Origin of the sequence: Pseudomonas sp. AA-38, from assembly GCF_029457475.1 — a bacterium.
Taxonomy (GTDB): Bacteria; Pseudomonadota; Gammaproteobacteria; order Pseudomonadales; family Pseudomonadaceae; genus Aquipseudomonas.
In genome coordinates this window covers 4,669,672-4,725,272 of the sequence record NZ_CP120359.1, presented here as the reverse complement: position 1 = coordinate 4,725,272, position 55,601 = coordinate 4,669,672, and the positions used below count along the sequence as shown (strand labels likewise).

Sequence of the window (55,601 nt, the reverse complement as noted above, 5' to 3'; positions counted from 1 at the left end):
TCGCCAGCAGTTTGCGGGCGGCTTCGTCCAGCTCCGGCAAACCCTCTAGCAACTGTCTGAGCGAGTAGCCCATCTGCCGGCTTTCCAGTGCCAGCTCGCGGGTTTCGCGGCTGGCGCGGTGCTGCTCGGCGAGTTGTTGCAGTTGGCTCCAGTCACCCTCTACCGCTGCTCGGCAATGGGCCAGCAGCAACGGGGCCTCGAAGCGCGAGAGGTTCAGCGACAACTGGTCGCTCAGCCAGCGCTCGGCGCTTTCGGCATCCTTGATCAGGCCGCTATCGATGGCCCATTCCAGGCCCTGCGAGTAGCTGTAGCCGCCAATGGGGAGCTGCGGGCTGGCCAGGCGCAACAGGGCCCAGGCCGGTTTCACGCGCCGGCCTCGGCGAATGCAGTCGACATGGCCTTGCTCACTTGCGCACCCCGAACTGGTGCAGGCGTGGGCCGTAGTTGAACTCGGCCTCGCCATGATGGGAGTGGTGGTGACCGCCGCCATAGGCACCCTGTTCGGGCTGATAGGGGGCCTCGATGGCCTCGACCGTCGCGCCGAGCTGTTCGAGCATGGCCTTGAGCACGTAGTCGTCGGGCAGGCGCAGCCAGCCATCGCCCAGTTGCAGGGCGACATGGCGGTTACCCAGGTGATAGGCGGCGCGCATCAGCTCGAAGGGGCTGGCGCAGGTGACGTGCAACAAGGGTTCGGCCTTGGCGCGCACGCGCACCACACGGCCGTCCTGCGCTTGCAGGCAGTCGCCATCGGCCAGGGCCGGCTGGCCACGTTCGAGAAACAGGCCGACCTCTTCGCCGGCAGTGGTGAAACAGCGCAGGCGGCTCTTGCTGCGGGCCTCGAAGGTCAGTTCCAGTTCGGCGTCACAGGTGTTCTGTGGTGCGATGCGGCTGTGGATTACCAGCATGTGTATCGATTCCGGGGCAGTGTGCCCGCAAATAGTGCAAGGGCCTTGCCAATGCGCCTGAGCACTGCATGCAGGCGCTTGCAGGCGATACTTCCGGAAGCTGTCGGGGTGGATAGGTTTTATTTGGTGCGCGCGCTGGCTTGTCGGCACCCTTTTGGTGCAATTCAGCTATCTGGCTTGCCCAGTCCCAGCCAGTGCTTGCCGCCGATCATGATGAAGCGCAACTGCTGGATGACCTTGGCTTCGGCGGTGAGGTGCGCAGGGAGCGTGGCCGCCGGTGGGTCGATCAGTTCGGGCAGGGTGGCGAACACGGTCTTGACCACCAGGTCGGAGATCACCTCCAGCGCGGCCTGATCTAGCTGCGGCATGCGACTCATCAGCTTGAGGTCGGCGGCCAGGTCGCTGGTGATGCGCTCGCGCAGGGCGGCGATGGCCTGGCGCACGGGCTGCGAGCCGCCGTACTGCTCGCGAGCGAGGAAGAGGAACTGGGCGTGGTTGTTGGCCACCTCGGCGAGGAAGATGCGCACCGAGGCATCGATCATGCCGCGCACCTCGAACTCATGGCGGCGCACCTGGCGAATGGCGGCGCGGAAGGTTTCGCCGACTTCCGCCACCAGGGCCAGGCCCAGTTCGTCCATATCGGCGAAGTGGCGGTAGAACCCGGTGGGCACGATGCCGGCCAGGCGGGTGACCTCGCGCAGGCTCAGGCTGCCGAAGCCGCGTCCACTCTCCATCAGGGTGAGAGCTGCGTGCATCAGGGCCTGGCGGGTCTGCTGCTTCTGTTCGGCGCGTGGTGTCATGCGAGTGGGATCAGGGAACGATGCCGCACTCTAGCAAATGAGGTTGGGCAGCGTCGAACCATGCGGGGCACTTCAGTGAACGACTGTTGACTCGTTTTGAGTTGACTGCCAGCATTGTGAACAGTCGTTCACTGAAAAGAGTCGCTGCATGCCCATCCTGTCGCTTTCCCTGGCCCGGCACCTAGTGCCAGCCCTGCAGCCTTTACGCGCGCTGTGCCGACGCGGCTGGCTACGCGAGGCCGATGTCGATCTGTTGCTGCGCTTGCTGCATCCCGCGTTGCGGGTACAGCGGGTGTTCGCCCGGGTCGCGGCGCGCCGTTGGGTGGCCGAGGACATGCTGGCGCTGACCCTGCGCTGCAATGGCAATGAGCGCGGCTGGCGTGCGGGGCAGCACGTGCAGGTCTACCTCGAACAGGAGGGTGTGCGTCATGGCCGCAGCTACAGCCTCACGGCGGTCAGCGCCGATGGCCGTGTCGAACTGGCGATCAAGCGCCAGCCGGGTGGGCGTCTATCTACTGTCTTGCTCGATCATCTTGAGGTGGGGCAGCTACTGGAACTGGCGCCGGCCTTCGGCGAATTGCAGTGGCCGAATGACGGGCGGCCGGTGTTACTGGCCGCTGCCGGCAGTGGCATTACGCCGTTGCTGGGGTTGCTGCGTGAGGCCTTGGCGCAAGGCTTCGCAGCGCCGATAACGCTGCTGCATCAGGTGCGCCGTCCTGGCCAGCGGGCTTTCGTCGAGGAACTGCAGGGGCTGGCCGAGCGGCATCGCAATCTGCACCTGCGTTGGGTCATCAGTGGCGAACCGGGCGGGCGCATCACTCGTGATCAACTGGATGAGTTGCCGGGCGAACACCTGGTCACCTGTGGCCCGCGCGGTTTCGTCGAGCAACTGCAAGGCTGGTGGAAGCGTGGCGGCACCCTGCAGGTGGAGAGCTTTAGCCCACCCGAACCGCTCACCGTGGATGAACGGCGCGAGGTGCGCCTGCGCTTCGCCCGCAGCGGCCAGCAGGTGCCGGGCAACAATCAGGGCAGCCTGCTGGAGCAGGCCGAGGCCAGTGGTTTGCGCCCGGCTCACGGCTGCCGCCAGGGCATCTGCGCCAGTTGCACCTGCACCCTGCTCAGCGGCGCGGTGCGTGACCTGCGCAGTGGCGCGCTGTTCGCCGAGCCTAACCAGCCCATTCGTTTGTGTGTCAGTGTCCCGCATGGGGATGTGGAGATCGATCTGTGAGTGCCCGTCTTGATCGCGAACTGAGCCCTGCCGAACTGGAGGCCTTCGGCGCCGAGCTGGACGCCCTGCGCCAGCGCACCCTGGCCGACCTGGGCGAGGCCGATGCGCGTTACATTCGCCGTGTACGCGCTGCCGTGCGCCTGTGCTGCTGGAGCGGCCGGGTGTTGTTGATGCTGGGCTGGTTCCCGCCCACCTGGTTGCTCGGCACTTTGCTGCTGGGCCTGGGCAAGATCCTCGAGAATATGGAGCTGGGCCATAACGTCATGCATGGCCAGTACGACTGGATGAACGACCCGGAATTTGCCGGGCGCCAGTACGAGTGGGATATCGTCGGCCCCGCCGATTTCTGGCGGCACACGCACAACCATGTGCACCACACCTACACCAACGTGCTGGGCATGGATGACGATGTCGGCTATGGCGTGGTGCGCTTGTTCCCCGAACAACGCTGGAAGCCCTTCTACCGCTGGCAGCCACTGTGGGTGACGATCCAGGCGCTGCTGTTCCAGTACGCCGTGGCCATCCAGCACCTACGCCTGGACAAGCTGATCAAGGGGCGTATCAGCCAGGACGAGGTGCGTCCACTGGCTCGCCAGTTCGGTGCCAAGCTGGCACGGCAGTGGGGCAAGGATTATCTGTTCTTCCCCTTGCTGGCGCTGTTGCTCGGCGCCAATGCCCTGGCCGTGCTGGCGGGCAATCTGCTGGCCAACCTGCTGCGTAACCTGTGGACCTTTCTGGTGATCTTCTGTGGTCACTTCACCGAGAAGGCGGCGGTATTCGCGCCCGAAGTGCTGGAGGGTGAGACGCGCGGTCACTGGTATCTGCGCCAGTTGCGCGGTTCGAGCAACCTGTCTGGTGGGCCGCTGCTGCATATCCTCACTGGCAACCTCAGCCATCAGATCGAGCATCACCTGTTCCCCGATCTGCCGGCGCGGCGTTATGCCGAGCTGGCGCGCGAGGTGCGGCGCATCGCCGAGCGTTATGGGCAGCATTACAACTGTGGAACCTTGTGGGGGCAGTTTCGGACGGTGTTGCGGCGTATCTGGATCTATCGGCTGCCGCCGGTTGTTATGAGTTGAGGTGAGGGCTTCGGAACGTGGAGTGGTGGTCTTGAGGTTGGACTGGCAAGTTTGTGTGTTGGTTTCGGTTGTTTTCGGTGTTCAAGGGCTGCCTATCGGCGTTCTGCTGATGTCTCCCGTTTCGCCCCCCGGCGACCTTCTTTTGTCAAGCGCCACAAAAGAAGGCAAAAAGGCTTGGCCCCGCCATCCGAGCTAGGCGCCCCCGCCCTGCTACGCTGGGGTTCGTGACTCGCTTCGCTCGCCCTTCGGGCCAGCCTTCGGCTGTTACTTCGCTTCGCTACGTCTCGTTCCATCGCCGCTCCGAGGGTCAGCGTACATGGGCCATCCCTGGCCCATTACGCCTCTCGCAGCATCCATGCTGCTCGCCCCTCTGCGCAACGATTCCACTCACCCTCCTGAAGGGGCCATTCGCGCGCCTGAACGAACCGGCATTCCAAAGAATGCTCGACGTGTTCTGGTAACAGTGGAACCCAAACGTGGCTGTCGAATTAAACCAATAGTTTCATTCGAGCAGTTTCATTCGCCTGGATAGCTTGCCGGCCTTCAGCCGGCATCTCGGTCAGCCCTACGGCTGACCTCATATTCACGCACTCCACACTACGTCTGAGTTACCGCAGGTTCAGGCGCGTGCAGAGCCCGCCCAGGAGGGCGAACGGAATCGTCGTGGAAGAGGTTGAGCGGCATGGATGCCGCGAGAGCCGCGATGGGCCAGGGATGGCCCACCGCGGCGGGCCTCTGGAGCGACGATGGAGTGAGCGAACCCTGGCGCAGCCAGGGCCGGATGACCGGGCGGAGGGTTTTGGTTACTTTTGCCCTACAAAAGTGACTCGCCCGGGAGGGCGAAACCAGAAACATCAGCAAAAACGCGGCAATCCGGAACGGGCATTAAGAGGCCCCGAAACAACCGCAAACCCAACACACAAACTTGCCAGTCCAGTATCAACCAACCCTACATCAAATCCGAATAACCAAAGAAAAGCCCGGCGTGCGCCGGGCTTGGGGCTATCGCTGAGTTGCTTCAGACGTGCTGAGCACCAGGGGTACGCTCATAGCCGTCCTCGGCTAGCTGCACATGCTGCGCGCCGGGGGTACGCTCGTAGCCGTCTTCGGCGAGCTGCACATGCTGGGCGCCAGGGGTACGCTCATAGCCATCTTCTGCCAGCTTGAAGCGCTGCTGGCCGGGCGTGCGCTCGGAGCCGTTCTCCGCTAGCGGGGTGAGTGGTTGATCTTGCTGGATCTGGCTGTCCTGATGCTCACCCACCAGCGGGAAGGGTGCATTGCTCGGCAGGGCGAAAGCAGTGGAGGTCAGCAGGGTCAGAGCCAGGGCGGTCAGGGTCAGTCGAGTTTTCATGTCCGTGCCTCCGTTGGGCGTGATTCGTGTCTACGGAAGTAATTGTCCTAGCTGACCGCTCGGATAAGAACTTGACTGGCCTGATAGTGAACATCGATGGCCGCAATACTTGATCAGAGCGCTCTATCTCGAGCCTTTCGGGTGGGCGCTAAGTACTTGCGGCGATGCAGCCGGCATCGCAAGTGCGAGGTTCGCAGCGTATGCTGTGCGGCCTTTCGGGTCGCTTGCGATCCGTTTTCCTGCAATGATTGAGGCTGCTTCATCGATGCTTGCGGTACAGGCGATCCTGCCGATCTTCGCCCTGATCGTGCTCGGCTACGTGCTGGGCTGGCGCCAGTGGCTCAATGCCGAGTCGGTCGCCGGGCTGGCCAATATCACCTTCAAGCTGTTCATGCCGACGCTGCTGTTCACCGGCATCGCCAAGGCGCATCTGGCCGAAGGCCTGTCGCCGATGTTGCTGCTGGGCTACTACCTGCCGGTACTGTTTGTGTTTGCCCTGGTCAACGGCGTCGCCCACTGGCGACGTGGCCGTGCCACGCCGCTGGGCCTGGTGGCTGCGTTCTCCAACAATGTGCTGGTGGGCATTCCGCTGGTCACCAGCCTGATGGGCGCTGCCGGTCTGGTGTACGTGTTCGCCATCCTGGTGTTCCACAGCCTCACGCTGTTTTCCCTGCAGAGTTTCTATGCGGCCTTCGGCAGTCAGGAGCGGGTCGATGGCCGCGCGCTGCTGAAGAACCTGGCCAACCCGATGATCATTGGCCTGCTGCTGGGTGCGCTGCTGAACCTCTCCGGCTTGATGGTGCCGGACAGCCTGTGGCGCGCGGTGACCTGGCTGGGGCAGGCGGCCTTGCCCTGCGCGTTGATCGTGCTCGGTGCCAGCCTGTCGCGCTATCGCTTACGGCCAACCCTTGAGGCCTGGGGCGTGGCGCTGGTCAAGCTGCTGCTGTTCCCGGCCCTGGTCTGGACGCTGACTGGCCTGTTGCCGGGGCTCAACGATGCCGCGCGCACGGTGCTGGTACTGCTGGCGGCCTGCCCGAGCGGGGTCAACGTGATGGCCTTTTCCCGCACGGCCGAGGATAACCGCAGCGTCAGCGCGGCGATCTCCCTGTCGACGCTGCTGGCCGCCGTCAGCCTGCCGGCCTGGATGATGTTGATGGGGTTCTGAGAGCGGGCGCCATTCTAGGCGCCCGCCGGGCGGATCAGGGCGCCAGATCCAGCGGCAGGCTCAGCTTCACCTCGGGCGGGCTGGCCAGCCAGGCGGCGGTACGCTGGCGGTAGTCGGCGTAATGCGCACTTTGTCGGTGTGCCTCCACCGCCTCGTGATCCACGTACAGCTCATAGAGGTCGAAGGTGCCCGGCGCACCGTCGCGCTCGAACAGGTCGTAGCGCAGGTTGCCGGGCTCACTGCGGCTGGCACTGACCATCTGCTGCAACGCCTGCAGCACCGCGTTGCGGTGCTCGGGCTTGGCATGAATGCTGGCGAAGATGGCGATGCTCATGCGCGCGCCTCGAGCAGGGCGAGCAGGGCTTCGGCGCTGGCCTCGGAAGAAGCCGGGTTCTGCCCGGTGACCAGCAGGCCGTCGACCTCGACATGGCTCTGCCAGTCATCGCCGCGGGCATATTGACCGCCGTTGGCCTTGAGCATGTCTTCGACCAGGAAGGGCACCACCTGGGTCAGTTGCACCGCGTCCTCTTCGCTATTGCTGAAACCGGTGACGCGCTTGCCGGCGACCAGCGGCTTGCCGTCGCTGCCCTTGACGTGGCGCAGCACGCCAGGCGCGTGGCAGACCGCACCGACCGGTTTGCCGAGTGCCAGGAAACCTTCGATCAGGGCGATGGAGTCGGGGCTTTCGGCCAGATCCCACAGCGGGCCATGGCCACCTGGGTAGAATAGCGCATCGAAGTCTTCGGCGCGCACCTGCGCCAGCGGCAGGGTATTGGCCAGGTCGCGCTGGGCTTCGGCATCGCCGGCAAAGCGGCGGGTGGCCTCGGTCTGCGCGCTCTCGTCATCGCTCTTCGGGTCGATGGGCGGCTGCCCGCCCTTGGGCGAGGCCAGGGTCAGCTGGGCGCCGGCATCCTTGAAGCAGTAGTAAGGTGCGGCGAACTCTTCCAGCCAGAAGCCGGTCTTGTGGCCGGTGTCGCCGAGGCGGTCGTGGGAAGTCAGTACCAGCAGAATCTTCATGAGGATTTCCTTGCGGTTTGGGCTGATCGAGTAGCTTTAGTGACTACTCGTGGTGACGGGTGTTCCGCTCAGTCGTCCAACCCTTCCTGCAGCGCTTTTAGCGCGGGTGCAGCGTAGATACCCACTTCCACCGCCAGTTCCAGCACCCGTGGCAGGTCGTTGGCGTACACCAGCACTGCCTGCAGCTCGTCGTCCAGTGGCTCGCTGAAATCCACCAGTACGTAGCCGCCGGTTTCCGGCGACAGCGCCGAGAGCTGCACCTGAATGCGGTTGAGCGCCTTGAGTGGTTCGGTCTTGGCCAGTTGCTTGGGCTTGAGCACGAACTGTACCTGCGGGCCGAAAGATTCGGTGATGCGCTGGAACAGCTCTTCATAGCTGTCGGCCTGGAACAGCACGGTGTCCGGCAGACTGCCGACCACCACCCACTCGCCCAGCGGGATGGGGAATTCGTCGTCGTAGTTGACGTCCGGGTTGGCGGCGAGGAAGGCAGCCGGGTCGGCGTAGGCCTGCGCGGCTTCGTCGGCGATGCGGGCGATCTCGTCCTCGGGCAGGCAGCCGGAGCTTATCTTGGCGATCAGTTCTTCCAGCTGGGCTTTCATCAGGCTATTCCTCGGGTATGGAAGGGGCGGCAAGAATATCATCGCCTGGGTAGGGTGCGCCGTGCGCACCAGGGCATCGGTAATCGGTGCGCACAGCGCACCCTACGATCCGTGGCAGGACCGACGCGCAGCAGATCGTCACCCGTAGCGCTTCTTGGCCTCGATGGCCAGGCCACTGCCGATGCTGCCAAAGGTATTGCCCTCCACGCTGCGCGCCTTGGGTAGCATGGCGGCCACGCTCTGGCGCAGGGCCGGCACGCCGCTGGAGCCACCGGTGAAGAACAGCGTGTCGACCTGATCGGCGGCGATGCTGGCATCGGCGAGCAACTGCGTGAGGCTGGCGCGGATGCGTTCGAGCAGTGGCTCGATGGCCTCCTCGAACAGCGGCTGGGTCAGCTCGGCGACCAGGCCCGGCTCTACGCGCGACAGGTCGATGGGCCGTGCGTCCTGTTCGCTCAGGGCGATCTTGCTGTCTTCCACCTGCATCGCCAGCCAGTGCCCAGCACGTTGTTCGATCAGGGCGAAGAGGCGGTCGATGCCGGTGGCGTCGACGATGTCGTAGCGCATGTTCTGCAGGGCTAGCTGAGTCTTCTGTGCGTACAGCGCGTTGATGGTGTGCCAGGTGGCCAGGTTGAGGTGGTAGCTGGTGGGCATGAAGGCATCGCTCTTCATCCGGCTGCCGTAGCCGAACAGCGGCATCACTCCGGCCAGCGAGAGCTGCTTGTCGAAGTCGGTACCGCCGATGTGCACGCCGCCGGTGGCGAGGATGTCGCCCTGGCGCTCGGCCAGGTGGTGGCGCTGCGGGGCCAGGCGCACCAGGGAGAAGTCCGACGTACCGCCGCCGATGTCGACGATCAGCACCAGCTCTTCGCGGTCGAGGTTCGACTCGTAGTCGAAGGCCGCGGCGATGGGCTCGTACTGGAAGGACACTTCCTTGAAACCGAGTTTGTGCGCCACGGCCACCAGGGTGTTCTGCGCCTCCTGGTCGGCGGCTGGGTCGTCGTCGACGAAGAACACCGGGCGGCCCAGCACCACTTCCTCGAAGGCACGTTCGGCCTGAGCTTCGGCGCGCTTTTTCAGTTCGCCGATGAAGAAGCCGAGCAGATCCTTGAATGGCAGAGCACTGCCCAGCACCGTGGTTTCGCTCTTCAGCAGCTTGGAGCCCAGCAGGCTTTTCAGCGAGCGCATCAAGCGGCCTTCGTAGCCCTCCAGGTACTCGTGCAGGGCCAGGCGGCCGTAGACCGGGCGGCGCTCCTCGGTGTTGAAGAAGATCACCGAAGGCAGGGTGATCTTGCCGTCTTCCAGAGGCAGCAGGCTGTCCTGGCCTGGGCGAAACCAGCCGACGGTGGAGTTGGAGGTGCCGAAGTCGATACCGCAGGCGCGGGCGGGAGTAGAGAAGGACATGGTGCAGACCGCCAGAAAGATTGCCGGGATGAATGACGACGTCGCATGGCGACGACCCGGAGGGTGGCTGCCAACGAGGGCAGGCCACGAAAACGGCCGCGCATTCTATGTCAGCGCTGCCGTCATCGCGAGTCGTGATTCAGGAGGGCAGATTGGCGCTGCTTTGTCGTGCCTTCCACTGACTCCACTCGAAGCCCAGTACCACCAGCAGCGACAGGGCGAACGGCAGCAGCAAGTAGAACACGCGGAACACGATCAACGCCGCCAGCACATCGGCGGCAGGCACTTCCGGCATGGCGGCGAGGAAGGTCACTTCCAGCACACCCAGGCCACCGGGCGCATGGGACAGCAGGGCCAGCGAGAAGGAGGCGAGGAACACACCCAGCACCACCAGATAGCCAGGGTGGTTGTCGGCAGGCAGGGCGAAGTAGATGATCGCCGCCGCGCACAGCAGCTCCAGTGGGCCGGCCAACAACTGACGGCCGACGATGCGCAGGCGCGGGTACTCGACATGCAGCTTGCCCAGCGTCCAGGGTTTGAACTGGCGCCAGGAGCCCAGCACGTAGAGACCGACCAGCGTCAGCAGGACGCTGCCGATGACCACCGATACCAGTGGTGTGACGTTGGCGACACGGTGCACCAGATCCGGCTGGGCGATCAGCACGCAGCCGCTGGCCAGCAGGGTGCCGATGGCGAAGGTGAAGGAGCAGAAGACGATGAGGATGCCGATTTCCTGCGGCGTCAGGCCCTTGCTGCGGTAGGCGCGGTAACGCACCACCGCGCCGGAAAACACCGAGGCGCCGATGTTGTGCGCCAGCGCATAGGTGGTGAAGGAGCACAGGGTGATGAAGCGCCAGGGAATCCGCTTGCCCAGGTGGGCCACGGCGATGCGGTCGTACCAGGCCAGCGCCCAGTAGGCGCCCAGGGTGGCGGCACCGGCCAGCAGCCAGCTGATATGCGAGATGGCTTCGAGACTGCCTTTGATCTCGTGGATGGAGATATTGCGCAGTTCGCGGTAGAGCAGGAAGCCGGACAGCACCACAGCGCCAAGACCGATCAGCGTCCAGATCAGGTCGCTGCGTTTCAGTTTGGGTTTGGCTTCAACAACGGACACTACAAATCCTCGATCGAGAGCCCCGAGGCGTTTGACGGGGCCTTGAGCCTTGGCCGGGCTCGATGATGGCGGGCCTTGTGGGCCGATCCTGCAGCGCCCGCGAATGGATTCTGCCTGCATGGCGCGGTGCGCAGTATCACGGAGCCGCGTCCGTTGCTCAACTGCAATACGCGTCATTGGCGTAACCCCGTATGTCCATGCAGCCTGTGTGGACGCGAAACAGCTTACAACCAGGCCAGGGTGAGTACGGCCAACACGGCATAACGAGCGCTCTTGGCCAGGCTCACCAGCAGCAGGAAACGCCACAGCGGCTCGCGCATCACGCCGGCCACCAGTGTCAGTGGATCGCCGATCAGCGGCATCCAGCTCAACAAAAGCGACCAGCGGCCGTACTTCGCATACCAGCCCTGAGCCTGTGCCAGGCGGGCGTTGCTGACCGGAAACCAGCGTCGCCCCCGGTAATGTTCCAGTGAGCGGCCCAGCAGCCAGTTGACCCAGGAGCCCAACACGTTGCCCAGGGTGGCAACCGCCAGCAAGGCCCAGGTGGCGTGAGCGCCACCGAGCAGCAATGCCACCAGCACCGCCTCGGATTGCAAGGGCAACAGGGTGGCGGCGCCGAATGCCGAGAGAAATAGCCCCAGGTAGGCCGAGGTGAACAACATGGCCCTGGCTCAGCGGTTCAGGACTGGCGCTCCTGATTGGCCATGATCTCTTCCAGGCTCAGCCCGGTGAGGCCATGGATGGTCTTCCACAGATAATAGAAGATGGCCATGAGCATGATCATCGAAGGAATGGCGATCATCGGGTAGCTGAGCAGGGTCATGCGCCCCAGCTCATCGTTGAAGGCCTCGGTGCCGGACGGGCTGACCACTATCCACTTGGCCAGTACGTAGTTCATGAACGAGGAGAAGAAGAAGGTGCCGCTGAGCCAGTAGGTGGCGCGCATCAGCCGCGTCTCGAAATGTTCGACATGGCCGCCCTGCTCGAGCCGTTGATGGATCTTGTCGACGTTGAGCACCGTCTTGTTGAATAGAAGAGTGCGGATCAGCGGGTAGCGGGTGCGTGTCGACACCAGCACGGCGATGCCGATGATGCCCGGAATGGTCGCCTCCTTGACTGCCAGCCACTGAGTGCTGAGATGCAACAGGCCGATGCCGCCGGTCAGCGCCACGCTGATCAGGCCGAGCAGGGCGATGAAGTTGAATTTGCGGTACTTGATCAGCTCGAAGGCGCCCCAGCCCAGTGGGAAGGTCAGGGCCAGGAGCAAGGCACCATCGGGCCCCAGACGATGTTCAGCGCTGAGCTTCATCAGGATGAACGAGGGGATCAGGATGCTGATGGCCAGGTCGATCAACGGGCGCGGCTTGTGGGTCGGGGTCGAGCTGTCTGTGGTGGTCATGGCGAACGAAAGACGAAAAGGGGCACTGATCATCGCCCGAGCGGGCGCATAGGGCCAGCCCGGCCGTCGTCGCGAGTGTGAAAAAATGTGCACACTGACAGTTTGTGGACAGTTATGGCAGGCTTGGCCGACCGATCATAAGGCCTGGCTCGGTGGGATGACGCTTGCAGCGCAGTGGCCTATCATCCAGTTTGTTGTCGAGCATCGCTCAGGTCAGTGACACACTCTATGTTCAAATCCGTCGTATGTGCCGTCCTCCTCTGCTGCTGTAGTGCTGCGAACGCTGCTGGCGAATTGCGCCTGTACACCGAGGACAACCGGCCTTACGGCTTCCTCGAGGCGGGCAAGCTCGATGGCATGACCGTGCAGGTGGTCAAGGAGCTGGTACGCCGCAGCGGCCAGCCTGCGCAGATCGAGCTGGTGCCCTGGACGCGTGGTTATCATCAGGTGCAGCGTGAGGCTGATGCAGCCTTGTTCCCGGTCGTGCGCACGCCGGAGCGCGAAGCGCTGTTCCAGTGGGTCGGGCCAATTGTTGTGGGACGTACCGGCTTCTACAGCCGGCGCGCGGACAACATCCGCGTGCATAACCTCGACGATGTGCGCCGCTTGGGCACTTTGGCAGTGCCCAAGCAGTGGTATATCCATGAGCAGTTGCTGATGCTGGGCATGGACAACCTGCATGGGGTGTCCAAGCCTTCCGACATGGTGCGTCTGTTCCATCATGGACGGGTGAAACTGATCGTGGCCAATGACCTGATTCTGGAGGCGCTGTTGGCCGGGGAGGGCATGAGCGTCGACCAGGTGCAGTGGCAATTCGACCTGATGCCCAATGCCTCCTACATCGCTTTCTCCAAGGCGGCTCCGCCGGAGCGGGTCGCACGCTGGCGACAACTGCTCGCTGGCATGCGTGCCGATGGCAGCCTGGAGCGTCTCTATCGGCAGTGGTTTCCCCACGCCGACGAAGCGCACGTCGCCGCGTTGCTGCATGAGTGAGCGGGCCTTGCCCTTGCAGGCGCGCGCCCGGCTGTTTGCCCATCTGGCCGCCATGGAGCGTGCCGGTGTGCCGCTGGATCGAGCCCTGGCCAGCCTGGCGCTGGGTGCGCGGCAGGCGCGGGCACTGCAGCGCCTGCGTCAGCTCGTCGGTGCCGGGCGTGATCTGGCGGTTTCCGGCCAGCTAAGTGGCGTGTTCACGCCGCTGGAGGCCAGCCTGCTGCGCGCCGCGCAACAGGCCGGCGGTCTGGCGCAAATGCACGAACAACTGGCTCAACGTTATGCCGAGCAGGTGCAGCAACTCGCGGCCCTGCGTGCGCGCCTATGGCTGCCGGCAGGGGTGCTGCTGCTGGCCCTGATCGTCCAGCCCCTACCGGCGCTGGTGGGCGGTTCGCTGAGCCTGGCCGGCTACCTGGCATGTGCATTGTTGCCGCTGCTGAGCTTGTTCGGCCTGTATCGCCTGGTGCCTGTGGCGTGGCGGCGTTGGCAGCAGCGGCGCAGTGTGCAGCCGGGCCGTTTGGATGATTTTCTGCTGGCACTGCCGCTGCTCGGCACGCTGCAGCGCAAGGCCGACCTGCGTAACTTCTGCGATGCCCTGGGCCTGCAGCTCGAGGCCGGTATCGCCGTACTCGATGCCTTGCCGCGAGCCTGTGGCACCATGAGCAATGCGCGCCTGCGGCGGGATTTCGCCACTTTGGCACCACGCATCCAGGCCGGGCAGTCGCTGACGCAGGCCTTGATCGCCCTGTCCTTGCCGGGGCAGGGCATGCTGACGGCCATGCTCAACAGCGGCGAAGCAACTGGGCGGCCGGGCGAGGCGCTGCTGCGCTTTGCCCGGCTACAGGCTCAGCAGCTCGCTGCGCGGCAGCAATGGCTGGCCGTCTGGTTGCCACGTCTGTTCTACCTGGCCGTCGCCGGCTGGATGGCCTATTCCCTGATCGACAGTGGCGCTTTTATCCCCCGGCTGCCGGCGGAGCTGGCTGGCCGGTAAATTGCTGGCAAGACGCCCAGGAAACATCGCTGACGTGACTGCAATGGTGCGACGAAAGCCTGGCGCAAGTGCCTTGCGCTAGCATTGGTCACGTCTACGCGATTACTAAAAAGAGCGATTCAACCGACTTTGGAATACGCCCCATGCCCATCTTGCAACGTGCATCCCATCATGAGCTGCGCAGTGCCTTTCGTGCCCTGCTGGCTTCCGAGCGCTGCTACCACACCGCTTCGGTCTTCGACCCCATGTCCGCCCGTATCGCCGCCGACCTCGACTTCGAGGTCGGCATTCTCGGTGGTTCCGTCGCCTCTCTGCAGGTGCTCGGCGCACCGGACTTCGCCCTGATCACCCTCAGCGAATTCGTCGAGCAGGCCGCGCGCATCGGCCGCGCGGCGCGCCTGCCGGTGATCGCCGACGCCGACCACGGTTATGGCAATGCGCTCAACGTGATGCGCACCGTGGTCGAGCTGGAGCGCGCCGGCATCGCCGCGCTGACCATCGAAGACACCCTGCTGCCGGCGCAGTTCGGCCGCAAATCCACCGACCTGATCTCGGTCGAGGAGGGCGTGGGCAAGATCCTCGCGGCCCTGGAGGCGCGCGTCGACCCGGATCTGGCCATCATCGCCCGCACTCACGCCGGCGTGCTGGAGGTGGACGAAGTGATCCAGCGCACCCGCGCCTACGAGGCGGCCGGCGCCGATGGTATCTGCCTGGTCGGGGTGAAGGATTTCGCCCATCTGGAGCAGATCGCCGAAGGCCTCAAGGTGCCGCTGATGCTGGTCACCTACGGTAACCCGGAACTACGCGACAACCAGCGCTTGGCCCGTCTGGGCGTGCGCATCGTGGTCAACGGCCACGCCGCCTACTTCGCCGCGATCAAGGCCACCTACGACTGCCTGCGCGAGCAGCGCGGTGCCCAGCCCTGCGACCTCAATGCCACCGAGCTGACGCACAAGTACACCATGCCCGAGGATTACATCCTCTGGGCCAAGGAGTTCATGGAAGTGCGCGAATAAGCGCAGAGGCGCCTGCACGAACGGCACTTGCACTTCGCCGACATTGGGCGCATATCATGGCCCATGCAGGCGAGGAGGCCGGAACATGGCAGGTGGTTGGGCAAGTGACAGCGCGGTGCAGGAACAGATCGACAGCAGCATCGAGGACGCCGTCGCGCGTGCCCGTAGCCAGTTGCCGAAAGGCGAGAGTCTGCACCGCTGCGAGGAATGTGACGCGGTGATTCCCGAAGCCCGTCGCCAAGCGATTCCCGGCGTGCGCCTGTGCGTCAATTGCCAGGCCGAGGTAGACAAACAGCAAGCGGCCAGCAGTGGCTACAACCGCCGTGGCAGCAAGGACAGCCAGTTGCGCTGAGCAAGCGATGCGGCACCTATCTTTTCATTGATGGTCTAGTGCTACTAAGACCGTGACCGAATAAGAGGTGCCTGCATGACGATTTTCGAAGCCCTGCGCATCAGCCATGACATCCAGCGCAAGCTGGCGCAGAAACTGGTCGCTACCCATGGCGATACGGCCGAGCGGCATGCCTTGTTCGCTCAGCTCAAGCAGGAGCTGGCCGTGCATTCGGTGGCTGAGGAGCGGCACTTCTATATTCCCCTGATGCAGCAGGAAGCGGGCGTCGATCTGTCTCGCCACGCCATTGCCGAGCATCACCAGATGGACGAAATGATCGAGGATCTGGAGGAAACCGACCCCAGCAGCCCCAGTTGGTTGGCGCAGGCCAAGGCACTGGCCGAGAAGGTCGAGCATCACCTCAAGGAAGAGGAGCAGCGCTTTTTCCAGATGGCCGGTAAGCTGCTGCGCGACAAGGAGAAGGAGCAGTTGGCCGGTGAGTATCTCAATGCCTACGACGAGCTGAAGCAGGCGTCCTGATGGCCTGGTGAGGTCTGTCGCAGCCCGCTAGCCCTTCGTTGCACCTTTCGATGTGCATGTCCGCCAATTGGACTGGGCTGGCTTAGGGGGGCGTTCTCTGCGTGCGGCCCTCTCCGCTGGCCAGTTGCGCTGCTCCGTCCGGCTCTGCCCCCGTGTATGCAAGGGGGCAGACTTTTCGCGGGTAAATCCCACCTTCAATCGCGGTCTACGGCGAAGGCCGACCAGGCCTGGCGGCTGGGCATGATTTCCAGGCGGTTGATGTTGATGTGATCCGGCAGGGTGGCGACGTAGAAGATCTGCTCGGCGATGTCCTCGGCGCTCAGCGGTGTGGTGTTGCCGTACAACGCGTCGGAGGCGGCCTGGTTGCCCTTGGTGCGTACCAGGGTGAATTCGGTCTCGGCCATGCCGGGGGCGATGTCGGTGACGCGCACGCCGGTGGACACCAGGTCGCAGCGCAGGTTGAAGCTGAACTGTTTGACGAAGGCCTTGGTGGCACCATAGACGTGGCCGCCCGGGTAGGGCCATTCGCCGGCCACCGAACCGATGTTGATGATGCTGGTGCCCTTGCCGATTTCCAGCAGCTTGGGCAACACGGCGTGGGTGACGTTGACCAGGCCGGTGACGTTGGTGTCGATCATGGTGTGCCAGTCTTCCAGGGCCACCTTCTGCGCCGCTTCCGGGGCCAGGGCCAGGCCGGCGTTGTTGACCAGCACGTCGATGCGCGCGAAGGGCGCCTGCAGGCCGTCGACCAGGGCCTTCACCGCAGCGGCATCGCGCACGTCCAGTTCGGCGATGTGCACCGGCACCTTGTCCTGCAGCTCTTGCTGCAGTGCCTCCAGTCGCTCCAGGCGCCGACCGCTGAGCACCAGGGCCCAGCCGGCCTCGGCGAAGCGTCGTGCCGCGGCGCGGCCAAAACCGGATGTCGCGCCTGTGATGAATGCCACCTTGCTCATGGATAACCTCATTTCGCTGTTAGGGTGTATGGCCTGCTTGAGCCTGGGCTGTCGGGCGCATGCCGGGCCGTGCACTCGCCCCGTTGCACCAGGGGCAGGGCGCAAGTGTAAGACCTTAACCGAGTCGCTGCGCTCACAGTTGGCCGCAGATTGATGCGGACAGTTCGAGGAACCTGCGTACTCGCTCGGTTGCGGGGGAGGCGCCTGTGGTTCCGCAACGATTGCCGAGGATGGTGTCTCGAAGGGCATCACTGCGCAGCTCAGGAGTCTGGAGGCGAGCTTGCCCTACAGGTGCGCAATGGTGGACAGAAAGAGCGTTGCCAGGCTGAGCGGGGGGGAGCGGGGCTAGATCGCCACCAACCCGCGCACGCCCTCGGCTTCCATGTTGGCGCCACGGCCCTGCTGGACGATCTCGCCCCGGCTCATCACCAGATACTGGTCGGCCAGTTCGGCGGCGAAGTCGTAGAACTGCTCCACCAGCAGGATGGCCATGTCGCCGCGAGCGGCGAGTTTCTTGATCACCGCGCCGATCTCCTTGATCACCGAGGGCTGGATGCCTTCGGTGGGCTCGTCGAGGATCAACAGGCGCGGCTGGCTGGCCAGGGCACGGCCGATGGCTAGCTGTTGCTGCTGGCCGCCGGAGAGGTCGCCGCCTCGGCGATGCTTCATCTCGCGCAGCACAGGGAACAGTTCGTAGATGAATTCCGGCACGGCCTTGGCCTGGCTGCCGGGAAAGCGCGACAGACCCATCAGCAGGTTCTCTTCCACCGTCAGGCGGCCGAAGATCTCGCGGCCCTGCGGCACGTAGGCGATACCGGCTTGCACGCGCTGGTGTGGTTTGTAGGCGGTGATGGCCTTGCCTTCCCACTGCACGTTGCCGTCCTTGGCCGGGATCAGGCCCATCAGGCATTTGAGCAGGGTGGTCTTGCCCACGCCGTTGCGGCCGAGCAGGCAGGTGACCTCGCCGACCTTCACGTCGAACGACAGGCCACGGAGGATATGGCTGCCGCCGTAGTACTGATGCAGTTTTTCGACTTGGAGCATGACTTCAATTCCTCGTTCTTGGAGCTGCAAGCTTCAAGCTGCAAGCCACAAGTAAAAGCGGCACGGGGCCTGCTTCTACTTGCAGCTTGAGGCTTGCAGCCTGTAGCTGGCGCGTCAGCGCCCCAGATAAACCTCGATCACCCGCTCATCGTTCTGCACCTGCTCCAGCGAGCCTTCGGCCAGCACGCTGCCCTGGTGCAGTACGGTGACGTGGTCGGCGATGGAGCCGACGAAGCCCATGTCGTGCTCCACCACCATCAGCGAGTGCTTGCGCGCCAGTGACTTGAACAGCTCGGCGGTGAACTCGGTCTCGGCGTCGGTCATGCCTGCCACCGGCTCGTCGAGCAGCAGCAGGTGCGGCTCCTGCATCAACAGCATGCCGATTTCGAGGAACTGCTTCTGGCCGTGGGAGAGCAGCCCGGCCGGACGGTTGCGCGAGGCTTCCAGGCGAATGGTATTGAGCACTTCCTCGATACGATCCTGCTGTTCGCCGCTGAGCTTGGCGCGCAGGCTGGCCCATACCGACTTGTTGGTCTTCTGCGCCAGCTCCAGATTCTCGAACACCGTGAGCGCCTCGAATACCGTGGGCTTCTGGAACTTGCGGCCGATGCCGGTCTGGGCGATTTCCACTTCGCTCATGCGGGTCAGGTCGAACTGCTCACCGAAGTAGGCCACGCCGCTGTCCGGGCGGGTCTTGCCGGTGATCACGTCCATCATGGTGGTCTTGCCAGCGCCGTTGGGGCCGATGATGCAGCGCAGTTCGCCGACGCCGATGTACAAGGTCAGGTCGGTCAGCGCGCGAAAACCATCGAAGCTGACGTTGATGTCTTCCAGGGTGAGGATGGTGCCGTGGCGCACGTTGACGCCCTTGCCTAGCACGGGGCGAGTGTCCAGTGCGCTGGGATCCAAAGCGGCTTCGAGCATGGTTTCCGGGATCGGCGTGGCTCTCATTGATCCTTTTCCTTTTTCAGCAGGCCGACGACACCGCGCGGCAGGAACAGGGTAACGACGATGAACAGGGCGCCCAGAGCGAACAGCCAGTACTCGGGGAAGGCCACGGTGAACCAGCTCTTCATGCCATTGACGATGCCGGCGCCGAGCAGCGGGCCGATCAGCGTGCCGCGCCCACCCAGGGCGACCCACACGGCGGCCTCGATGGACTGGGTCGGTGCCATCTCGCTGGGGTTGATGATGCCCACCTGCGGCACGTACAGGGCGCCAGCCAGGCCGCACAGCACTGCGCTCAATACCCAGATGAACAGCTTGTAACCGCGTGGGTCGTAGCCGCAGAACATCAGGCGGTTCTCGGCGTCGCGCAGGGCGGTGAGCACCCGGCCGAACTTGCTGCGCGCCAGGCGCAGGCCCAGGTACAGGCTGCCCAGCAACAGCACCACGGTGGCCAGGAACAGCGCCGCCCGGGTGCCCTGGGCGGTGATGTCGAAGCCGAGGATGCGGGTGAAGCCGGTAAAGCCGTTGTTGCCGCCGAAGCCGGTTTCGTTACGGAAGAACAGCAGCATGCCGGCGAAGGTCAGCGCCTGGGTCATGATCGAGAAGTACACGCCCTTGATCCGCGAGCGGAAGGCGAAGAAGCCGAACACCAGGGCCAGCAGGCCGGGGGCCAGCACCACCAGGCACAGCGCCCAGAGGAAGCTGGAGGTGCCATACCAGTACCAGGGCAACTCGTTCCAGGCCAGGAAGCTCATGAAGGCCGGCAGGCCATCGCCCGCCGACTGACGCATCAGGTACATGCCCATTGCATAGCCACCGAGGGCGAAGAACAGGCCATGGCCCAGCGACAGCATGCCGGCATAGCCCCACACCAGATCCAGGGCCAGGGCGACGATGGCGTAGCAGAGAATCTTGCCCACCAGGGTCAGGCTGTAGGCCGTCACATGCAGGGGGTGCTCGGCCGGCAGCAGGTGCAGCAGCGGCATGGCTATCAGCACGGCCAGAACCAGCAGGCCGATGGCAATGGAGACCTGCGGGCCGAGTTTGGTGCTGGCACGGGCCAGCAGGGTTTGGTTTGGTGCATTCATCAGTCGATCACCCGTCCTTTGAGAGCGAAGAGGCCTTGCGGGCGCTTCTGGATGAACAGAATGATCAGCGCGAGGATGAGGATCTTGCCGAGTACGGCGCCGATCTGCGGTTCGAGGAACTTGTTCATCACACCCAGGCCGAAGGCGGCCAGCACGCTGCCGGCCAACTGGCCGACCCCGCCGAGCACCACCACCAGGAAGGAGTCGATGATGTAGCTCTGGCCGAGGTCCGGGCCGACGTTGCCGATCTGGCTCAGGGCCACACCGCCGAGGCCGGCGATGCCTGAGCCGAGGCCGAAGGCCAGCATGTCCACGCGGCCGGTGGGCACGCCACAGCAGGCCGCCATGTTGCGGTTCTGCGTCACCGCGCGCACGTTGAGGCCCAGGCGCGTCTTGTTTAGCAGCAGCCAGGTCAGCAGCACGACGAACAGGGCGAAACCGATGATGACGATGCGGTTGTAGGGCAGCACCAGGTTGGGCAGCACCTGTACGCCGCCGGACAGCCAGGCCGGGTTGGCCACCTCGACGTTCTGCGCGCCGAAGGTGACGCGCACCAGTTGAATCAGGATCAGGCTGATGCCCCAGGTGGCCAGCAGGGTTTCCAGCGGGCGGCCGTAGAGGTGGCGGATCACCGTGCGTTCCAGGGCCATGCCGATTGCTGCGGTGACGACGAAGGCGATGGGCAATGCAGCCAGCGGGTAAAGTGCCAGATAGCCGGGGGCAAGTTTCTGGAAGCTCAGTTGCACCACATAGGTGGTGTAGGCACCGAGCATCAGCATCTCGCCGTGGGCCATGTTGATCACCCCGAGCAGGCCGAAGGTGATGGCCAGGCCCAGGGCCGCCAGGAGCAGGATCGAGCCCAGCGACAGGCCGCTGAAGGCCTGGCCGAGCAGCTCGCCGATCAGCAGTTTGTTGTTGATCTGCGCCAGGCTCTGGCGCGCGGCGGTCAGTACCTGGGCATCACTCTCCTGGCCGCCGTCGATCAGCGCCTGCAAGCGCGTGAGGGCCAGTGGGTCGCCGGTCTCACCGAGGCGCTGCACGGCAGCCAGGCGCACGGCCGGGTCGCTGGCGTCCAGTTGCAGGTTGGCCAGAGCGAGGGCCAGGGCGTCCTGCACCTGTTCGTCGGCTTCGATGCTCAGGCGGTTTTCCAGCAAGGGCAGCAGTGCCGGCGGGGTATTGCGTTGCAGTTGCCGGGCGGCGTCGAGGCGCAGGGCAGCATCGTCAGCGAGCAAGCGGTGGCTGGCCACGGCGACGGCAGCAAGGCCGCGCAGGCGGTTGTTCAGGCGCAGTTTGCGAGGCGTGCCGTTGGCAGTGGCATCGCCCGTGGCGGCGAGCCAGATGCCGTCCTGTTCGATGAAGGCGCGTTTGTCGGCATCGCGGCCAACGCGGCCTTGTTGCAGGGCCAGCAGCAGGGGCAGGCGCTCGGCCTTGGGCGCGGCGGCCCAGGCTTGCAGGAGTTTGGCCTGCTGGCTGGAGTTGGCGGCGGCGAAGTCGTCGGCTTCGCCAGCGCCCGCAGCCAATGGCAGCAACAGCAGCAGGCTCAGAAGAATTCGGATCAGGGCAGTGTGCATCAGGTGTGTCCTTGGCGTAGCCCGGATGCAATCCGGGACAACTCTCCCCGGATTGCATCCGGGCTACTTTTGTCCTCTCCCTGCGCGGTCGGCGCAGGGAGGGGCTTTTGCCTCAGTTCGACTTGACCGGGTGATCCGGCTTCTTGTCATTGCCTTCGATGTACGGGCTCCACGGCTGGGCGCGGATCGGGCTCTCGGTCTCCCAGACCACGGAGAACTGACCGTCTTCCTGGATTTCACCGATCATCACCGGCTTGTGCAGGTGGTGGTTGGTCTTGTCCATGGTCAGGGTGAAGCCGCTCGGCGCGTCGAAGGTCTGCCCGGCCATGGCTTCGCGCACCTTGTCGACGTCGGTGGTGCCGGCCTTCTCGACGGCTTGTGCCCACATGTGGATGCCCACGTAGGTGGCTTCCATCGGGTCGTTGGTCACCACGGTGTCGGCGTTCGGCAGCTTCTTGGCCTTGGCGTAGGCTTTCCAGTCGGCGACGAACTTGTCGTTGACCGGGTTTTCCACGGACTGGAAGTAGTTCCAGGCCGCCAGGTGGCCGACCAGCGGCTTGGTGTCGATGCCGCGCAGTTCTTCCTCACCCACGGAGAAGGCCACTACCGGCACGTCGGTGGCTTTCAGACCCTGGTTGGCCAGCTCCTTGTAGAAGGGCACGTTGGAGTCACCGTTGACGGTGGAGACCACGGCGGTCTTGCCGCCAGCGGCGAACTTCTTGATGTTGGCGACGATGGTTTGATAGTCGCTGTGGCCGAAGGGGGTGTAGACCTCTTCGATGTCCTTGTCGGCGATGCCCTTGCTGTGCAGGAAGGCGCGCAGGATCTTGTTGGTGGTGCGCGGGTAGACGTAGTCGGTGCCGAGCAGGAAGAAGCGCTTGGCGCCGCCGCCATCTTCGCTGAGCAGGTATTCCACCGCCGGAATGGCTTGCTGGTTCGGCGCCGCGCCAGTGTAGAAGACGTTCGGCGACATTTCCTCGGCCTCGTACTGCACCGGGTAGAACAGCAGGCCGTTGAGTTCCTCGTAGACCGGCAACACGGATTTGCGCGACACGCTGGTCCAGCAGCCGAAGGTCACGGCCACCTTGTCCTGGGTCAGCAACTGGCGGCCACGCTCGGCGAACAGCGGCCAGTTCGAGGCCGGATCCACCACCACCGGCTCCAGCTTCTTGCCGAGCACGCCGCCCTTGGCGTTGATCTCGTCGATGGTCATCAAAGCCATGTCTTTCAGCGAGGTTTCGGAAATGGCCATGGTGCCGGACAGCGAGTGCAGAATGCCCACCTTGATGGTCTCGGCCGCCTGGATGGTCCAGGACAGGCCCATGGCGGCGATGGATGCGGAAAGGGTGAAGGCCTTGATCAGGCTGCGACGTTGCATGGTGCGTTCTCCATTCTCATCTTGAGTAAGTGGGCAACTCTTTATTGTTCGGCAGTGATGCAAAGGTCATTTGCGTCACCTTTGCACCGGCAGTGCCCGTTGGCGGGCGCTGTGCAGCATGTGCAGGGTGATCTTGTGTACTTGCGCCTTGCTGACCTCAATGTGGGTCTTGAGCAATAGCTGTGCCTCTTCTGGGCGATGGCTGAGAATTGCCGCGAGAATCTGCGCGTGTTCGGCGTAGGTCAGCTCGATACGCGGCGCCTGGGTGAAGTCCAGGCGCCTTAGAATGCGGATCTTCTCGCTGACCTCGCGGTGCACGCGGGCCATTTCCTGATTGCCGGCAGCTTCCATCAGCAGGCCGTGAAAGGCCTCGTCGAGCTGGGCAACTTGGCTGCCGTCCTGCAGTTGCTGTTCTTTGCGCACCATCCAGGTGCGCTCGAGCATCTGCAGTGCAGCGCAATGTTCATCCATGGGGCGCTGGCAGATTCGGCGCACGGCTTCCAGTTCGAGCACGATGCGCAGCTCGTAGAGTTCGTCGAACTGGACGAAGTCCAGCGCCCGCACCTGCCAGCCGCTGCGAAAGTGCACGTCCAGGTAGCCTTCGCGCTGCAGGCGGTACAGGGCCTGGCGCACTGGCGTGCGGCTGGCGGCCATGCGCTCGGCGACTTCACCTTCACTGAAGCGGTCTCCCGGCAGCAGGCGGAACTCGAAGATGTCGTCCTTGAGCCGGGCGTAGATGCGCTCGGCCAGGCTCTGCGGGCGCTCGGCAGTACGTGACATGAGCGGTGTCAGGCCTTGGTACTGGCGATAAAGGCGCGCCAGCCGCCGAAGCTGGTGATGTCACGGGCGCCATCCAGCGCATAGGGCTCGCAGATGAAGCCCTTGACCCAACGACCATCGGCCAACTGCAGATTGCCGATGCCCAAAGGCGGCGGGATCTCCGCGACGAACTCGCCGAAGCGCGCCTGCGGCACGTCCCATAGCTCGACGATGATCTCGGCACCATCGGCAGTGACACGCGCCAGGCCCGGCTTGGGCGGTACGGTGCCGGGCAGGGCATAGAGGCGGTAATGCGCGGCGCTGGTGGTCTGCTCCACCAAGACGGCATCGCGGCTGGTGAGCTGGAAGTTCAGCGGCATGCCGGTCAGGTGGGCGCCGACCACCGCTACGCGGATGCTGCCCGGCGCCGGCTCGGTGCTCGCTGCTTGAGTCGGGAGCGGTTTGCCGCTAGCACCCAGCGGCAGGGCCAGGGCTTGCTGCCAGCGTTGACCGAAGGCGGCCAGCGCCTGGTCATGCCAGGCCGGGGCGAGCAGGGTGATGCCGGCCGGCAGGCCGTCTTCGCGAAAGCCCGCCGGCAGGGCCAAGGCAGACAGGTCGGCGAGGTTGGTGAAGTTGGTGTAAGTGCCGAACTGGCTGTTGTAGAGCACGGGCTCGGCTTGCATCTCGGCCAGGGTGCGAATGGTGGGCGAGGTGGGCACCACCAGGGCATCGAAGCCAGCCAGGGTGTCGTTGATGCGGCGGCTCAGTTCAGCGCGGGTGTATTCCGCCTTGTAGGCATCGCAGGCGCTGTACTGGTGGCCGTTCTCGACGATGCCGCGCACCACCGGGTTGATGTGCGCCGGGTCGATCCCTTCCACTGCCACCGTGCGTTCGGCGACCCAGGAGCCGTAATAGAGCTGCTCGGCCAGTTGCTGGAAGGGGGCGAAGTCGATCTCCACCAGCTCGGCGCCCAGTTCACGCAGTTTGCCCAACGCTTGCTCATAGACCGCCTGGTTCTGGCTGTCGCCGAAGAATTCGGGGTTGGCCGGCACGGCCAGGCGCGGTTGGGGCGGCATGCCGACCTTGGCGCTGTTCGGGTGCTTGCGGCTGTAGGCATCGGCGGCGTCATAGCCGCCAGCGATATTGGCCACGGCCAGGGCATCGGCGACGGTCAGGGCGAACACCGAGATACAGTCGACCGTGCGGCAGGCCGGCACCAGGCCGGTATTGGGCAGCCAGCCCTTGGTCGGCTTGAGCCCGACGATATTGTTGAAGCCGGCCGGCACGCGGCCCGAGCCGGCGGTGTCGGTGCCCAGGGCGAAGGGCACCAGGCCGCGTGCTACCACGCTGGCCGAGCCGGAGCTGGAGCCGCCGCTGACGTAAGCCGGGTCGAAGCTGTTGGGTACTGCGCCATAGGGTGAGCGGGTGCCTACCAGGCCGGTGGCGAACTGGTCGAGGTTGGTCTTGCCGATGAGGATGGCACCGGCGGCGCGCAGGCGCGCCACCACGGTGGCATCGGCTGCGGCGGTGTAGGCGAACTCGGGGCAAGCGGCCGTGGTGGGCCAGCCGGCGGCGTCGATATTGTCCTTGATGGCGAAGGGTACGCCGTACAACGGCAGCTTCCCGATATCGCCGTCGGCGGCTTGCAAGGCGTCTGCCAGGGTCGCGAGCTGGTCATCGAGCTGCGCGTCGCTGGCCAGGGCGATCCAGGCGTTGTCGGCGTCGTCCAGTTCCGCGCGCAGGGCGCTGATCAGCTCGGGAGGTGACTGGCCATCGCGGTAGGCCTGCTGCCATTGCGCGAGGGTGAAGGCGTGAGGTGCGCTATGCATGTGTTGAGATCCCATCTTGTATCCAAGTTGGGATCAGCAGAGCAATGAGGGTGCCAGGTCTGTGCAGGCCTGTATTTTTGGGGATTTCAGGGGCGCGGCAGGTTTTTTGGCGCGAGGCGTTGCACCGAGGCGGGGCTGACCTGCAAGCCAATGGTGCAAGATTTTAGCGGCTGGCGGTGCGCGCAGCGCACCCTACGCTTGCCTGCCTTGTAGGGTGCGCCGTGCGCACCGCTCCCGTTCTATGGTACTGGTGCGCATAGCGCACCCTACACCTGCGGCCTCAAGGCATCAGATAGTTCTTCACCCCGGTGAAGATGATCTGCGCGGCCAGGGCGCAGACGAACAGGCCCATCAGACGGCTGACGATCTGCAGGCCCTGGTCGCCGAGCAGGCGCTCGAAACGGTTGGACAGGTACAGCACCACGCCGACGGTAAGGCTGGCGAGGAGGATCGCCGCCAGCGCCACCAGCTTGTCTTCCCATTGCGGGTGGCTGGCGCCCATCAGCAGCAGGGCACCGATGGTGCCTGGGCCGACGGTCAGGGGGATGGTCAAGGGCACTATGGTCACGTCCTGCTGCACGTTGTCGCTCTGCACCGCCGACTTGCCCTGGGCCATGCCCAGGGCTGAGATGAACAACACTGAGCCGGCACCGATGCGGAAGGCGTCGATGGTGATGCCGAACAGGGTGAAGATGTGCTTGCCGAACAGGTACAGCAGCACGCTGGCGATCAGTACCCCCAGTGCCACCTTCCAGGCCAGGCGCTTGCGCTCCTTGAGGGTGTAGCCACGGCTCAGGCCGATGAAGCAGGAAAGCACGAAGAAGGGGCTGTAGAGCACCAGCAGTTTCAGGTAGAGGCTGAACAACTCGGACGCCATTGGGCAGGCTCGCAGAAAACGTGAAGAGAAAGAATGGACGATCAGTGTGGCTGCGCGTCACGTTGGCGTTGCAGCTCGCGCTCGGCGATCCAGTGCTCGATCAGCTCGCGCAACTGCGACAGCTCCACCGGCTTGGACATGTGCCCGTCCATGCCCACGGCGCGGGCGCGCTCCTTGTGCTCGTCGAGGATATGCGCGGTCAGAGCCACCACCGGGGTGCGTGGGCGGCCTTCGCGGGCTTCCCAGGCGCGCAGTTGCTCGGTGGCGGAGAAGCCATCGAGCACTGGCATTTCGCAGTCCATCAGCACCAGGTCGTAGTGCTTGGCCTTCATCGCGCCGAGGGCTTCCTCGCCGTTGCTGGCGGTGTCCGGTTGCAGGTTGAGCTTGCCCAGCATGCCACGGATGACCTTGGTGGAGATGCTGTTGTCCTCGGCTACCAGGATGCGGAAGTCGGCCGGCACGTTCAGCGGGGCGCTCACCAGGGTCGGTGCGGCCTGGGCTGGGGTGTCGTTGGGACGCTGCGCCAGTTCGTCGGCCAGGGTGGTCTTGAGCGTGTAGCCGGCCACCGGCTTGGCCAGGATGCGCTTGATCCCGGCATTGCGCGCGATCACCTTGCTCGGTGCGTTGCTGATGCCGGTGAGCATGATGATCAGGATGTCGTGATTGAGGCTGGGGTCTTCCTTGATCCGCGCCGCCAGTTGCATGCCGGTCATGCCGGGCATGTCCTGGTCGAGCAGTACCGCGTCGAAGTATTCGCGCATGTGCGCCTTGGTGCGCAGCAGTGCCAGGGCCTCCTTGCCCGAAGGCACGGCGCTGACCTGCAGACCCCAGGCATTGCATTGCTGCACCAGCACCTTGCGGCAGGTGTCGTTGTCGTCCACCACCAGCAGGCGGGCGCCCTGCAGCGGGCTGTCCAGATCGGTTTCCGGCTGCTCCAGGCGGGCCGCGTCCAGCGGCAGGCTGAGCCACAGGGTACTGCCCTGGCTATTGCTGGCCTGGATGCCGAAATCACCGCCCATCATGCGCACCAGTTGCCGTGCGATGATCAACCCGAGGCGACCGCCCAGGCGGGTGGCGGCGAGGAAATCGCGGCTGTGCAGCTCGGCGTTGAGCAGGGCATCGCGCTCTTCGGGCTGCAAGGGGCGGCCGCTGTCCTGCACGGCGATGCGCAGGCGATGCTGGCCATTGCTGCCGTCCAGTGCGGCCACCAGCAGGATCTCGCCCTCGTCGGTCTGCTTGAAAGCGTTGTCCAGCAGGCTCAGCAGGGCTTGACGCAGGCGCGTGGGGTCACCGCTGATGACGCGCGGAACCTGCGGCTGGATGAAACTGATCAGTTCCACGCGCTGCTGCTCGGCCTTGGCGCGGAAGATGTCCAGGCAATCCTCGATCAGCGCGCCGAGGTCGAACTGCACGTCATCCAGCTCGATCTGCCCGGATTCCAACTTGGAAATGTCGAGGATCTCGTTGATCAGGGTGAGCAGTTCGTTGCCTGAGCTGTGGATGGTCTGCACGTAATCGCGCTGCTTGGCCGACAACGGCGTACCCAACAACAGCTCGGTCATGCCCAGCACGCCGTTCATCGGGGTGCGTATTTCATGGCTGATCTTGGCCAGGAACTCGGCCTTGGCGCGCAGTTCGGCGCTGCTGGCGGCCAGCGCGGTGCGGCTGTCGAGGGTGGCAGAGGTGATCTCGCGCTGGCGTTCGGTCAGCGACACGCTGAGGATCAGCCCGGCCAGGGTGGCCACGCTGAATACGCCCAGCACCAGCCAGCCGGGATTGAGCTGCTCGACGCCGAACAGCACGGGCACGAAGAAGCCGAACCCCATGTTGAACACCAGGGTGCCCACCATCACCAGGCGGATCGGCCGATAGCCGGCACGCCAGTGCAGGCTGCTCACCAGCAGCAGATTGAGGGTGCTCAGGGCTACCAGCAGGTAGACCAGCGAACTGAACCAGAACAGCCCGGTCACGGCGATCAGCAGGCCATAGGCTGCCACCAGCAGGGCATTGATCTGCAGCAGGCGGTTGAGTGGGCTGCGCTGAACGTGCGAGCCGTGTACGAAGGACAGACCGAAGGCCAGCACGCAGAAGGCGGCGGACAGCGCGGAAAGGTCGGCCACCAGCGACTGGTTGTAACCCAGTTGCGGCAGCCACTGGGCGAATACGCCGAGGTTGGCCGCCGAACAGATGCCCAGGTTCAGGTTCACTCCTGATAGCCACAGGCTGCTGGCGCTGCGGCTGTAGAGGAAGCGAATGAGGTTGTACAGGGTCAGCAGCAACAGTGCGCCGAACAGCACGCCGTAGAGGTAGGCGGGTTTCTCCAGCCCCACCAGCTCGGCCTGATCCATGATCTTGAACCAGGTCATCAGCGGGTGGTTGGAGGTCAAACGGACATAGGCGACACGAGCCTGCTGGTCGTTGGGCAGCGGCATCAGATAGAAGCGCGAAGGCAGCGGTCGCGACTCCAGCGGCATGGCCTCGCCGGTGTGCAGGTTCTGCTCCAGGTGGCCGTCCTTGAGCAGGTAGTAGTCGAGAAACTGCACCCGCGGCGAGAAGATCCACAGCCAGGTCGGCTCGCTCTGCGCTGGTATCTCGACGCGTAGCCAGACGGCATGGTCGCTGGGTGGGAAGGTGAAGGACTGCTTGGAAAGGGGCTTGAACTGCTGGCGTTGGGCGCGCACTTCGTCGAGGCTCAGATGCGCGCTGCTGTCGACCAGGTAGGACCAGTTATGCAGGCCGGCCTGCCCCTCGGCGCTGGCTGCCAGGGGAAGGGCAAGCAGCACGCTGGCGAGTAGTCCTAGGGCGATCCACAGCCGCTTCACGGGCAAGTTCCTTCTAAATGAGTGGCCGGATTATAGCCAAGCATTTGCCGAAGCGAATACGGCGCAGGCGGCGTTTTTTGCCCCGCCTGCACTGGAACTTCGGAGGCGCGATCAGGTCTCGCCACGCTCACGTGCGATGGCTCGATAGCCGATGTCGTTGCGGTGGAACATGCCGTTCCAGCGAATCTTCTCGGCCAGACGGTAGGCCTGCTGCTGAGCATCGGCGACGCTGGCGCCGATGGCGGTGGCGCAGAGTACGCGACCGCCGGCGGTGACCACCTGGCCATCCTTCAGCGCGGTGCCGGCGTGGAACACCTTGCCGTCGAGCTGGGCAGCCTCGTCCAGACCGGAGATGGTGTCGCCCTTGGCGTAGTCGCCCGGGTAGCCGCCAGCGGCCAGCACCACGCCCACGGTCGGGCGCGGATCCCAGGTGGCTTCCACCTTGTCCAGCGCCTTGGCCAGCGCCGCCTCGACCAGCAGCACCAGAGAGGATTCCAGGCGACACATGATCGGCTGGGTTTCCGGGTCGCCGAAGCGGCAGTTGAATTCGATGACTTTCGGCGCGCCGGATTTGTCGATCATCAGACCGGCATAGAGGAAACCGGTATAGACGTTGCCTTCGCTGGCCATGCCGCGCACGGTGGGGTAGATCACCTCGTCCATCACACGCTGGTGCACCTCAGGCGTCACCACCGGCGCCGGGGAGTAGGCGCCCATGCCGCCGGTGTTGGGGCCGCTGTCGCCATCGCCGACGCGCTTGTGATCCTGGCTGGTGGCCATCGGCAGCACGTTCTCGCCGTCGACCATGACGATAAAGCTGGCCTCTTCGCCATCGAGAAACTCCTCGATCACCACACGCGAGCCGGCTTCACCGAAGGCGTTACCGGCGAGCATGTCGCGCACGGCGTCCTCGGCTTCTTCGAGCGTCATGGCGACGATCACACCTTTACCAGCGGCCAGGCCGTCGGCCTTGATCACGATCGGTGCACCCTTCTCGCGCAGGTAGGCCAGCGCCGGTTCGATCTCGGTGAAGTTCTGGTAGTCGGCGGTAGGGATCTTGTGCCGGGCCAGGAAATCCTTGGTGAAGGCCTTGGAACCTTCCAATTGTGCGGCAGCGGCGGTCGGGCCGAAGATATCCAGGCCGCGCTTGCGGAACAGGTCGACCACGCCTTTGACCAGCGGTGCTTCCGGGCCGACGATGGTCAGTTGCACGTTCTTCTCGGCAAAATCGGCAAGCTGCTCGATGGCCAGCACGTCGATGGCGACGTTCTCGCACTTGGCTTCTACCGCGGTGCCGGCGTTGCCCGGGGCAACGAAGACCTTCTCGACGCGCGGATCCTGCGCCACTTTCCAGGCCAGGGCGTGCTCGCGGCCGCCGCTGCCGATGATCAGTACGTTCATTAAGTCTCTCCTGCGGAGAGAGCTGCAAGCCTCAAGCCTCAAGCTGCAAGTGAAAGCAGGTGGATGCCCGCTCTTGCTTGCAGCTTGCAGCTTGCAGCTTGCAACTCGCTGTTAGTGACGGAAATGGCGCATGCCGGTAAACACCATGGCAATACCGGCTTCGTCGGCCGCCGCGATCACTTCGTTGTCGCGCATCGAGCCGCCCGGCTGGATCACCGCGGTGATGCCGGCCTTGGCGGCGTTGTCGATGCCGTCGCGGAAGGGGAAGAAGGCGTCCGAGGCCATCACCGCGCCCGGTACTGGCAGGCCGGCGTGCTCGGCCTTGATCGCGGCGATACGCGCGGAGTTGACGCGGCTCATCTGGCCGGCGCCGACGCCCACGGTCTGGCGGTTCTTGGCGTAGACGATGGCGTTGGATTTGACGAACTTGGCCACTTTCCAGGCGAAGATCAGGTCGTGAATTTCCTGCTCGCTCGGCGCGCGCTGGGTGACGATCTTCAGGTCTTCTGCCTTGATCATGCCGATATCGCGGCTCTGCACCAGCAGGCCACCGTTAACGCGCTTGAAGTCCCAGCCAGCAGCGCGCTCAGCCGGCCACTCGCCGCATTCGAGCAGGCGCACGTTGGCCTTGGCGGCCACCACTTCACGGGCGGCGGCGGAGATTTTCGGGGCGATGATCACTTCGACGAACTGACGCTCGACGATGGCCTGGGCGGTTTCGCCATCCAGCTCACGGTTGAAGGCGATGATGCCGCCGAACGCCGACTCGGTGTCGGTGGCGTAGGCCAGGTCGTAGGCCTTGCGGATGCCGCCTTCGTCTTCCGGTACCACGGCCACGCCGCAGGGGTTGGCGTGCTTGACGATGACGCAGGCCGGTTTGACGAAGCTCTTCACGCACTCCAGCGCGGCGTCGGTGTCGGCCACGTTGTTGAACGACAGTTCCTTGCCCTGCAACTGCACGGCGGTGGAAACGCTGGCTTCGCCCTTCTTGGCTTCCACGTAGAACGCTGCGCTCTGGTGCGGGTTTTCGCCGTAGCGCATTTCCTGAGCCTTGACGAACTGGCTGTTGAAGGTGCGCGGGAAGGCGCCACGGCCTTCGGTGGACAGGGTTTCACGGGCCTGGTCGATGGTGCCCAGGTAGTTGGCGATCATGCCGTCGTAGGCAGCCGTGTGCTCGAAGGCCTTGAGGGCCAGGTCGAAGCGTTGGGCATAGGTCAGGCCGCCAGCTTTCAGCGCTTCGAGGATGCCGGCGTAGTCGCCGGTATTGACCACGATGGCCACATCTTTGTGGTTCTTCGCAGCCGAACGCACCATGGTCGGGCCGCCGATGTCGATGTTCTCGATGGCGTCGGCCAGGTCGCAGTCAGGCTTGGCCACGGTGGCCTCGAAGGGATAGAGGTTGACCGCCACCAGATCGATCGGCTTGATGCCATGCTCGTCCATCACTGCGCCGTCGAGGGCGCGACGGCCGAGGATGCCGCCGTGGATCTTCGGGTGCAGGGTTTTCACGCGGCCGTCCATCATCTCCGGGAAACCGGTGTAGTCGGCGACTTCCACCGCAGCCACGCCGTTGTCCTTGAGCAGCTTGTAGGTGCCGCCGGTGGAGAGGATCTCGACACCGAGGGCGGCCAGTTCGCGGGCAAACTCGAGGATACCGGTCTTGTCGGAAACGCTGATCAGCGCGCGGCGGACGGGAAGGCGGGTGGTTTGGTCGGTCATAACGATTCCATCAGAGGTTAGCTGCAAGCCACAAGCTACAAGCTACAAGAGCAAGCGCATTTGCTTGCCGCTTGAAGCTTGCTGCTTGCGGCTCAGAGGAGGTCGTACTGCTTGAGTTTCTTGCGCAGGGTGCCGCGGTTCAGACCGAGCAGTTCGGAGGCCTTGGTCTGGTTACCTTTCACATGATTCATGACGGTTTCCAGCAGCGGTGCTTCGACTTCGGTGAGTACCAGGTTGTAGACATCGGTGACGTCCGCGCCCTCGAGATGGGCGAAATAGTTGTGCAGCGCCTTTTCCACGGCGCCGCGCAGGGTCTGGCCCTCTTCGCTCGGCGTGTTCAGGTGCTGTTTCAGGCTGGTGTTGTCACTCACGGGTGCAATTCCACTCACTAAGGTCTCATTCATCAACGTCATGCGGCCACCTCGTTTCCTTCTTCATAGCGCTCGCGGAGAAACGCGCGAACCTGGGCGCATTGAGCGTCCTTATCGTCCAGACGATTGAAGTGGGCGCGAAACTCCCTGGCGCCCGGCAGGGTTGCCAGATACCAGCCGACATGCTTGCGGGCGATACGCACGCCCATCTCGTCGCCGTAGAAGGCGTGCAAGGCGGTCAGGTGTTCTAGCAGTATGCGTTCCACTTCGTGCAGCGTTGGCGCCGGGAGCAACTCCCCGGTGCGCAGGTAATGCTCGATCTCGCGGAATATCCACGGCCGCCCCTGGGCGGCACGGCCGATCAGCAGGGCATCGGCGCCGGTGGCGTCGAGCACGGCGCGGGCCTTGTGTGGGGAGTCGATGTCGCCATTGGCGAACACCGGAATCGATACCGCCTGCTTGATGGCGGCGATGGTCTCGTACTCGGCGTCGCCGGTATAAAGGTCGGCGCGGGTGCGGCCATGCACTGAAAGTGCGGCGATACCGGCATCTTCGGCGATTTTCGCCACCGCTACCCCGTTCTTGTTCTGCCGATCCCAGCCGGTGCGGATCTTCAGGGTAACCGGTACCTCGACGGCAGCGACCACGGCAGCGAGGATGTCGCGCACCAGCGGCTCGTCACGCAGCAGGGCGGAGCCGGCGGCCTTGTTGCACACCTTCTTGGCCGGGCAACCCATGTTGATGTCGATGATCTGTGCACCCAGCTCGACGTTCCTGCGCGCGGCCTCGGCCATCATCTGCGGGTCGCCACCAGCGATCTGCACCGAGCGCGGCTCGGGATCGCCACTGTGCAGCAGGCGCAGGCTGGACTTGCGGCTGTTCCACAGGCGTACATCGCTGGTGACCATCTCCGACACTACCAGGCCGGCGCCGAGGCGACGGCATAGCTGGCGGAAGGGCCGATCGGTGACACCGGCCATGGGGGCCAGGATCAGGCGATTGGGCAATGTGTAGGTGCCGATGCGTGGGGCCGACATGGGGCGTCCCTGCTTGTTGGTTCGCGGTTGAGTTGTTGGCGATCAACACCTGTCCTCCACTGTCTTCACGGGGAGGACGATGGTGGGTTGGTGCTCGCGAAAGGGTGGGCATGATACCCGCTCTGGATGACCGGATAAAGGCTGTTTTGAACAAATTCTGAACAGCGCCAGGCTTATTGCCGAGAGTTAGAAAAAGCCTCTTGACGGCAGGAAAGGCGGGGGCTAGGGGCTATTCCGGGGAGTGGAAGCTGAGGCTGTAGTTCACCGCCCGTGGGCCTGGGTCGAGAATGTCCAGGGAGATGTGGATGGGCGTCTGCGGCGGCATTTCACTCTGCCCGGCCAGCTCGCCGGCCAGGTATTCGCTGGGTTTGAAGCGGCGACTGGCCACCAGTTGTCCGCCCAGGTCGGCGAAGCGCATTTCCAGCAGCGGGAAGGGTTGGGCGAAGGGGGCGCGGTTGTAGAGGATAGCGTCCACCACCAGGGCGCCGGAGAATTCCGGATGGCTGCGCACCACCAGGTTGCTGCTGCGTATCTGGCTGATGTCCACCTTCGACGGCAGGCTGCAGCCGATGCTCGGGCAGAGTTGCTCGAACCAGGGGCGGTAACGATCCTGGCGCGCCAGCTCGTCGAAGTTGTAGACCGCGTACTGCGCCAGCAGGCCGGCGAGGGCGAGCAGGTTGAGCAGGCTCCAGCCGAACACGCGGCCCCAGGAGATGCCGCGTTGCGGCTGCCAGTCCAGTTGCAGGGGCTCGTCGTCCAGCTCGAACAGGTGATCGCGGCCCAGATTGGGTTCGCTGCGTGGCGCTTCGCCGCGCGAATCGGTTGCCGGGCCGACGCTGAGCGGCTGCTCTGGTTCGTCGTCAGCTTCGAGCAGGCCCAGAGGCGGCTCGTCGCGTTGCTCGTCGGGCTTGGCCTCGGGCTTGGCCGGCGTGCTGGGGGAGGCCGGACGCGGGGCTGGGGCTACCGGCGTGGGCGTCGGCGCGGTTCTGGGCGACTCGTCAGCCGTTTCCTTGCGCAGCAGGGCTTCTGCCCAGGTTTCATCCTGCACCTCGTCGGGCTCGCTCGCAGCGAAGCCTGGTGCCGGGCGCGGCGTGTTTTCCAGGGCGAGGAACTGCTGCGAAAGCTGTTGCTCCTGGGCTTCCAGCTTGGCCAGCTCTTCGTCGAGGTCGAGACTGTCGAGATCCAGGTCGTCGTGGATCCACAGGGTATCGTCCGGCTTGGCCTTGCTGGCGGGCTTGCTGCTGGAGGTCTTTGCCTTGTCCGGCGCGACGGCTGCCTTGGGCGTAGGGGCGCCGAAGAGCTGTTCGGCAGCATTGAACACGTGCAGGCAAGCGCCGCAGCGCACCACGCCATGGGCCGCAGCTAGTTGCGCCTGGCTGACGCGGAAGCTGGTTCGGCAATGGGGGCACTGGGTGACGTGGCTTTCGCTCATGCAGGAGTCCGGTCAATCGAGGCGCTTAGTCTAAAGGAGCGGCTTCAAGCTGCAAGCCACAAGCTACAAGTAAGAGAAAGAAGCGCGCCCCTATCCTGATTCGCTTGCAGCCTTAGCGCTTGACGCCGCTGATGCGCACCCAGCCTTCCTTCTCGGCGGTCGGGTCGAGGGCAAAGGCGTCTGCATAGGCAGTACGCACTTCTTCTGCCTGCTCGGCCAGAATGCCGGAGAGCGCCAGGCGCCCACCGGCTTTGACCAGCGCGGTGATCTGAGGTGCCAGGGATACCAGTGGGCCGGCCAGAATATTGGCCACAAGCACATCGGCTTGCTGCTGGGGCAGGTCGGCGGGCAGGTAGACCGGGAAGCGGGCCGGGTCGATGCCGTTGCGCGAGGCATTGTCGCGCGAGGCTTCCAGCGCCTGCGGGTCGATGTCGGTGCCCACGGCCTGCGGTGCGCCGAGCAGCAGGGCGGCGATGGCGAGAATGCCCGAACCACAGCCGAAGTCGAGCACGTTGCAGCCTTCGAGTGGCTGGCCGTCGAGCCACTCCAGGCACAGGGCGGTGGTCGGGTGGGTGCCGGTGCCGAAGGCCAGGCCGGGGTCGAGCAGCAGGTTGACCGCATCAGGCTCCGGCGCGGCGTGCCAGCTCGGCACGATCCACAGGCGCTGGCCGAAGCGCATCGGCTGGAAGTTGTCCATCCAGCTACGCTCCCAGTCCTGATCCTCGATGCGTTCGAGCTGATGCTCGGGCAGGGTGCCGCCGCACAGCAGTTGCAGGTGGGCGATCAGCGCCGCCTCGTCGGTGTCTGCCTCGAACAGCGCCAGCAGGTGGGTGTTCGACCACAGTGGGGTAGTGCCCAGATCCGGCTCGAAGATCGGCTGGTCTTCGGCGTCCATGAAGGTCACCGACACGGCGCCGATGCTGAGCAGGGCGTCTTCGTAGGTCTCCGCCTGCTCGGGGGTGATGGCGAGACGGACTTGTAACCAGGGCATGGGGGAGGCTCCCTTCGGGAGCAGCTTCAAGCGTCAAGCTTCAAGCTGCAAGAAAAGAAAGGAGCGGCCTAGGCCGCCCCCTTGAGTCGCATATCGTACAGCTTGCCGCTCGATTTTAGTGCCTGTCCATCCCCAGCTTCTTCTCCAGGTAGTGAATGTTCACACCACCCTTGAGGAAGCCCTTGTCGCGGGTCAGGTCGCGGTGCAGCGGCACGTTGGTCTTGATGCCGTCGACCACGATCTCGTCCAGGGCATTGCGCATGCGTGCCATGGCTTCGTCGCGGTCACGACCGTAGGTGATCAGCTTGCCGATCAGCGAGTCGTAGTGCGGCGGAACGCTGTAACCACTGTACAGGTGCGAGTCGACGCGTACGCCGTTGCCGCCCGGAGCATGGAAGTGCTTGACCTTGCCGGGGCTGGGCATGAAGTTGTCCGGGTCTTCGGCGTTGATCCGGCATTCGATGGAATGGCCGAGGATCTTCACGTCTTCCTGCTTGATGGACAGCTTGTTGCCAGCGGCGATGCTGAGCATCTCCTTGACGATGTCGATGCCGGTGACCATCTCGGTGACCGGGTGCTCCACCTGCACGCGGGTGTTCATCTCGATGAAGTAGAAACGACCGTCTTCATAGAGGAACTCGAAGGTGCCGGCGCCACGGTAGCCGATCTCGACGCAGGCATCGACGCAGCGCTTGAGCACTTCGGCGCGGGCCTTCTCGTCGATCTGCGGGGCCGGGGCTTCTTCGATCACCTTCTGGTGACGACGCTGCAGCGAGCAGTCGCGGTCGTACAGGTGAATGGCATTGCCCTGGCCGTCGGACAGCACCTGGACTTCGACGTGACGCGGGTTGCCGAGGAATTTCTCCAGATAGACCATCGGGTTGCCGAACGCTGCACCGGCTTCGGTGCGGGTCAGCTTGGCCGACTTGATCAGGTCTTCTTCCTTGTGCACCACGCGCATACCGCGACCACCACCACCACCAGCGGCCTTGATGATCACCGGGTAGCCCACTTCACGGGCGATGCGCAGGGCCTCGGCCTCGTCTTCCGGCAGCGGGCCTTCGGAGCCGGGCACCACCGGCACGCCGGACTTGATCATGGCGTCCTTGGCCGACACCTTGTCACCCATCAGGCGGATCACATCGGCTTTCGGGCCGATGAAGGCGAAGCCGGAGTTCTCCACCTGCTCGGCGAAGTCGGCGTTCTCGGCGAGGAAGCCGTAACCCGGGTGGATGGCGGTGGCGCCGGTCACTTCAGCGGCGCTGATGATGGCCGGGATGTTCAGGTAGGACTGCGAACCAGGCGCCGGACCAATGCAGACGGACTCGTCGGCCAGGCCCAGGTGCATCAGCTCACGGTCGGCGGTGGAGTGCACGGCCACCGTCTTGATGCCCAGTTCCTTGCAGGCGCGCAGGATGCGCAGGGCGATTTCGCCACGGTTGGCGATCAGGACTTTTTCCAGCTTCTGCATTGCAGGCTCCCCGCGCATCAAACGATGGTGAACAGGGGTTGGTCGTACTCAACCGGCTGGCCGTTTTCCACCAGGATGGATTCGATCACGCCGCTGGCCTCGGCCTCGATGTGGTTCATCATCTTCATGGCTTCGACGATGCACAGGATGTCGCCTTTCTTCACGGTCTGACCGACTTCGACGAAGTTGGCCGAGGTCGGCGAAGCTGCGCGGTAGAAGGTGCCGACCATCGGCGAGCGGGCTACGGTGCCGTTCAGCTTGGGGGCGGCGGCCGGAGCGGCTTCGGCGCTCGGCGCGGCGGCAGGGGCTGCTGGGGCAGCGGCCGGAGCCGGGGCCTGGGCGTAGACTGGCTGCGGCGCATAGGCCGGCTGCTTGCTGTGGCGGCTGATGCGGACGGACTCTTCGCCCTCTTTGATCTCCAGCTCGTCGATACCGGACTCTTCCAGCAGCTCGATCAGTTTCTTGACTTTACGAATATCCATGCAGATTCAACTCCCAGAGGTGAGGTAGGACTTGTCTACCGAGCGCCGCCTCAGGCGCGCCCGGCCAGTTGTTCGAGTGCCGCTTCCAGGGCCAGCCGATAACCACTGGCGCCCAGGCCGCAGATCACCCCTACGGCAACGTCGGAAAAGTAGGAGTGATGGCGGAAAGGTTCACGCTTGTGCACGTTGGACAGATGCACTTCGATGAATGGGATGCTCACCGCCAGCAATGCGTCACGTAATGCGACGCTGGTGTGAGTGAAAGCGGCAGGATTGATCAGGATGAAGTCGACGCCTTCGCCCTTGGCGGCGTGGATGCGGTCGATCAGTTCGTACTCGGCATTGCTCTGCAGATGCAGCAGATGATGACCCGCCTCACGGGCGCGCTGCTCCAGATCCTGATCGATCTGGGCCAGGGTGGTGGCGCCATATTTGTCGGGCTCGCGGGTGCCCAGCAGATTGAGGTTGGGGCCGTGCAGCACCAAGAGGGTGGCCATGCTCAGGTTCCTTGTGGGTCGAACTGCGCAGGACTATGCCGCAGCGACCTGTTATCAGCAATAGTCGGCACGATGCCTGCCATTTGCGGCAGAAATATGACTATAGCAGGGGTTCTGGTCGTTACCGGGCGCTTGCTGCATCCAGGCGGGAGGCAAATGCCGGCGCATCGATCTCCCCTACGACACGCAGATCATGCCATTCGTCACCACTACCGGCGAACAGCTGGATGGCGGGTGGGCCGAATAGCTGATAGCGATCGAGCAGGGCACGCTGAGCGGCATTGCTCTCGGTGATGTCGAAACGGATCAGGCGCCAGCCGGCCAGCTTGCTGCCCACTTCGGCGTTGCCGAACACCTCGCGCTCGATCACCTTGCAACTGATGCACCAGTCGGCGTACCAGTCCAGCAGCAGGGGTTGGCCGGCCGCCTTGGCTTCGGCCAGGGCAGCATCCAGTTCGCCGGGAGTACTGAGGGTTTGCCAGGCGTCGCTCTTGGCGCTCGCCGGGCTGGCGCTGGCCTGCAACTGGCCGAGCGGCCTGAGTGGGTCGGTGGCACCCTGCAGGGCGCCGACCCAGGCGGCCAGGGCGTACACCAGCAGCGCCAGGCCGGCAATCTGGCCGAGCTTCTGCCGGTGCGTCTTGGGGCCGAACTCCAGGGCGCCGAGGAACACCGCCACGCCACCGGCCAGCAGGCCCCACAGGGCCAGACTGAGGCTGCCTGGCAAGACGCGTTCGAGCAGCCAGACCGAGACCGCCAGCAGCAGTACGCCGAAGGCATTGCGCACGGTGACCATCCAGGTGCCGGTCTTGGGCAACAGGGCGCCGCCGCCGACGGCGAACAGCACCAGCGGCATGCCCATGCCCATCCCCAAGGCGAGGAGCTTGAGGCCGCCGCCCAGGGCATCGCCACTGGCACTGATATAGAGCATGGCGCCAGCCAGCGGGGCCGATACGCAAGGGCTCACCAGCAGGCTGGAGAGTATGCCGAGCAGGGCCGCATTGAGGTGTGAGCCGCCCTGAGTCCTGCTCGCCAGGCGATCCAGCGGCTCGCTGATGGCGCGCGGCAGGCGCAGCTCGAACAGGCCGAACATGGCCAGGGCGAACAGCGCGAAGAAGGCGGCGAAAGGCACCAGTACCCAAGGCGATTGCAGGCGTGCCTGCAGGTTGAGACCGGCGCCGAACAGGCCCATCAGCGTGCCGAGAATGGCGAAGCAGATGGCCATGGGCAGCACATAGGCCAGCGACAGGGTCAACGCGCGCCGGCCGCCGAGCTGGCCGCGCAGCACCACACCGGAGAGGATCGGCAGCATTGGCAGCACGCAGGGGGTAAAGGTCAGGGCCAGGCCACCAAGGAAGAACAGCAGCAGCTCTTTCCACTGCAACGCGGTCGCGACCGTGGCGACCTGGCTCAGCCCGCTGTTCGCGCTGGCGCTGGGCATATCACCGATCTCGATGAACTCGGTTTCCGGCGGGTAGCACAGACCCTTGTCGGCGCAGCCCTGGTAGCCGACCTGCAGGCGCAGCGGGCGGTCGTCCGGGTTGTTCAGCGGCAGGCGCACGTCCAGCACGCCGTAGTAGACCTCGGTATCGCCGAAGAACTCGTCATGTTTGGGCTTGCCAGGGGGGAGTTCGGGGCTGCCCAGTTGCAGGTCGGCCGGCTCGACCTTGAAGTTCAGGCGGTGGCGATAGAGGTAATAACCCTCGGCGGCGACGAAGCGCAGGGTCACCGACTCGGCGTCGCTGCTCACCAGGCTCAGCTTGAAGGCTTCGCGCACCGGCAGGAAGTCGCTGCTGTTATTGAGCGGCGCCCCCAGCGGCGCAGGGGCCGGGCGCTGGTCGAGCAGGCCGGCGGTGGCGGGCAGGCTCAGGCAGAGCAGAAGCAGCGGAAGCAGAAGGCGACGCAGTGACATCGGGGACATATCTCGGCGAGAAGATGGCGGCATCATACCGGAAAGCGCCCATCGACCGCGCCGCCGCGGCGCTGGGCAGCTCCTTGCGGCTGATGAGCGGAGCTTTCGAGGGTCCCTGGCGAGCCGAGTTCCCGAGCGAGCCTGCGTTGCCTTGTCGCCGCCGGCTAGACGCGAAACACCTGCACCGCAGCATGTAACTGCTTGCCCAGTTGCAGCAGGCGCTCGCTTTCCTGGCGGCCTTCGGCGATGCGCCCGAGGTTGTCCTCGCCGAGGTGATGGATACGCTCGCCGTGCTGGCGAATCTCACCGACCGCCTCGCTCTGCTGCGCCACCGCGCCGGCAATGCGGCCTGCCATGTTGGCGATGGTGCGGATCGAGGCAACGATCTCGTCCAGGGCGCCGTCGGCGGCTTCGGCCTTGGTCGCAGTGAGTTCGGCATGTTCGACCTGGGCGCGCATGGCCTGCACCGACTGGTGCGCGGCCTTCTGCAGGCGGCCGATCAGTTCCTGGATCTCCGCCGTGGCGCTGCCGGTGCGTTGCGACAGCGAGCGCACCTCGTCGGCCACCACGGCAAAGCCACGACCGGCCTCGCCGGCGCGCGCCGCTTCGATGGCGGCGTTCAGGGCCAGCAGGTTGGTCTGTTCGGCGATGCCACGGATTACCGTCAGCACACTGCCGATGGTGGCCGTTTCGTCGGCCAGGCGCTCTATGGCCTGGGCGTTTTCCTGTACCTCACCGACCAGCGCATGCAGGCCTTCGAGGCTCTGGCCGATGACCTCTTGCCCCTGTACCAGCGCCTGGTCGGCGGCGCTGCTGGCCTGAGCGGTCTGGCTGGCATCCTCGGCCACCTGGCCGATGGTGGCCTCCAGTTCGCTCAGGGCATCGCGGATCAAGGCGGTGTCACTGGCCTGATCCTGAGCGCTGCCGTGCAGGCCGCTGCTCAGTTCGGCCAGCGAGCGGCTGGAGCTGGCAACCTGGCCGGCATGGCCGTTGATGCTGGTGACCAGTTCGACCAGATAGCGGCGCAGGTGCATGAGCGAGTCTTCGATGTCGCGCAGTTCGCGGATGCGCGAATCGATGGCGATGCTGGAGGAGAAGTTGCCGGCGGCCCATTGCGACAGGGCTGGAACCAGTTGTGCGAGCACGCGCGAAAGGCGGCGCTGGATGCGGTCGATGGTCAGCGCGATGAGCAGGATCAGGCCGATCATCAGCCCCTGGGCCAGCCTCACCTCGCTCTGGATGCGCCCGTACTCGGCCTTGATCAGCGGCTCCAGCGCGGCCAGTGCCTGTTGCAGTTTGGCGATGCGCTCGGCGGTGGCGGTGGCCAGCTCATGGCGTTGTTCGACCAGCTCGCGGGTGCGTTGCAGTTCGCCTGGGTAGCGGCGCACCAGGGAGGCCAGCTCACGTTTGAGGCCGACGCCGCGATCCTCCGCCTGGCTGGTCTGTTCACTGGTATCGAGCCCCAGCAGGGCGGCGAAGCCCTCGCTGGCCGAGCTGGAGTCATCCTGCACGCCCAGCAGGGGCAGACCATCGAGTGCGCTGGCGTATTGGCCGAAGGCATTCAGTTCGCGCTCGACATCGGCGAACAGTTCGTTGTTGCCCTGGCTGACGAAACGGTTGCGCGCATGGGCCAGGCGCAACAGGCGGTTGCTGGCCTCGAACAGGGGCTGGCGGTAGCGCTCGGCATTGCTGCCGCTGGCACTGCTGGCATAACTGGCGAGTTGTTCGAGGCTGCCGGCCATTTCCCGTTCGGCCTGTACCAGCAGCGCTTGCGGGTCGCCGGCCAGCTTGCCGACGGCGAGCAGTTCGTTGGCGCTGAAACTGCGCAGGCGCTCGAGGCTGGGGCGCAGTTCGGCGGCCAGTTGCTGGGGCAGTTCGTCGACGGCCTGGGTCAGGTTTTCCAGGGCCTGATTGGCCGCACTGTGCTGCAGGGCATTGCCGCTGCTGAGGTAGGCCTGGATATTGTCGGCCACATCATGCTGGAACTGCTGCGACAGGCCGAGGTAACGCTCCATCAGCAGCATTGGTTGTTGCAGGGCGCGCTGTGACCACCACAGCGTGGTAGCCAGGGCCACGCAGACGGTCAGCAAGAGTGCGGTATTGAGGTTGGTGAGCAGCTTGAGGCGCATGAGGGGCTCGATCGACAACTGAACGATGAGCGCTAAATATATTGCTGTTCGATGACGCTTTTATGGCGTCGCTTTTTTGTTAGGCGCCACAGGCCGGGCGGTCGCTCTGGTAAAGCTCCACGCGATTGCGCCCGCCATGCTTGGCCTTGTAGAGCGCCTCATCGGCCTGTTTCGACAATGCCTTGCTTTCCAGCCCTGGGTGCAGCATGGCGATGCCGGCGCTGAAGGTGCAGCTCAGATCCTGCGGCTGGGCCGGGTAGTGGATTTCGGCGAAGCGCTGGCGGATCTCGTCCAGTACCCTGAGCGCCGATTGCTCGTCGGTGTCGGGCAGTACCACGGCGAATTCCTCGCCGCCGTAGCGGCCGATATGGTCGGTCTTGCGCAGGCGTTGCTTGAGGAACAGGGCCAGGCTCTTGATCACGCGGTCGCCCATGGGGTGGCCATAGGTGTCGTTGACCCTCTTGAAGTGGTCGATGTCGAGCATCGCGAAGGCCAGCGGCTGCCCATCGCGGCGCGCGCGGAAGCAGGCGTCTTCAAGCAGTTGCAGGGTGTGGGTGTGGTTGTACAGCCCGGTGAGGCTGTCACGCACCATGCGCGCCTTGAGGCTGCGCGCCCGCGCCGCACGGTTGCGCACGGTGGCGATCAGATGACGTGGCTTGATCGGCTTGGTGAGGAAGTCGTCGCCACCTTCGCTCATGGCGTCGAGCTGCTTGTCCAGATCGTCCTCGGCCGACAGGTAGATGATCGGCACGCTGACGTAGCGGTCGTTATGGCGAATCACCTTGGCCAGCTCGGTGCCGTTGCACTCGGGCATGTACATGTCGAGGATGATCAGATCCGGCTGGAACTCGGCCAGCGCGTCCATCGCCCGGATCGGTTCGGTCAGGGTGTGGGTGAGAATGCCGGCGCTGTTGAGCACCCGTTCGGTATGGGTCGCCTGGGCCTTGGAGTCGTCGACGATCAGCACCTTGTAGGGGTCGTAATGCACGACATGCGTGAGTACCTCGATACGTTCGAGCAGGCTCGATGCATCCAGCGCGCCGACGAAGAACTCCTGTCCGCCTGCGCGTACTGCCGCCAGGCGCGTCGGGGTGTCGGTATCGGTATGGCTGTAGAACAGCACGGGAATCTTGTGTTCCAGGCCTTGCTGGGCAGCGTTGGCCAACTCCAGGCCAATGCCGGAGAAGTGCACGTCCATGATGATGGCGGCCGGGTGACGCTCGCTGACGGCGGCGCGGAAGGCGTCCGCATTGTCCAGGGCGTGTGCCACCAGGCCGAAGAATTCCAGTTGCTGGGCCAGGCGTTTGGCCCGCTCGTGATCCTGCAGGGCCAGGTACACCGGCTTGCGCAGCGGCGGCAGGAAGGTCTGCTCGTACTGGTCGCCATGCCGCAGGCCAGTGCGCGACATGCGTTGCATGATCTGGTTGAGCGAGGCGATCAGCGCGCTGTTGAGACGTCCGCGGTTTTCCGTCACGGCTTCCAGGCACTCAGCGATGGCCTGGGCCAGTGCACTGTGCTCGGTCTGCTCGAAGCGCTCGGCATAGCGCAGCAGGCGCGTGTTGGCCTCGCGCAGCTCGTTCATGCCGGCTTCGTTCCATTCGCTGCGCTGCAGGCGCTGCCAGACCTCCAGCACTTGCCGGGCTTGATGGATCACGCGCTGGGCGAAGTGGTGCTTGAGGCGATCGTGATTGGGCTCTGGCGACTCGAGCATGGCCGATTTCCGATGGCAAGCGATTGGTGGCTTGATGCTATCACTGGCGACCATGGATGGACATTGCTGTCGCTCAATTGACGCCAGCATTTTTCGTCGATCAGGCAACAGAAACAGCCTTTCTTTTTTCCAGTGGTAAGTTTGCCTTCATGCCCTGCGTTTTGCTGCGTGCATGTCTTATAGTGCGGAGCAGGTCGCAACCTGTTTTGCAGTTAGCGGTCGAACACACGAACTCGCTAAATGGAAGGACACAGCCATGCTGGACTGGAAGAATCGCGACAAGCCCTCACCCGAAAGAGCCGATAAGGCTGCCGATGGTAGCGGCAGCAAGCTGATGGTTCGCGCAGTGGGAGGGCTGATCGGCGTCTACCTGCTGGTTACCCTGGTCATCGGTTGGTACTGGAGTCAGGAACCGGCAGCCTTTCAGGTACAGCAGCACGCCCAGGCAGCCGCGCAGCAGGCTCAACGGCAGATGGTCACCGGCTATACCACGGTGGAAACCCTCAAGCAGGTCGCCAGCACGCTGCTCGACAAGCCGGGCGGTTACCTCTCCAACGACCTGGCGCCCCCCGGTCTGTGGCTGGACAACATGCCAAGCTGGGAATATGGCGTATTGGTGCAGGTGCGCGACTTCTCCCGGGCGCTGCGCAAGGACTTCTCCCGTTCCCAGTCGCAATCGACCGAAGACCAGAATCTGGCCAAGGCCGAGCCGCGCTTCCACTTCGATAACAAGAGCTGGGCCTTGCCGGCCTCGGAGTCCGAATACCGCGATGGCATCCGCTCCCTGGATCGCTACCTGGCCGACCTGAGCGAGCAGAAGGCGCAGTTCTATGCCCGTGCCGACAATCTCAACAACTGGTTGGGTGATGCCGGTACCCGTCTTGGTTCGCTGTCACAGCGCCTGTCCGCCAGCGTCGGCCAGGTGCGTCTGAACGAGAGCCAGAAGGTCGGTAACGACGTCGAAGAGTCCGGGCTGGTGGGCGAGGGCGGTGTATACGAGACGCCCTGGTTGCAGATCGACAACGTCTTCTATGAAGCCCGCGGCCAGGCCTGGGCGCTGGCCCACCTGCTGCGTGCGGTCGAAGTGGATTTCGCCGATGTGTTGGCCAAGAAGAACGCCACCGTCAGCGTGCGCCAGATCATCCGCGAGCTGGAAGCGGCGCAAGCTACCCTGTGGAGCCCGATGGTGCTCAATGGCAGTGGCTACGGCATCCTCGCCAACCACTCGCTGGTGATGGCCAACTACATCTCCCGCGCCAATGCCGGCCTGATCGACCTGCGCCAGTTGCTGAGCCAGGGTTGATGGTCGCGATCTCGGCGGCCGAGGCGGCGCATCGCGCCGCCTCCGATGGCGAGCAGGTGGCCTGGGTCGACGAACGTGATCACCCGCTCGGCAGCATGGCCCGTGCCGAGCTGCGCGAGCGCGGTCTGATCGGGCGCTGTACCTATATCCTCCTGTTCGACTCCGCCGGCCGGCTCTGCGTGCATCGGCGCACCCTGAGCAAGGCCCTGTATCCCGGCTACTGGGATCTGGCAGCCGGCGGCATGGTGCTAGCCGATGAGGATTATCGGCTCTCCGCCCAGCGTGAGCTGGCCGAGGAGCTGGGCATCAGCGATGCCGAGCTGGTGGAGCACGCGCATTTCTTCTACGACGCACCGGAAAGCCGGCTGTGGTGCCGGGTCTACTCGGCCGTGTCTGATGCGCCGTTGGTGCTGCAGCCAGAGGAGGTGCTGGAGGCGCGCTTCATCAGCCTCGATCAGCTATTGGAGGAAAGCCGTCGACTGCCCTATTGTCCGGACTCGTTGGTGGCGCTGCAGCACTACATAAAAAGGCCGCTTGCGGCTAGCTGATGTCCCTCTCCCATTTATGGGAGAGGGTGCCCGAAGGGCGGGAGAGGGTGGTCGTGTCGGCGCCTGTATTCGTTCGTAGGGGGCGCTGTGCGCACCGCCTTTACCTCGCATGCAGGGCCCTGGTGCGCACAGCGCACCCTACGGTGTCGGGGATTCCGGGTGCTCCGTGCGCGGTGGCATTCCCCGGATTACATCCGGGCTACGGACGCAAACCTGGCGTCGCCAAAGTGCCGCACAATGACGCAAATCTGGTCTTAGCAAGCCCAGCCTTTGTCGTTACACTGCGCGGCCTTTGCGGCGGACGTCTGTCCGCCAGCGCTGCCCCTGCCTGAGTGGGGCCTCGCGGTCGACCTCGGTCGTCGGCCAGTCGCTATCCTGACCCCTATGAGGACAAGCCGGTGGTCAAGAAAGCCTCTTCATTCTCCGCTCTGGGCGGTCTCGTCTACTCCACCGATGGCGGTCGCCATTGCCCGGATTGCAACCAGCCCGTCGATGCCTGCATCTGCAAGCACACGCGCATCCCCGAGGGCGATGGCATCGCCCGCGTGCGCCGTGAAACCAAGGGCCGTGGCGGCAAGACCGTGACCACGGTCAGCGGCGTGCCGCTGGCCGAGGAGCCGCTCAAGGAGCTGGCCAGCGCGCTGAAGAAGCGCTGTGGCACCGGCGGTGCGCTCAAGGACGGGGTGATCGAGATTCAGGGTGATCATGTCGAACTGCTGCTGGCCGAGCTGAGCAAGCGCGGCTTTACCGCGAAGAAGTCCGGCGGTTAACAGCAGCCTCAAGCGGCGAGCCACAGGCTTCGAGCAAAGCTGCGGCTGTCATTCGTCATATTTTTGTTTCACAGTGCTTGCCTGCAGGGGGCGCCTACCATTTCCCAGGAGAACTCGATGTCCGCACGACGTACACGCAAAGACGACGGCAGCCAATGGACCGTAGCCGATAGCCGCAGTGTCTATGGCATTCGCCATTGGGGCGCCGGTTATTTCTCGATCAACGATGCCGGGCGTGTCGAAGTGCGCCCCAATGGCCCGGACAGCCAGCCGATCGACCTCACCCAGCAGGTCGACGAGCTGCGTCAGAGTGGTTTGTCGCTGCCTTTGCTGGTGCGTTTCCCGGACATCCTGCAGGATCGCGTGCGGCGTCTGACCGGCGCCTTCGATGCCAGCATCCAGCGCCTGGAATACCAGAGCCGCTACACCGCGCTGTACCCGATCAAGGTCAACCAGCAGGAGGCGGTGGTGGAGAACATCATCGCCACGCAGAACGTCTCCATCGGCCTCGAAGCTGGCTCCAAGCCCGAGCTGCTGGCCGTGCTGGCGCTGGCGCCGAAGGGTGGCACCATCGTCTGCAACGGCTACAAGGATCGCGAGTTCATCCGCCTGGCGCTGGTCGGGCAGAAGCTCGGCCACAACGTGTTCATTGTCATCGAGAAGGAATCGGAGGTCGCCCTGGTGATCGAGGAAGCGGCCGAACTCAAGGTCGCGCCACAGATCGGCTTGCGTGTGCGCCTGTCCTCGCTGGCGTCCTCCAAGTGGGCCGACACCGGCGGCGAGAAGTCCAAGTTCGGCCTGTCCGCCGCGCAGATTCTGCAGGTGGTCGAGCGCTTCCGCGCCGCCGGGCTGGATCAGGGCATTCGCCTGCTGCACTTTCACATGGGCTCGCAGATCGCCAATATCGCCGACTACCGCAAGGGCTTCCGCGAGGCCATCCGCTATTACGGCGAGCTGCGCGCCATGGGCCTGCCGGTCGATCACATCGACGTTGGTGGTGGCCTCGGCGTGGACTACGACGGCACCCACTCGCGCAATGCCAGTTCGATCAACTACGATATGCAGGACTATGCCGACGCCGTGGTCGACATGCTCAAGGAGTTCTGCGACCGCCAGGAAATCCCTCATCCGCACATCTTCTCCGAGAGCGGCCGGGCGATGACCGCACACCACGCCGTGCTGCTGGTGCAGGTCACCGATGTGGAGCGGCACAACGACAAGGTGCCGGAGATCGATCCGGACGTGGAGCAGCCGGAGGTGTTGCGCTGGCTGATCGAGTTGCTCGACGACAGCGACCCGGAAATGGTCGCCGAGACCTACTGGCGCGCCACCCATTACATCGAGGAAGTGGCCGCACAGTATTCGGCCGGCAAGCTGAGCCTGGCGCAGAAGGCCCTGGGCGAGCAGTACTACTTCGCCATCTGCCGTCGCCTGCACAACCAGCTCAAGGCCCGCCAGCGTTCGCACCGGGCAGTACTCGACGAGCTCAACGACAAGCTCGCCGACAAGTACATCTGCAACTTCTCGGTGTTCCAGAGCCTGCCGGACACCTGGGCTATCGGCCAGATCCTGCCGATCCTGCCGCTGTCACGCCTGGACGAGGAACCGTTGCGCCGTGCCGTGCTGCAGGATCTGACCTGCGACTCCGACGGCAAGATCCGCCAGTACGTCGACGAGCAATCCATCGAGACCAGCCTGCCGGTGCACGAACTGCGTGAAGGCGAGGATTACGTGCTGGGCATCTTCCTGGTCGGCGCCTATCAGGAAATCCTCGGCGACATGCACAACCTGTTCGGTGATACCGATTCGGTGAACATCTACCAGGCCGCCGACGGCAGCGTGGTGCACGCCGGCATCGAGACTCACGACACCATCGAGGACATGCTGCGCTACGTGCACCTGTCGCCCGAGGAGCTGATGACCCACTATCGCGACAAGGTGGCCAGCGCCAAGATCAGCGCCCGTGAGCGCACCCAGTTCCTCGACGCCCTGCGCCTGGGCCTGACCCGCTCCTCGTACCTGTCGTCGTAAATCCACGCCCAAGGCGGGGCAGCTTGCCCCGTCTACTTGCTCGCCTTGAGCACCACGAATTTGGGTGTGGCCGCCACCTGCTCGACGCCGCGGAACAGACGTTTGAGCTTGGCGTGATAGCCCAGGTGGCGGTTGCCGACTATCCACAGCTCGCCGCCTGTGACCAGCGCCGCGCGGGCTTGCTGGAACATGCGCCAGGCGAGGAAGTCGCCGACCACCTGCTGCTGGTGGAAGGGCGGATTGCACAGCACCAGCTCCAACGAGTCGGCGGGTTGTTCGGCCAGGCCATCGCCGGCGCGGATCGTCACCGGGCGCTGGCCCAGGGCCGCCTGCCAGTTCTCCCGCGCCGACTGCACGGCCATGTACGACTCGTCCACCAGAGTCAACTGTGCCTGCGGGCTGCCCAGGGCATAGGCGATGCCGAGCACGCCGTTGCCGCAACCGAGGTCGGCGACGTGGCGCGTATCGAGATGACGCGGCAGATGCGGCAGGAAGGCCCGGGTGCCGATATCCAGACCGTCGCGGCAGAACACATTGGCATGGTTGACCAGCTCCAGTGCCGGTTTGTCCAGGCGATAGCGGGTCGGGTAGGGCGAGCGGGGCGCGGCCTTGTCTTCTGGCGTGGCGCTGAGCAGGCGGGCTTTCTTCAGCGCCAGCGAGGCCTGTACCGGGCCGATGTACTTTTCCAGCAAGTCGCCGGCGGCGCGCGGCAGGTGCTTGACCATGGCCCCGGCCATGACCCGTGCGCCGGGCGCCAGTTGGCTGTGCATGCGGATCAGTTGTTCCTCCAGCAGTGCCAGGGTCTTGGGCACGCGGATCAGTACCCAGTCGAACGGCCCCCGCGGTGTTTCGTTGCTCGGCAGGAAGGTCAGCGCGTCGCCACTCAAGCCATTGCGGGCGAGGTTCTTGTGCAGGGCGAGAAAGCCCAGGTGCGAGTCGCCGCTGCTGGTCACCCGGCAGTGCCCGGCCAGCGAGCAGGCGAGGGCGCCGAAGCTGTCATTGAGCAGCAGTACCCGGCTGTCTGGCTCGATGCCTTGCTCGTGCAAATGATTGAGCAGGTATTCATCCGCAGCGTCGAAGGCTTGCAGAGGTTCATTGGCCTGGTGCGGCTGGCGCTCCAGCTCGAGGCTGGCGAAGGGGGTCGTGAAAATAGGCATGGAAACCGTCGGTGTTTGCCGGTCGCACAATGCGCGACACTGACAGCAGATTCGGACAAGGGGGCAATTATGACCGTCAGCGACGACAAGTTCACCCGTCAGACCTTGCTGGAAGTACACGGCCTGACCCCGAGCCTGTTCACCCTGCGCACCACCCGGGATCCGGGTTTCCGTTTTCGCGCCGGGCAGTTCGTCCGCCTCGGCGTGGAGAAGGCCGATGGCAGCCTGGTCTGGCGCCCTTATTCGCTGGTGTCGGCGCCGCACGACGAGTTTCTCGAATTCTTCTCCATCGTGGTGCCGGGTGGCGAGTTCACCAGCGAGCTGAGCCGCCTGCGGGCCGGCGACAGCCTGTTGGTGGAGAAACTGGTCACCGGCTACCTGACCCTGAACCGCTTCGTCGATGGTCGTGATCTCTGGCTGCTGGGCAGCGGCACCGGCATCGCGCCGTTCCTGTCGATCCTGCAGGACTTCGAGGTGTGGCAGCGCTTCGAGCGCATCGTATTGGTGTACAGCGCGCGAACCGCCGCCGAGCTGGCCTATCAGCCATTGATTCGTGGCTTGGTCGAGCTTGAGCACTTGGCCGAGTTCGCGCACAAGCTCACCTATCTGCCGGTGGTCACCCGCGAGCAGGCGCCGGAGTGCCTGAATGCGCGCATCACCGAACTGCTCGACAGCGGCGAGCTGGAGCGCGTCGCTGGGCTCGAGCTGACGCCCGAGCATTCGCGGGTGATGATCTGCGGCAATCCGCAGATGATCGACGACCTGCGCCAGCGCCTGAAGGCTCGCGGGCTGAACCTGAGCCTGACGCGGCGGCCGGGCCAGGTGGCGGTGGAGAACTACTGGTGATCAGTCCTCGCGGATAGCCTTGATCCGATGCTCCCAGCGGCGCTTGGCGAAGCGGCGCATGTTGGGGATATCGTCGGTCTCGTCGAGGATCGGCTTGCCGATGATGGTTTCCATGATGTCTTCCAGGGTCACCAGGCCGCGCCAGCTACCGAACTCGTCGTACACCAGGCACATGTGCTGACGCTCCTGCATCAGCAGGGTCATCAGGTTCTCCACGTTCATGCTTTCCGGTACCACCTTGAGCGGTTTCATGATGTGGGTGATGGGCTCGGCATCGTTCTCGGCAGCCAGGGCGTCGTAGCGAAACACCACGCCCAGCGGCGATTCGTCTTCGCCTATCACCGGGTAGCGGGAGAACTGGCTTTCGCGGGCACGGGCCTTGAACGCGGCGATGGACTCGTCCGGCGCCGCCGATTCGCAGACGATGCGCGGCGTCATGATGTCGCGCAGACGAATTTCGTGCAGGTCGAGGATGTTGCTGATCACTCGATGCTCATCTTCGTCGAGCTTACCCACCTCGCGGCCGAGCAGGGTCAGCGCCTTGATCTCCTGGCGAATGTCGTGCTCCGGCTCCTTGCCGCCGAACAGGCGCATGATCAGGTCCGAAAGTACGATGAACGGCTTGAGCACCAGGATCATCGCCCGCAGCAGGCTCGGCAGCCAGGGCGCCAGGGCGCGCCAGTAGCGGGCACCGATGGTCTTCGGCAGGATCTCCGACAGCACCAGGATCAGCAGGGTCATGACTGCGGAGGCGATACCCAGGTAACCATCGCCGAAGACGATTGCCACCTGCGCGCCGACACCGGTGGCACCGACGGTATGCGCCACGGTATTGAGGGTCAGGATGGCCGCCAGTGGCTGGTCGATCTTGTCCTTGAGTGCCTTGAGGCGCTCGTAGAGACGAGGCCTATCGACCTTCTGCTGGGCGATGTAGCTGGGGGTGAGGGAAAGCAGGGCGGCTTCGAGAATGGAGCAGAGGAACGAAACCAGGATGGAGAGGACAGCGAACGCTATCAGGAGTGTCATGTAAGGGGGTAAGTGGCCAAGGGCTGGTCAATCTACCGAAAAACGCGCAGAAAAAGACCCGTCAAGCTGCAACAAATCGTGTCATGGCTGGCGAAGCTCGGGCACCTGCTCCGCCAGCCGCGTACCCTTCAGCCCTTGTCTTGCTGCGCCTTGAGCAGATCACGGATCTCGCTGAGCAACTGTTGATCCTTGGTCGGCGCAGGCGGTGCAGCCGGGGCGGCTTCTTCCTCGCGCTTGAGGCGGTTCAGGCCCTTGATGCCCATGAAGATGGCGAAGGCGACGATGGTGAAGTCGACCACGGTCTGGATGAACTTGCCGTAGGCCAGCACCACGGCGGGGGTGTCGCCCTCGGCGGCCTTGAGCACGATGGCCAGGTCGGAGAAATCGACACCGCCGATCAGCAGGCCCAGTGGTGGCATCACCACGTCGCCGACGAAGGACGAGACGATCTTGCCGAAGGCGGCGCCGATGATGATCCCCACGGCCATGTCGACCACGTTGCCCTTGACCGCGAAGGCCTTGAATTCACTGATGATGCTCATGCGTGCTCCCTGGGTTGGTGTTCGCCCTGATTATGGCTGTTGTTTCGACGTCCGTCAGGCGGCGCCGTTCATTTGCCCTGCTGGCAGCGGCAGGTCCCATGGCATCGGCTAGGCTGAAGGGGATCACTGCATTCGGAGGTTTCCATGGCGCTCGAACATCACTCATTGTCCCGTGAGTTCCCCCAGCAGAGCGAGATGCTGCGCTGGTTGTTGCAGAACGACGGTCATTTCGCCCGGCTGGCTAGCGAGTACGAGGCACTGGATAAGCGCATCTACGAGATCGAGGACGGCCGTGCTGCGGTCGATGATCTGGTGCTGCAAGGGCTCAAGCTGCAGCGCGTGGCGCTCAAGGACGAAATCGCCCAGTTGCTGGCCAAGGCGAGCTGAGCTTGATCGGCGTCAACAGGGCCGGGCAGGGCCGCGGCTAAGCTGGTGGCACCCTTTCTACAGGAGCCTGGCCATGCATATCGAACATCACCCGCTGGTTCATGATTTCCCCGAGCTGCGCGAAACCTTGCACCGGCTGCGCCAGGAGGATAGCCAGTTCGCCCGTCAGGCCGACGAGTATGAAGCGCTGGACAAGCGCATCTGCCGCGTCGAGGACGGCATCGAGCCGCTCGACGACCTATCGTTGCAGGCGCTCAAGCTCAATCGCGTAGCGCTCAAGGACGATCTGGCGCGGCAGCTCAAACGGGCCAATGGTCAATGCTGCGGCTGTGGCAATGGTTGCAAGGGCTGAGCGCCAGACTCGCTTAGTGCGCGGCGCCCGGCATCAATGCACGGGCGGGTTTACCAGGTAGCTGAGCAACCCCTGTGCCTCATCCTCCGTCCAGATTGCCCGGGGTGGCCTGGGTAATTCGCTGAACAGTTGCTGCCAGAAGGCCAGGGCCATTTCGTCCTGGCGGTAGAAGCGCAGCAGCCAGGGGCTGCCATCGCCCATCACGCTCTGTACCACGGCGCGGCCAATGCCCAGGCGGCGGTAGCGCTTGAGCACGAACAGATCGGCGAACTCCGGCGCATCGATGCCCGGCAGTTCGCTGCGCTCGATCAGCACGAAGCCGGCAATGAAACCGTCGGCCAGGATCAGGCTGGCGCTCCAGCCGGGCTCCTGCCAGTAGCGCAGCAGATGTTCCTCGTGGATGTAGAAGCGGCCGTCCGCCTCGACATCCTCCTCTTCCCAGTCCGAGCTGTCATAGCTATAGAACTGGTACAGGTTGCGGATCAGGGGCGCCTGTTCGGCGCGGGTCGGCAGCAGTTCGATCTGCATGGCAGTCCTTGGTCAAGGTCGTGGTCTGTAAATTTATCCAGTTGTTCGGTATCGTTCCAGCCTTCGCTCAGCAGGCAGGACGACTTCCGCAATGGCCAAGGCAAAACGCATGTACGGCTGCACCGAGTGCGGCGCCACCTTCCCCAAATGGGCGGGGCAGTGTGGCGAGTGTGGAACCTGGAACACCCTGGTGGAAACCTTGGTCGAGGGCGCCGCGCCCAGCGGGCGTACCGGCTGGGCGGGGGACAAAGCCAACATCAAGACCCTGGCCGAGGTCAGTGTCGAGGAAATTCCGCGTTTTTCCACCGCCTCCAGCGAGCTGGATCGGGTGCTCGGCGGCGGTCTGGTGGATGGCTCGGTGGTGCTGATCGGTGGCGATCCCGGCATCGGTAAGTCGACCATTCTGCTGCAGACCCTGTGCAACGTCGCCCAACGCTTGCCGGCGCTGTACGTCACCGGCGAAGAATCGCAGCAGCAGGTGGCCATGCGCGCACGGCGGCTGGATCTGCCGCAGGACAAGCTCAAGGTGATGACCGAGACCTGCATCGAGTCGATCATCGCCACCGCGCGCCAGGAAAAGCCCAAGGTCATGGTGATCGACTCGATCCAGACCATCTTCACCGAACAACTGCAATCGGCCCCTGGCGGCGTGGCCCAGGTGCGCGAGAGTGCGGCGCTGCTGGTGCGCTTCGCCAAGCAGAGTGGCACGGCGATCTTCCTCGTCGGCCACGTCACCAAGGAAGGTGCGCTGGCCGGGCCGCGCGTGCTGGAGCACATGGTCGACACCGTGCTGTATTTCGAGGGTGAGTCCGACGGCCGCCTGCGCCTGCTGCGAGCGGTGAAGAACCGTTTCGGCGCGGTCAACGAACTGGGTGTGTTCGGCATGACCGACAAGGGCCTCAAGGAAGTCTCCAACCCTTCGGCGATCTTCCTCACGCGCGCCCAGGAGGCAGTGCCCGGCAGCGTGGTGATGGCCACCTGGGAGGGCTCGCGACCGATGCTGGTGGAGGTGCAGGCGCTGGTCGATACCAGTCACCTGGGCAACCCCCGGCGGGTCACCCTGGGTCTGGATCAGAACCGCCTGGCCATGCTTTTGGCCGTGCTGCACCGCCATGGTGGCATCCCCACCTATGACCAGGACGTATTCCTCAACGTGGTCGGTGGGGTCAAGGTGCTGGAGACGGCCTCCGACCTGGCGCTGATGGCGGCGGTGATCTCCAGCCTGCGCAACCGCCCCTTGCAGCACGATCTGCTGGTGTTCGGCGAGATCGGCCTGTCTGGCGAGATCCGTCCGGTGCCCAGTGGCCAGGAGCGCCTCAAGGAGGCGGCCAAGCACGGTTTCAAGCGCGCCATCGTGCCCAAGGGCAATGCCCCCAAGGAAGCCCCGCCCGGCCTGCAGATCATCGCCGTGACGCGCCTGGAACAGGCGCTGGATGCCTTGTTCGAGTGATGTGGCTCGGCTGCAAGCCGGGGGCTTTTGTGGCGCAGTCCTTCCCGGATTTCATCCGGGCTACGTTTCTGCCTGTTAGCCGCGATTCAGGTATGCGGCGTTCTGTCGCGAACCGGCTCTGGTGAAAATTGACCGGGATCAATGAGTAGCAAGCTATCGACGCGCAGCATGAAGGCGTATCCAAACGAGGAGACACCATCATGTTCCTGTTCTTCGACTTCTTCTCTCGTGCCTTCAACTTCGACGCCCAGGCCGTGCAGCCACGCGATGACGCGCAACGTGAGCGGCAGCGTATCGCGGCGCGCCGGCAGCG

At 64.4% G+C, this 55,601-nt stretch carries 54 protein-coding genes (2 of these 54 only partly in view); 17 read left to right on the top strand and 37 right to left on the bottom strand.

What is annotated here, in order from left to right; all coding sequences use genetic code 11:
- The 3 genes from PVE35_RS21765 to PVE35_RS21755 all read right to left on the bottom strand — a co-directional run.
- A protein-coding gene (locus PVE35_RS21765) for an urease accessory UreF family protein (RefSeq protein WP_268179165.1) crosses the window boundary here: on the bottom strand, window positions 1-367 show its 5' portion. The gene continues 308 nt to the left of window position 1, outside the view; the window shows 367 of its 675 coding nt (coding positions 1-367); its start codon is at window positions 365-367; the stop codon falls past the left edge of the window.
- Window positions 368-404: 37 nt separating this feature from the next.
- Window positions 405-905 carry an urease accessory protein UreE gene (gene ureE, locus PVE35_RS21760; protein WP_277372952.1) on the bottom strand — a complete coding sequence of 167 codons (501 nt, stop codon included), beginning with the start codon at window positions 903-905 and terminating at the stop codon, window positions 405-407.
- 164 nt (window positions 906-1,069) lie between these two features.
- Complete coding sequence (locus tag PVE35_RS21755; protein ID WP_268179163.1) at window positions 1,070-1,705, bottom strand: TetR family transcriptional regulator; 636 nt, start codon at window positions 1,703-1,705, stop codon at window positions 1,070-1,072.
- Between the two features lie 148 nt (window positions 1,706-1,853).
- Here PVE35_RS21755 and PVE35_RS21750 point away from each other — a divergent pair, with 148 nt between their 5' ends.
- The gene (locus PVE35_RS21750) at window positions 1,854-2,933 is read left to right on the top strand and encodes an iron-sulfur cluster-binding domain-containing protein (protein ID WP_277372951.1); all 1,080 of its coding nucleotides are present in this window, start codon (window positions 1,854-1,856) and stop codon (window positions 2,931-2,933) included.
- Window positions 2,891-4,012, top strand: coding sequence for a fatty acid desaturase (locus PVE35_RS21745; protein WP_277372950.1), 1,122 nt, complete (start codon window positions 2,891-2,893; stop codon window positions 4,010-4,012). Before PVE35_RS21750 ends, PVE35_RS21745 begins: the two co-directional genes overlap by 43 nt.
- Window positions 4,013-5,030: 1,018 nt before the next feature.
- Here PVE35_RS21745 and PVE35_RS21740 read toward each other — a convergent pair.
- Entirely contained in the window at window positions 5,031-5,363 is a 333-nt protein-coding gene (locus PVE35_RS21740; protein ID WP_277372949.1) for a hypothetical protein, read from the bottom strand.
- Between the two features lie 265 nt (window positions 5,364-5,628).
- On the opposite strand from PVE35_RS21740, the gene PVE35_RS21735 reads away from it, so the two are divergent.
- Window positions 5,629-6,528, top strand: coding sequence for an AEC family transporter (locus tag PVE35_RS21735; RefSeq protein ID WP_268179159.1), 900 nt, complete (start codon window positions 5,629-5,631; stop codon window positions 6,526-6,528).
- A gap of 34 nt (window positions 6,529-6,562) precedes the next feature.
- On the opposite strand, the gene PVE35_RS21730 is transcribed toward PVE35_RS21735, so the two are convergent.
- The 7 genes from PVE35_RS21730 to PVE35_RS21700 all read right to left on the bottom strand — a co-directional run bounded on the left by PVE35_RS21730 (window position 6,563) and on the right by PVE35_RS21700 (window position 12,061).
- On the bottom strand, window positions 6,563-6,862 hold the full coding sequence (locus PVE35_RS21730) for a putative quinol monooxygenase (protein ID WP_268179158.1): 300 nt from the start codon (window positions 6,860-6,862) through the stop codon (window positions 6,563-6,565).
- Window positions 6,859-7,545 (bottom strand): type 1 glutamine amidotransferase domain-containing protein, encoded by a 687-nt coding sequence (locus PVE35_RS21725; RefSeq protein ID WP_268179157.1) that lies wholly within the window; start codon window positions 7,543-7,545, stop codon window positions 6,859-6,861. Before PVE35_RS21725 ends, PVE35_RS21730 begins: the two co-directional genes overlap by 4 nt.
- A 68-nt stretch (window positions 7,546-7,613) precedes the next feature.
- On the bottom strand, window positions 7,614-8,144 hold the full coding sequence (locus PVE35_RS21720; RefSeq protein ID WP_268179156.1) for a hypothetical protein: 531 nt from the start codon (window positions 8,142-8,144) through the stop codon (window positions 7,614-7,616).
- 138 nt (window positions 8,145-8,282) lie between these two features.
- A complete protein-coding gene (locus PVE35_RS21715; RefSeq protein ID WP_268179155.1) occupies window positions 8,283-9,548 on the bottom strand; it encodes an Hsp70 family protein in 1,266 nt (421 codons plus the stop codon).
- A 139-nt stretch (window positions 9,549-9,687) separates the two neighbouring features.
- On the bottom strand, window positions 9,688-10,662 hold the full coding sequence (locus tag PVE35_RS21710) for a lysylphosphatidylglycerol synthase domain-containing protein (protein WP_268179154.1): 975 nt from the start codon (window positions 10,660-10,662) through the stop codon (window positions 9,688-9,690).
- 224 nt (window positions 10,663-10,886) lie between these two features.
- Complete coding sequence (locus PVE35_RS21705) at window positions 10,887-11,324, bottom strand: YqaA family protein (protein WP_277372948.1); 438 nt, start codon at window positions 11,322-11,324, stop codon at window positions 10,887-10,889.
- Between the two features lie 17 nt (window positions 11,325-11,341).
- Entirely contained in the window at window positions 11,342-12,061 is a 720-nt protein-coding gene (locus PVE35_RS21700; RefSeq protein WP_268179152.1) for a VC0807 family protein, read from the bottom strand.
- Window positions 12,062-12,289: 228 nt separating this feature from the next.
- On the opposite strand from PVE35_RS21700, the gene PVE35_RS21695 reads away from it, so the two are divergent.
- The 5 genes from PVE35_RS21695 to PVE35_RS21675 all read left to right on the top strand — a co-directional run bounded on the left by PVE35_RS21695 (window position 12,290) and on the right by PVE35_RS21675 (window position 15,929).
- Window positions 12,290-13,054 carry a transporter substrate-binding domain-containing protein gene (locus PVE35_RS21695; RefSeq protein ID WP_277372947.1) on the top strand — a complete coding sequence of 255 codons (765 nt, stop codon included), beginning with the start codon at window positions 12,290-12,292 and terminating at the stop codon, window positions 13,052-13,054.
- Window positions 13,047-14,042, top strand: coding sequence for a type II secretion system F family protein (locus tag PVE35_RS21690; protein WP_277372946.1), 996 nt, complete (start codon window positions 13,047-13,049; stop codon window positions 14,040-14,042). Before PVE35_RS21695 ends, PVE35_RS21690 begins: the two co-directional genes overlap by 8 nt.
- A gap of 152 nt (window positions 14,043-14,194) precedes the next feature.
- Window positions 14,195-15,058 carry an oxaloacetate decarboxylase gene (locus PVE35_RS21685; protein WP_277374923.1) on the top strand — a complete coding sequence of 288 codons (864 nt, stop codon included), beginning with the start codon at window positions 14,195-14,197 and terminating at the stop codon, window positions 15,056-15,058.
- An 85-nt stretch (window positions 15,059-15,143) separates the two neighbouring features.
- Window positions 15,144-15,410, top strand: coding sequence for a DksA/TraR family C4-type zinc finger protein (locus PVE35_RS21680; RefSeq protein WP_268179149.1), 267 nt, complete (start codon window positions 15,144-15,146; stop codon window positions 15,408-15,410).
- Window positions 15,411-15,485: 75 nt separating this feature from the next.
- Window positions 15,486-15,929 (top strand): hemerythrin domain-containing protein, encoded by a 444-nt coding sequence (locus tag PVE35_RS21675; protein WP_277372945.1) that lies wholly within the window; start codon window positions 15,486-15,488, stop codon window positions 15,927-15,929.
- 194 nt (window positions 15,930-16,123) lie between these two features.
- Here PVE35_RS21675 and PVE35_RS21670 read toward each other — a convergent pair whose 3' ends face one another.
- From PVE35_RS21670 to PVE35_RS21565, 22 genes are all read right to left on the bottom strand, one after another.
- Window positions 16,124-16,882: an SDR family NAD(P)-dependent oxidoreductase gene (locus PVE35_RS21670; RefSeq protein ID WP_268179147.1), complete on the bottom strand. Its 759-nt coding sequence runs from the start codon at window positions 16,880-16,882 to the stop codon at window positions 16,124-16,126.
- 345 nt (window positions 16,883-17,227) lie between these two features.
- Complete coding sequence (urtE, locus tag PVE35_RS21665; protein WP_268179146.1) at window positions 17,228-17,926, bottom strand: urea ABC transporter ATP-binding subunit UrtE; 699 nt, start codon at window positions 17,924-17,926, stop codon at window positions 17,228-17,230.
- A 114-nt stretch (window positions 17,927-18,040) separates the two neighbouring features.
- A complete protein-coding gene (gene urtD, locus PVE35_RS21660; protein ID WP_277374922.1) occupies window positions 18,041-18,850 on the bottom strand; it encodes an urea ABC transporter ATP-binding protein UrtD in 810 nt (269 codons plus the stop codon).
- Window positions 18,851-18,873: 23 nt separating this feature from the next.
- Window positions 18,874-19,962, bottom strand: coding sequence for an urea ABC transporter permease subunit UrtC (gene urtC, locus PVE35_RS21655; protein WP_268179145.1), 1,089 nt, complete (start codon window positions 19,960-19,962; stop codon window positions 18,874-18,876).
- On the bottom strand, window positions 19,962-21,533 hold the full coding sequence (gene urtB / locus PVE35_RS21650) for an urea ABC transporter permease subunit UrtB (RefSeq protein ID WP_268179144.1): 1,572 nt from the start codon (window positions 21,531-21,533) through the stop codon (window positions 19,962-19,964). The genes urtC and urtB overlap by 1 nt, the downstream gene beginning before the upstream one ends.
- Before the next feature lie 112 nt (window positions 21,534-21,645).
- Complete coding sequence (gene urtA, locus PVE35_RS21645; RefSeq protein WP_277372944.1) at window positions 21,646-22,911, bottom strand: urea ABC transporter substrate-binding protein; 1,266 nt, start codon at window positions 22,909-22,911, stop codon at window positions 21,646-21,648.
- Between the two features lie 75 nt (window positions 22,912-22,986).
- The gene (locus PVE35_RS21640; protein ID WP_268179142.1) at window positions 22,987-23,691 is read right to left on the bottom strand and encodes a GntR family transcriptional regulator; all 705 of its coding nucleotides are present in this window, start codon (window positions 23,689-23,691) and stop codon (window positions 22,987-22,989) included.
- Window positions 23,692-23,699: 8 nt separating this feature from the next.
- Entirely contained in the window at window positions 23,700-25,499 is a 1,800-nt protein-coding gene (gene atzF, locus PVE35_RS21635) for an allophanate hydrolase (protein ID WP_268179141.1), read from the bottom strand.
- Between the two features lie 280 nt (window positions 25,500-25,779).
- Window positions 25,780-26,376 (bottom strand): MarC family protein, encoded by a 597-nt coding sequence (locus PVE35_RS21630; RefSeq protein ID WP_268179140.1) that lies wholly within the window; start codon window positions 26,374-26,376, stop codon window positions 25,780-25,782.
- 41 nt (window positions 26,377-26,417) lie between these two features.
- The gene (locus PVE35_RS21625; RefSeq protein ID WP_277372943.1) at window positions 26,418-29,198 is read right to left on the bottom strand and encodes a hybrid sensor histidine kinase/response regulator; all 2,781 of its coding nucleotides are present in this window, start codon (window positions 29,196-29,198) and stop codon (window positions 26,418-26,420) included.
- Window positions 29,199-29,309: 111 nt separating this feature from the next.
- Window positions 29,310-30,599 (bottom strand): phosphoribosylamine--glycine ligase, encoded by a 1,290-nt coding sequence (gene purD / locus PVE35_RS21620; RefSeq protein ID WP_277372942.1) that lies wholly within the window; start codon window positions 30,597-30,599, stop codon window positions 29,310-29,312.
- 111 nt (window positions 30,600-30,710) lie between these two features.
- Window positions 30,711-32,318, bottom strand: a complete 1,608-nt coding sequence (gene purH, locus PVE35_RS21615) for a bifunctional phosphoribosylaminoimidazolecarboxamide formyltransferase/IMP cyclohydrolase (RefSeq protein WP_268179137.1) — start codon at window positions 32,316-32,318, stop codon at window positions 30,711-30,713.
- Window positions 32,319-32,410: 92 nt separating this feature from the next.
- A complete protein-coding gene (gene fis, locus PVE35_RS21610; RefSeq protein ID WP_268179136.1) occupies window positions 32,411-32,731 on the bottom strand; it encodes a DNA-binding transcriptional regulator Fis in 321 nt (106 codons plus the stop codon).
- The gene (dusB, locus tag PVE35_RS21605) at window positions 32,728-33,726 is read right to left on the bottom strand and encodes a tRNA dihydrouridine synthase DusB (protein WP_277372941.1); all 999 of its coding nucleotides are present in this window, start codon (window positions 33,724-33,726) and stop codon (window positions 32,728-32,730) included. The genes fis and dusB overlap by 4 nt, the downstream gene beginning before the upstream one ends.
- Window positions 33,727-33,955: 229 nt before the next feature.
- Window positions 33,956-35,158, bottom strand: a complete 1,203-nt coding sequence (locus tag PVE35_RS21600; protein ID WP_277372940.1) for a DUF3426 domain-containing protein — start codon at window positions 35,156-35,158, stop codon at window positions 33,956-33,958.
- Window positions 35,159-35,270: 112 nt separating this feature from the next.
- Window positions 35,271-36,149 carry a 50S ribosomal protein L11 methyltransferase gene (prmA, locus tag PVE35_RS21595; protein WP_277372939.1) on the bottom strand — a complete coding sequence of 293 codons (879 nt, stop codon included), beginning with the start codon at window positions 36,147-36,149 and terminating at the stop codon, window positions 35,271-35,273.
- A gap of 115 nt (window positions 36,150-36,264) precedes the next feature.
- Window positions 36,265-37,620, bottom strand: a complete 1,356-nt coding sequence (accC, locus tag PVE35_RS21590) for an acetyl-CoA carboxylase biotin carboxylase subunit (RefSeq protein WP_268179132.1) — start codon at window positions 37,618-37,620, stop codon at window positions 36,265-36,267.
- Between the two features lie 17 nt (window positions 37,621-37,637).
- Window positions 37,638-38,102 (bottom strand): acetyl-CoA carboxylase biotin carboxyl carrier protein, encoded by a 465-nt coding sequence (accB, locus tag PVE35_RS21585; protein ID WP_277372938.1) that lies wholly within the window; start codon window positions 38,100-38,102, stop codon window positions 37,638-37,640.
- Between the two features lie 50 nt (window positions 38,103-38,152).
- The gene (gene aroQ, locus PVE35_RS21580; RefSeq protein ID WP_268179130.1) at window positions 38,153-38,599 is read right to left on the bottom strand and encodes a type II 3-dehydroquinate dehydratase; all 447 of its coding nucleotides are present in this window, start codon (window positions 38,597-38,599) and stop codon (window positions 38,153-38,155) included.
- 121 nt (window positions 38,600-38,720) lie between these two features.
- Window positions 38,721-40,508 carry a protein-disulfide reductase DsbD gene (dsbD, locus tag PVE35_RS21575; protein WP_277372937.1) on the bottom strand — a complete coding sequence of 596 codons (1,788 nt, stop codon included), beginning with the start codon at window positions 40,506-40,508 and terminating at the stop codon, window positions 38,721-38,723.
- Window positions 40,509-40,672: 164 nt separating this feature from the next.
- Window positions 40,673-42,637, bottom strand: a complete 1,965-nt coding sequence (locus tag PVE35_RS21570; protein ID WP_277372936.1) for a methyl-accepting chemotaxis protein — start codon at window positions 42,635-42,637, stop codon at window positions 40,673-40,675.
- 79 nt (window positions 42,638-42,716) lie between these two features.
- Complete coding sequence (locus tag PVE35_RS21565) at window positions 42,717-44,348, bottom strand: PleD family two-component system response regulator (protein ID WP_277372935.1); 1,632 nt, start codon at window positions 44,346-44,348, stop codon at window positions 42,717-42,719.
- A 256-nt stretch (window positions 44,349-44,604) separates the two neighbouring features.
- Here PVE35_RS21565 and PVE35_RS21560 point away from each other — a divergent pair, with 256 nt between their 5' ends.
- From PVE35_RS21560 to speA, 4 genes are all read left to right on the top strand, one after another.
- Complete coding sequence (locus PVE35_RS21560; RefSeq protein ID WP_268179126.1) at window positions 44,605-45,651, top strand: DUF2333 family protein; 1,047 nt, start codon at window positions 44,605-44,607, stop codon at window positions 45,649-45,651.
- The gene (locus tag PVE35_RS21555; protein WP_268179125.1) at window positions 45,651-46,199 is read left to right on the top strand and encodes an NUDIX hydrolase; all 549 of its coding nucleotides are present in this window, start codon (window positions 45,651-45,653) and stop codon (window positions 46,197-46,199) included. Before PVE35_RS21560 ends, PVE35_RS21555 begins: the two co-directional genes overlap by 1 nt.
- A 398-nt stretch (window positions 46,200-46,597) precedes the next feature.
- Window positions 46,598-46,969 (top strand): translation initiation factor Sui1, encoded by a 372-nt coding sequence (locus PVE35_RS21550; protein WP_268179124.1) that lies wholly within the window; start codon window positions 46,598-46,600, stop codon window positions 46,967-46,969.
- A gap of 117 nt (window positions 46,970-47,086) precedes the next feature.
- The gene (speA, locus tag PVE35_RS21545; RefSeq protein WP_277372934.1) at window positions 47,087-49,000 is read left to right on the top strand and encodes an arginine decarboxylase; all 1,914 of its coding nucleotides are present in this window, start codon (window positions 47,087-47,089) and stop codon (window positions 48,998-49,000) included.
- Window positions 49,001-49,032: 32 nt separating this feature from the next.
- On the opposite strand, the gene PVE35_RS21540 is transcribed toward speA, so the two are convergent.
- The gene (locus PVE35_RS21540; RefSeq protein ID WP_277372933.1) at window positions 49,033-50,157 is read right to left on the bottom strand and encodes a class I SAM-dependent methyltransferase; all 1,125 of its coding nucleotides are present in this window, start codon (window positions 50,155-50,157) and stop codon (window positions 49,033-49,035) included.
- Between the two features lie 69 nt (window positions 50,158-50,226).
- Here PVE35_RS21540 and PVE35_RS21535 point away from each other — a divergent pair, with 69 nt between their 5' ends.
- The gene (locus tag PVE35_RS21535) at window positions 50,227-51,003 is read left to right on the top strand and encodes a ferredoxin--NADP reductase (protein ID WP_277372932.1); all 777 of its coding nucleotides are present in this window, start codon (window positions 50,227-50,229) and stop codon (window positions 51,001-51,003) included.
- Here PVE35_RS21535 and PVE35_RS21530 read toward each other — a convergent pair whose 3' ends face one another.
- Entirely contained in the window at window positions 51,004-52,029 is a 1,026-nt protein-coding gene (locus PVE35_RS21530) for a hemolysin family protein (protein WP_277372931.1), read from the bottom strand. It lies immediately after the preceding gene.
- A 128-nt stretch (window positions 52,030-52,157) separates the two neighbouring features.
- The gene (gene mscL / locus PVE35_RS21525) at window positions 52,158-52,571 is read right to left on the bottom strand and encodes a large-conductance mechanosensitive channel protein MscL (protein WP_268179119.1); all 414 of its coding nucleotides are present in this window, start codon (window positions 52,569-52,571) and stop codon (window positions 52,158-52,160) included.
- A gap of 144 nt (window positions 52,572-52,715) precedes the next feature.
- Between mscL and PVE35_RS21520 the strand changes: the two genes are divergently transcribed.
- Both PVE35_RS21520 and PVE35_RS21515 read left to right on the top strand, forming a co-directional pair.
- Entirely contained in the window at window positions 52,716-52,958 is a 243-nt protein-coding gene (locus tag PVE35_RS21520; RefSeq protein ID WP_268179118.1) for a YdcH family protein, read from the top strand.
- A 73-nt stretch (window positions 52,959-53,031) separates the two neighbouring features.
- On the top strand, window positions 53,032-53,310 hold the full coding sequence (locus tag PVE35_RS21515; protein WP_277372930.1) for a DUF465 domain-containing protein: 279 nt from the start codon (window positions 53,032-53,034) through the stop codon (window positions 53,308-53,310).
- A gap of 33 nt (window positions 53,311-53,343) precedes the next feature.
- Here the strand turns inward: PVE35_RS21515 and PVE35_RS21510 are convergent, their stop codons facing one another.
- Entirely contained in the window at window positions 53,344-53,838 is a 495-nt protein-coding gene (locus PVE35_RS21510) for a GNAT family N-acetyltransferase (RefSeq protein ID WP_268179116.1), read from the bottom strand.
- A gap of 91 nt (window positions 53,839-53,929) precedes the next feature.
- Here PVE35_RS21510 and radA point away from each other — a divergent pair, with 91 nt between their 5' ends.
- Window positions 53,930-55,288 (top strand): DNA repair protein RadA, encoded by a 1,359-nt coding sequence (radA, locus tag PVE35_RS21505; protein WP_277372929.1) that lies wholly within the window; start codon window positions 53,930-53,932, stop codon window positions 55,286-55,288.
- Between the two features lie 200 nt (window positions 55,289-55,488).
- On the top strand, window positions 55,489-55,601 hold the 5' portion of the coding sequence (locus PVE35_RS21500) for a hypothetical protein (protein WP_268179114.1). The gene runs 37 nt beyond the window's last position; only the first 113 of its 150 coding nucleotides appear in the window; its start codon is at window positions 55,489-55,491; the stop codon falls past the right edge of the window.

Excerpts from the sequence above, each read along its gene's own strand:
- ureE (WP_277372952.1), bottom strand. The coding sequence starts at position 905 with ATGCTGGTAATCCACAGCCGCATCGCACCACAGAACACCTGTGACGCC.
- PVE35_RS21755 (WP_268179163.1), bottom strand. The coding sequence starts at position 1,705 with ATGACACCACGCGCCGAACAGAAGCAGCAGACCCGCCAGGCCCTGATG.
- PVE35_RS21750 (WP_277372951.1), top strand. The coding sequence starts at position 1,854 with ATGCCCATCCTGTCGCTTTCCCTGGCCCGGCACCTAGTGCCAGCCCTG.
- PVE35_RS21740 (WP_277372949.1), bottom strand. The coding sequence starts at position 5,363 with ATGAAAACTCGACTGACCCTGACCGCCCTGGCTCTGACCCTGCTGACC.
- PVE35_RS21735 (WP_268179159.1), top strand. The coding sequence starts at position 5,629 with ATGCTTGCGGTACAGGCGATCCTGCCGATCTTCGCCCTGATCGTGCTC.
- PVE35_RS21730 (WP_268179158.1), bottom strand. The coding sequence starts at position 6,862 with ATGAGCATCGCCATCTTCGCCAGCATTCATGCCAAGCCCGAGCACCGC.
- PVE35_RS21725 (WP_268179157.1), bottom strand. The coding sequence starts at position 7,545 with ATGAAGATTCTGCTGGTACTGACTTCCCACGACCGCCTCGGCGACACC.
- PVE35_RS21720 (WP_268179156.1), bottom strand. The coding sequence starts at position 8,144 with ATGAAAGCCCAGCTGGAAGAACTGATCGCCAAGATAAGCTCCGGCTGC.
- PVE35_RS21715 (WP_268179155.1), bottom strand. The coding sequence starts at position 9,548 with ATGTCCTTCTCTACTCCCGCCCGCGCCTGCGGTATCGACTTCGGCACC.
- PVE35_RS21705 (WP_277372948.1), bottom strand. The coding sequence starts at position 11,324 with ATGTTGTTCACCTCGGCCTACCTGGGGCTATTTCTCTCGGCATTCGGC.
- PVE35_RS21700 (WP_268179152.1), bottom strand. The coding sequence starts at position 12,061 with ATGACCACCACAGACAGCTCGACCCCGACCCACAAGCCGCGCCCGTTG.
- PVE35_RS21695 (WP_277372947.1), top strand. The coding sequence starts at position 12,290 with ATGTTCAAATCCGTCGTATGTGCCGTCCTCCTCTGCTGCTGTAGTGCT.
- PVE35_RS21690 (WP_277372946.1), top strand. The coding sequence starts at position 13,047 with ATGAGTGAGCGGGCCTTGCCCTTGCAGGCGCGCGCCCGGCTGTTTGCC.
- PVE35_RS21680 (WP_268179149.1), top strand. The coding sequence starts at position 15,144 with ATGGCAGGTGGTTGGGCAAGTGACAGCGCGGTGCAGGAACAGATCGAC.
- PVE35_RS21675 (WP_277372945.1), top strand. The coding sequence starts at position 15,486 with ATGACGATTTTCGAAGCCCTGCGCATCAGCCATGACATCCAGCGCAAG.
- PVE35_RS21670 (WP_268179147.1), bottom strand. The coding sequence starts at position 16,882 with ATGAGCAAGGTGGCATTCATCACAGGCGCGACATCCGGTTTTGGCCGC.
- urtE (WP_268179146.1), bottom strand. The coding sequence starts at position 17,926 with ATGCTCCAAGTCGAAAAACTGCATCAGTACTACGGCGGCAGCCATATC.
- urtD (WP_277374922.1), bottom strand. The coding sequence starts at position 18,850 with ATGCTCGAAGCCGCTTTGGATCCCAGCGCACTGGACACTCGCCCCGTG.
- urtC (WP_268179145.1), bottom strand. The coding sequence starts at position 19,962 with ATGAATGCACCAAACCAAACCCTGCTGGCCCGTGCCAGCACCAAACTC.
- urtB (WP_268179144.1), bottom strand. The coding sequence starts at position 21,533 with ATGCACACTGCCCTGATCCGAATTCTTCTGAGCCTGCTGCTGTTGCTG.
- urtA (WP_277372944.1), bottom strand. The coding sequence starts at position 22,911 with ATGCAACGTCGCAGCCTGATCAAGGCCTTCACCCTTTCCGCATCCATC.
- PVE35_RS21640 (WP_268179142.1), bottom strand. The coding sequence starts at position 23,691 with ATGTCACGTACTGCCGAGCGCCCGCAGAGCCTGGCCGAGCGCATCTAC.
- atzF (WP_268179141.1), bottom strand. The coding sequence starts at position 25,499 with ATGCATAGCGCACCTCACGCCTTCACCCTCGCGCAATGGCAGCAGGCC.
- PVE35_RS21630 (WP_268179140.1), bottom strand. The coding sequence starts at position 26,376 with ATGGCGTCCGAGTTGTTCAGCCTCTACCTGAAACTGCTGGTGCTCTAC.
- purD (WP_277372942.1), bottom strand. The coding sequence starts at position 30,599 with ATGAACGTACTGATCATCGGCAGCGGCGGCCGCGAGCACGCCCTGGCC.
- purH (WP_268179137.1), bottom strand. The coding sequence starts at position 32,318 with ATGACCGACCAAACCACCCGCCTTCCCGTCCGCCGCGCGCTGATCAGC.
- fis (WP_268179136.1), bottom strand. The coding sequence starts at position 32,731 with ATGACGTTGATGAATGAGACCTTAGTGAGTGGAATTGCACCCGTGAGT.
- dusB (WP_277372941.1), bottom strand. The coding sequence starts at position 33,726 with ATGTCGGCCCCACGCATCGGCACCTACACATTGCCCAATCGCCTGATC.
- PVE35_RS21600 (WP_277372940.1), bottom strand. The coding sequence starts at position 35,158 with ATGAGCGAAAGCCACGTCACCCAGTGCCCCCATTGCCGAACCAGCTTC.
- prmA (WP_277372939.1), bottom strand. The coding sequence starts at position 36,149 with ATGCCCTGGTTACAAGTCCGTCTCGCCATCACCCCCGAGCAGGCGGAG.
- accC (WP_268179132.1), bottom strand. The coding sequence starts at position 37,620 with ATGCAGAAGCTGGAAAAAGTCCTGATCGCCAACCGTGGCGAAATCGCC.
- accB (WP_277372938.1), bottom strand. The coding sequence starts at position 38,102 with ATGGATATTCGTAAAGTCAAGAAACTGATCGAGCTGCTGGAAGAGTCC.
- aroQ (WP_268179130.1), bottom strand. The coding sequence starts at position 38,599 with ATGGCCACCCTCTTGGTGCTGCACGGCCCCAACCTCAATCTGCTGGGC.
- dsbD (WP_277372937.1), bottom strand. The coding sequence starts at position 40,508 with ATGTCACTGCGTCGCCTTCTGCTTCCGCTGCTTCTGCTCTGCCTGAGC.
- PVE35_RS21570 (WP_277372936.1), bottom strand. The coding sequence starts at position 42,637 with ATGCGCCTCAAGCTGCTCACCAACCTCAATACCGCACTCTTGCTGACC.
- PVE35_RS21565 (WP_277372935.1), bottom strand. The coding sequence starts at position 44,348 with ATGCTCGAGTCGCCAGAGCCCAATCACGATCGCCTCAAGCACCACTTC.
- PVE35_RS21560 (WP_268179126.1), top strand. The coding sequence starts at position 44,605 with ATGCTGGACTGGAAGAATCGCGACAAGCCCTCACCCGAAAGAGCCGAT.
- PVE35_RS21555 (WP_268179125.1), top strand. The coding sequence starts at position 45,651 with ATGGTCGCGATCTCGGCGGCCGAGGCGGCGCATCGCGCCGCCTCCGAT.
- speA (WP_277372934.1), top strand. The coding sequence starts at position 47,087 with ATGTCCGCACGACGTACACGCAAAGACGACGGCAGCCAATGGACCGTA.
- PVE35_RS21540 (WP_277372933.1), bottom strand. The coding sequence starts at position 50,157 with ATGCCTATTTTCACGACCCCCTTCGCCAGCCTCGAGCTGGAGCGCCAG.
- PVE35_RS21535 (WP_277372932.1), top strand. The coding sequence starts at position 50,227 with ATGACCGTCAGCGACGACAAGTTCACCCGTCAGACCTTGCTGGAAGTA.
- PVE35_RS21530 (WP_277372931.1), bottom strand. The coding sequence starts at position 52,029 with ATGACACTCCTGATAGCGTTCGCTGTCCTCTCCATCCTGGTTTCGTTC.
- mscL (WP_268179119.1), bottom strand. The coding sequence starts at position 52,571 with ATGAGCATCATCAGTGAATTCAAGGCCTTCGCGGTCAAGGGCAACGTG.
- PVE35_RS21520 (WP_268179118.1), top strand. The coding sequence starts at position 52,716 with ATGGCGCTCGAACATCACTCATTGTCCCGTGAGTTCCCCCAGCAGAGC.
- PVE35_RS21515 (WP_277372930.1), top strand. The coding sequence starts at position 53,032 with ATGCATATCGAACATCACCCGCTGGTTCATGATTTCCCCGAGCTGCGC.
- PVE35_RS21510 (WP_268179116.1), bottom strand. The coding sequence starts at position 53,838 with ATGCAGATCGAACTGCTGCCGACCCGCGCCGAACAGGCGCCCCTGATC.
- radA (WP_277372929.1), top strand. The coding sequence starts at position 53,930 with ATGGCCAAGGCAAAACGCATGTACGGCTGCACCGAGTGCGGCGCCACC.